Consider the following 57,671-nt stretch of genomic DNA (forward strand, 5'->3'; position numbering starts at 1 on the left):
TGCTCAAAGAATCTTTACTGTTAGTTCGTAATGAATTAACTGATGTTCACTCTTCAAGACTTTTATCTATCGTTTGCGCCGAAGCGCTGTTGGATAGTGTCCTGTGAGTGCCCACACAGATTGTCTGATAAATTGTTAAAGAGCGTGTGTCAGGGAAAAACTTCCCGTGACGCGGGCTGCGTATATTACGCCATCCCGTTTCAGAGTCAAGCGGTAAATCACCGATTTGCGCGTTTAATTCTGAGGGCTAACCGGCTTGTGCCGTGTCAGTGGAGGCGCATTATAGGGGTTCGCTGCGGGCTTTCAAGCGCTAATTGAGAAAAGTTGACTGAATGGTCTATTTTTCACCAAAATGCAACGCCACTTACCGAAATGAATAATAATTGAGCGACCCAATAAGCGGGTATTCAGCATTTTGATTGCAAAGCGTGTGCTAACAGTTGATGGTAATAAGCTGATTATACGAATATGATTGTTCTATACTAACTAAAACACATTTTTACATTTTCATATTTATCAATAAATTATAATAAATATCACTTCTTTTTTAAGGACCACAAAATGCAATTTAGCCTTCAGCAGCAGGCTGCTCACCGAAACTTATCGTACGTAGTTGCAGAAAAGATAGCTCACCGCATTCTGTCTGGAGAATACGCTGCTGAAAGCATTCTTCCCGGAGAGAACGAGCTTTGCGATATTTACAGCGTAAGCCGTACGGCAATTAGAGAAGCGGTAAAAATGCTTACCGCAAAAGGCATGCTGCTAGCGCGACCTCGCATAGGCACCAGGGTCATGCCCCAGCATTACTGGAACTTTCTTGATAAAGAGCTGCTTTCGTGGTGGATAACAAAAGACAATTTTATTGAAGCAACTCAGCATTTCGTTGTGCTTCGCCGCGCGCTTGAGCCTCAGGCGGCCGCTCTGGCAGCCGTTAACGCCAGCAACGAACAGCGCTATCAGCTCTCTTTACTTATGGCCGAAATGAGGGCCTTGCATAAGGAGTTCAATCCGGAAACCTGGGTCCGCGTTGATACGGACTTTCATGAACTCATCTATACTGCTAGCAATAATCCCTTGCTAACGTCGTTCTCTATTTTATTTAGCTCTGTTTATAAAATATATTTCAGATCGGTCACCAATAATGAAGTCATCAAATTAGAGCACCACCAGGCTATTGTTGATGCAATCTTGAAAAAAGACGGGCAGGCCGCTCTTAAGGCAACGCAGGATCTGTTGGAAAAGGATATCAAAGTCTACAACTTCTAATCGATGGGGTAGTGAATGACTCAGGCAACGCGCAGCGTAGCGGGCCTTCCCTGGATAGCCGCGATCGCATTTTTTATGCAGGCGCTGGACGCAACCATTCTTAACACGGCAATTCCCGCAATTGCCAAAAGCCTCAATCACTCTCCGCTCGCTATGCAGTCCGCCATTATCAGCTACACGTTGACCGTTGCGATGCTTATACCTATCAGCGGCTGGCTGGCGGATAAATTCGGCACTCGCAGAATATTCTCTATCTCTGTTTTTTTGTTCGTTTTAGGCTCCCTGCTTTGTGCAATGTCTGGCTCGCTTCTCATGCTGGTCGGCGCCAGAATTATCCAAGGCATCGGCGGCGCAATGATGATGCCCGTAGCCCGTCTGGCGCTGCTAAGAGCCTACCCTCGCAGCGAACTTCTTGCGGTGCTTAACTTTATTACCATCCCTGGATTAATAGGCCCTATCGTCGGCCCGATGCTGGGGGGATGGCTGGTTACCTATGCGACCTGGCATTGGATTTTCTTGATCAATATTCCTATCGGCATCATCGGTATTTTTTGCGCACGCATCTATATGCCTGATTTTACGGCCCCCAGTAAAAAATTCGACACGTCAGGATTTTTTCTGTTTGGGTTTAGCCTGGTCATGATGCTCAGCGCGCTGTCTCTTTTTAGTGAACAAATCGTATCGACGGCCATTTCCGTTGTCGTATTTATCGCAGGCATCCTTTTACTGTTGATGTACATACGCCACGCGCTCAAGTCCCGCTATCCGCTGTTTCACCTGTCGCTGTTTAAAATAAGAACTTTCTCTATCGGTATTTTTGGCGGGATTATTTCCAGGCTGGGAACGGGAAGCGTCCCTTTTCTTATGCCGCTGATGCTGCAAATAGGGTTTGGCTATTCAGCCCTGACGGCAGGCCTTATGATGGCGCCAACCGCCGTTGGGTCTCTATTGGCTAAATCAGCGGTTACCAACATATTAAGACGATTTGGCTATAGAAAGACGCTTATTGGCGTCACTATGATGATTGGCCTAATGATTGCCATGCTCTCTCTACAAACCGCCGATGAGCCTCTCTGGATGCTGATAATTCCCCTTTTCTTTTTGGGAATGGTCATGTCTACCCAGTTCACATCAATGAATACCATTACGCTTGGCGATCTGGATGACAAAACGGCAAGCTCTGGCAACAGCCTGATGGCGGTTAGCCAGCAGCTTGCCGTTAGCTTTGGCGTTGCCGTCAGCGCAACGGTGCTTCACGCTTATGAAAGCATATCGTTCGGCGACACTATCGATCACTTCCACTACACGTTTATTACTATGGGTATCATCACTCTGCTGTCATCAACCGTATTCATGATGTTAAAACCTCACGACGGCAGAGGCCTGATAGATAAAAATCAGTAAGTAACCCTTATCAGGTTGAACCCCGTCACGTATCCCGTGGCGGGGTTCAATCTAGATATCAATTTGAGTACCAAGCTCAATCACCCTGTTTGGCGGAATTTTAAACTGATCCGGCGCTTTCAGAGCGTTACGGTTAAGCGCCAGAAACAGTCGCCCTCTTATCCGCAGATACCATGGACGTTTACCCAACCTTACTGACTCGTGGGAAAGGAAAAACGACGATTCCTCCATGCTGAAAGAAAGCCCCTCCAATCCGCACAGATAGAAGATGTTTTCAACGTTTGGCGTCTCTTTATAACCATAGCTAGTCACGACGCGCCAAAAAGAAGGAGAGAGCTGCTCAATAGTCACCCTTTTAACGTTGTGAACATAAGGTGTATCAACAGTTTTTATCGTTAGTAATACAACGCGCTCGTGCAGAACCTTATTATGAGTCAGGTTGTGCAGCAGCGCGAAGGGAATAACATTCGTCGTTCGAATCATAAAAACGGCCGTCCCCTTCACGCGGGTAGGGGGATTTTTCTCTAAAGACGCAATCAGCGCTTCCAGAGAGTTACCGTGTTCGTTCATAAGACGCAGCAGCCTAAAGCGTTCGCTCTTCCAGGAAGTCATGACGATAAACATGCCCAACCCCAAAAGCAGCGGCAGCCAGCCGCCGGAAAGGACTTTTACTGCGTTGGCGGAAAACAGCGGCACGTCAATGAACAGGAAAACGCAGAGAATCAAAATAACCAGCGGTTTTGACCAGTTCCAGTTTTGCACCGCAACCGTACAGGAAAGAAATGACGTGATCACCATCGTACCCGTTACGGCAATACCATAAGCCGCCGCCAGGTTGCTTGAGTGCTTAAACGTCACTATTACCAGCACAACGGCAAAGTAGAGCATCCAGTTAATAACGGGAATGTAAATCTGTCCGGCTTCCATATCGGAAGTATGCAGTATTCTCATTGGCGGCAGATAGCCCAAGTGGACAGCTTGCCTAGTCAAAGAGAAAACGCCGGAAATAACGGCCTGTGAAGCAATAACCGTCGCCAAAGCAGCCAGTATCAATAACGGGATAAGCGCCCACTCCGGCGCCAGCAGGAAGAACGGGTTTTTAATGGCTTCCGGCGTTCTTAACAGCAAAGCGCCCTGGCCAAAGTAGTTCAGCACCAGACAGGGCAAAACTACGGTAAACCAGGCGTAGCGAATGGGCATCTTGCCGAAATGCCCCATATCCGCATACAGCGCTTCCACGCCTGTAATCGCCAGCACCACTGCTCCAAGCGCAAAAAACGAAAGCGATTTATATTGCAAAAAGAAGTCGAGCGCCCAACTTGGATTAAGCGCATAGAGAATTTGAGGGCTTAGAAAAATGCTGCGAACGCCGAGCGCACCGATAACCACAAACCACAACAGCATCACCGGAGCAAACACTTTGCTTATGCCGCCCGTACCGTGTTTTTGTATGCAAAATAAAATAGTGAGCACCAGGATTGCGCACGGAACAATATAGGCATCTAAAGACGGCGCCAATACCTCAAGCCCTTCCAGAGCAGACATAACGGACACCGCCGGCGTAATAACGACTTCTCCGTAAAAGAAGCTGCCGCCGATAAGGCCTACGATGACGATAAGCGCCGTTTTTTTATCGCTGGCAAACCTGCCGGCCAGCGACATCAGGGTCAAAATCCCCCCTTCACCTGAGTTATCGGCCCTCATAACGAAGCAGAGATACTTAATTGAAACAACAAATATCAACATCCAGAAAATCAGCGAGAGAAATCCGAAAATGACGTTCGGTTCAACGCTAAATCCATAATATCCTGAAAAACATTCCCTTAAGGTATAAAGCGGACTGGTGCCAATATCACCATAAACAACGCCTATCGTAGCGAGCATTGCGGCCGGTAACGAACGTTTATTATCTGTACTCATAAGGGCTTCTTTTACCGACGATCCCGGCGGTTGAATATTATTGAAAGTGCATTAACGCACGTTAATGAACAAGATAGAGTAATTATAGATGGTATAGATTCGTTGCACTTTTCTTAAGAAAATATTTTTATAAATGGTAAGTACATATGTTCATTATTTATAACGATAAGATAATTCTATGAATGCTATAATGATAGCTATCTCTAGCGACAGATACCACCTACCATTATGTCTACCTCTATTCCTCTGTCAGAAAGAATTACTCGCTTAAGCAACCACCTTGAGTCAGGCCTCTATGAAAGGCAGCATGCCGTTAGGCTCTGCCTGCTGGCAGCGCTGTGCGGAGAAAGCGTCTTTTTACTCGGTCCGCCGGGCATAGCTAAAAGCCTTATCGCCCGCAGGCTGAAATATGCCTTTAAACAGGCCAAATCGTTTGAATATTTAATGACGCGTTTTTCTACGCCGGAAGAAGTCTTCGGGCCGCTGTCTATTAAAGCGCTAAAGGAAGAAGGCCGCTACGTTCGGATAACGCGTAACTATCTACCTGAAGCTGAAATCGTTTTTCTGGATGAGATTTGGAAAGCGGGCCCCGCCATTCTCAACACGCTGCTTACCGCAATCAACGAACGCCGTTTTCGTAACGGCGATATGGAATCTGCGATCCCGTTAAAACTTTTAATCGCCGCCTCCAACGAACTTCCAGAAGAAGACAGCGGTCTGGAAGCGCTCTATGACAGGATGCTCATTCGAATTTCGTTAACCAACGTACAGGAAAAACACCACTTCTTAATGCTGATAAATCAGCGCAATGAAGAAAACGTTAACTCCGCCGTTGAGGCTCTGGGAATAGACGGTGAGGAATATGAACAGTGGCAGGATAAAATTAATCAAGTAGCTATTCCTGAAGAAGTTTTTGAGCTCGTTTATCGCTTGCGCCAGGAAATCAGCGAGCTGGATAACGGCCCCTATATTTCCGACAGGCGCTGGAAAAAGGCCGCCAGACTGCTGCAGGCCAGCGCCTTTTTTAACGATCGCGCGGCGATTAGCATCGTTGACATTATTCTGCTCAAAGACTGCCTGTGGTACGACGAACGCTCTCAATCGCTGGTTGACCATCAGTTAGAAGGATTAATGACTGAAATTGCCTATCAGCAGCAGGCTATGCTGATGCAAATTCGGCAAATAGACAAAGACTGGATGAAGTTTCAACAGCAGCAGTCCAAGCAGCAGTCTTTGACCGTTGAAATAAAAAACGCAATGTTTAGCCGCAAGCCTATTTATCTATTAAACCTTCCAGCCGACACATCAGAAGTCACATTGACTCTGGAAACGCCCCTTACGCTGCACGAAATAGACGTAACGCATGTAGTAATAGAAAAGCAGAGGCTCGAACAGTGGCTGGCTAAAGGTGAATATCTGAAAGGCAAGCTAAACGGCATTGGTTTTATGCAGTCGTTGGATATGGCCGTTAACGACGCTCAACAGCTGGTTTTACAGGATGCCGGCCTGTCGACCTCCACGCTCTATTTATCTAATAATTCGGACCATATTAAGCCTTCGGAAGCGTTAACCCAGCGCCTACAGCAGGTTCAAAACCGGCTTGATGAACAAAGAAAGCGGTTTAACGACGCTCAGCCCTGCCTGTTCGTAGACAAAAGCTGGTTAGCAAAAATAGAGGCCAGCCTTCTTGCCGTTCACGAAGAGATAGAAAAACAGAAACAGCGCTTCCATTCGTCCGGTTCAACTCGATGAGCCTACAAACTATAGAGCTCTTGCTTTCCATCAGCGAAACGGAGCTCATTGAAGAGATTATTATAGGGCTGCTAGCGGCACCTCAGCTTGCGCTTTTTTTTGAAAAATATCCCAAAATAAAGCGCTCATTCGACAAAGAAGTTGCCGCCTGGAAAAAAAAACAACGCTATCAGCTCCAGCAATCAGACGTACCTTCGCCTATATCCCGAGAGTTCGCATTTTACAAACAGGCCATCGCCTGGAGCAGCGCCGACTTTGCCTCGGAAGTAAAAACCATCGTTGAACGGCTTGAGTCGCTCAATTCGTCATTCAGTAACTCGGCCAAAGCGCTTTTAAACTCAACGGAGCGCCACGGCGAAGGGTTTCAAAAGCTGTTTATAGAGCGCTGGCGAAAATCTCTGTCGCTACAGGTGACCTCTCTGCACGTTTCCTTACTCGAAACGGAATGGGAAAAGCTAATGGAAGAGCTGCAGGAGCGGCTGGAGGTCAGCAGTAAGCTGGAGCCTCTGCTGGTTGAAAACGACAAAGGCGCAGGCAGCCTGTGGGACATGAGCCGTCAGCAAAAGTACAAAGCCGACTGCGAAAAGCTTATTGAATACGGTAATTTTCTCGTCAAACAGCCAGAACTGCGTCGACTGGCAGAGATGTTGGGTAGAAGCTATAAGCCTGCCGTTATCTCTCGCCATGAATCCCAAAAAGAAGAATATAAAATCATGGTCAGGGAGCCCGCCGTGCTGCCTGACAGCCTCGAAGGCATACACCAGAGTGATGATATTGTCCGCATGCTGCCGACGGAAATGGTCTTGCTTAACGTAGACGAGCTGGAAACCGAATTTTACCGCCGGTTTCTGGAGCAACGGCTGCTGACCTACCGCCTGAAGGGCGATATATGGCGAGAAAGAACGAAAGTTCGATCTGTTTCAAAAACCGTCAGCGAACGCCAACCCGGCGGGCCGTTTATCGTGTGCGTCGACACATCCGGATCGATGGGCGGATTTAACGAGAAGTGCGCCAAAGCCTTTTGCTTGGCGCTACTGCGCATCGCCATGACGGAAGGCAGAAAGTGCCACGTGATGCTGTTTTCAACCGGCGTGATCCACTACGAGCTTACGTCGGGAACGGGAATTTCAGAAACCGTACGTTTCCTTAGCCAGCGTTTTAAGGGGGGAACCGACCTGGCGGGCTGCCTGCTGCAAACGCTCGAAAAAATAGAAGAAAAAGAGTGGCAGGACGCAGATATTGTCGTGATATCAGACTTTATAGCCCAGAGGCTGCCTGAAAATTTGGCCCTAAGGCTGATTGAAAAGCAGAAAAAAAGCGGCCACCGCTTTCACGCAGTGGCCATGTCTAAACACGGTAAGCCCGGCGTTATGAAAACCTTCGACCACATCTGGCGGTTCGAAACCGAGCTTGGTCAGCGGCTAAAGCGCCGCCTGTTTAGCCGTTAAAGCATACATTCTACAGCTTCGCGCTGCTCAGGCGTCCACACGCCGCACTGTACCTGTCCAATATGCTTTTGCTGTAGCAGTAGCATAACCAGGCGGGATTGGCCGATACCGCCGCCGATAGTTTGAGGCATTTCGCCGCGCAGCAGCGCCTGATGCCATTCCAACGCCAAGCGAGACTCGTCCTTCGTCAGCGCCAGCTGACGTTTTAGCGTTTCAGCGTCGACGCGAATACCCATGGAGGATATTTCAAACGCATCCTGAAGCGTCGGGTTCCAGACCAGAATATCGCCGTTCAGACCAAGCCCGTCTTCACCCGGCGTTGTCCAATCGTCGTAGTCAGGCGCGCGAATATCGTGCGACTCGCCGTGAGACAGCTTCCCACCAATACCGATAAGGAAAACGGCGCCCAGCTCTTTGGCGATTGCGCGTTCACGCCCTTTAGCATCCAGAGTCGGATAGCGCTGCAAAAGTTCTTCGCTGTGAACAAAGTGAATTTCTTCCGGCAGGAACGGCTTTAAGCCAAACTCGCGTTCAACGGCCGCTTCCGTTTCCTTAATTGCAGTATAAATAGTGCGTACCGTTTGCTTGAGATAGTCGGAGTTGCGCTCCGAATCCGTCATCACGCGCTCCCAGTCCCACTGATCGACGTAGACTGAGTGGATAGGGCTTAAACGATCTTCATCAGGACGCAGCGCCTTCATGTGGGTGTAGATCCCCTCTCCGGCAAGGAAACCAAAACGCCCCATCGTTTGACGCTTCCACTTGGCAAGCGAATGAACAACCTCGAACGTCGCTTCCGGAATAGCCTTTACCTTAACCTGAACGGCTTTCTCGCAGCCGGAAAGGTTATCCTGAGTACCGTCTCCCACGCGGCTCAGAATAGGCGCTTGAACCTCAACCAACCCGAGCTTTTGCTCAAGCTGACGTGAGAAGAACGATTTAACAAAGCTTATCTGTTGTTGTTTTTTAATAAATGGCTGTTTCATTGTGTTTGTCTCAATACGGTGACTTCGTTGATGAGTATTAAGCAACAAAACGGAGAGTAAATTCAATAATCATCAATAAATATAGCCACATTGGTTTTTATTAATCAATTTATAGGCTAGATTAATGATGAAACGATAAAAAAGAGGAAAAAAAATGGCCGATAATTACCAAATCGATAATTTGGATAGAGATATCCTCAACGAGCTCATGCAAAATGCTCGTGTTCCTTACGCCGAGCTGGCTAAAAATTTTAACGTCAGCCCCGGCACGATCCACGTCAGAGTAGAAAAGATGAAGCAGGCGGGGATCATTCTGGGCACTCAGGTTGAAATCAGCCCAAAAAGGTTGGGTTACGACGTTTGCTGCTTTATTGGCATCATCCTTAAAAGCGCTAAAGACTACCCGGCGGCGCTGGCCAAGCTGTCCAATCTTGAAGAGGTGGTTGAAGCCTACTACACCACGGGTCATTACAGCATATTTATTAAGGTGATGACCCGTTCAATTGACGGCCTGCAGCACGTACTTATCAACAAGATCCAAACGATTGATGAGATCCAGTCAACTGAAACGCTGATCTCGTTGCAAAACCCTATAATGAGGACGATCAGGCCATAGGCTATTTTTTAGTACCCACATTATCCACAGGTAGATCCCAGAGATTTCACCGCGTACAATGCACAAAACGCAGAGCTTTAAGAGATAACTCATGCCAGATATTACCCTCATTAGCGGCAGCACGCTGGGCGGCGCCGAATATGTAGCCGAACATCTAGAAGAAAAGCTGACTCAAGCTGGCTTTAGCACCGAAGTGCTGCACGGCGCAGAACTTGATGAACTTAGCAACGAAGGCATCTGGCTTATAGTTACCTCGACGCACGGCGCAGGAGAACTGCCGGACAACATTCAGCCGCTCTTTGAACAAATAGAAGAACAGCAGCCGGATCTAAGTCGAGTTGCGTATGGCGCAGTCGGGCTTGGCAGCAAAGAATACGACACTTTTTGTGGCGGAATAAAAACGGTCGATCGCATTCTTCAGGATAAAGGGGCTAAAAGGATCGGTTCACGGCTTGAGATCGACGTAACGGAACACGAAATTCCCGAAGATCCGGCCGAGGTGTGGCTGGATCTGTGGCTTAACGATCTAAAAGAAGCTGGTTTTTTAGCCAAATAAATGTGTATAACTCTATTGAAAACGCGAGATTATCCTGTAGTTATCCAAAGAACAACCGAGTTCCTTGGTTTCACATGTGGATAAATACATGTTTTGTACCCACGTTATGAAGAGCATGATCTCCTTTCTTCCACAAGAAAAGGATCCTTTCAATAATATGATCCTTAACGTGAAAAGATCCTTATCCACAGAGAGTGCGGATCCTAATAAAAGATCCAGTAAAGAGATCTTTAAATAAAAAGATCTTTCTTTATTTAAGACCGATCCATCGCGGTTGGACTAATCTTTAAAGTCGAGTAGAATCTGCGCCCCTGGACAGAATAATCCAGGCCGAAGATCGTTCGAACATCCCGAGGTGTCATACCATGTTTTATCCAGATTCCTTTGACGTCATCGTAATAGGTGGCGGTCATGCAGGGACTGAAGCCGCCATGGCAGCAGCCCGCATGGGTAAGCAAACTTTATTGCTCACCCACAATATCGATACGCTAGGGCAGATGTCCTGCAACCCGGCCATTGGCGGGATCGGTAAAGGACACCTGGTAAAAGAGATCGACGCGCTTGGCGGGTTAATGGCGCACGCCATTGACAAAGGCGGCATACAGTTTAGAACGCTCAACGCCAGCAAAGGCCCCGCCGTGAGAGCTACTCGCGCTCAGGCGGATCGCGCTTTGTATAAATTAGCCGTGCGTACGGCGTTGGAAAACCAGCCTAATCTGACTATTTTCCAACAGCCTGTTGAAGATCTTATCGTTGAAAACGACAGGGTTACCGGAGCGGTAACCAGAATGGGCCTGAAATTTAGAGCTAAGGCGGTTGTTTTAACGGTCGGAACTTTCCTTGACGGTAAGATCCACATCGGTTTAGAAAATTACAGCGGTGGTCGCGCCGGCGATCCGCCGTCAATTGGTCTTTCTCAGAGACTGCGAGAACTGCCTTTGAGAGTTGGACGGCTGAAAACCGGTACGCCCCCTCGCATAGACGCCCGCACTATCAATTTTGATATCCTTCAGCAGCAGCATGGAGACACGCCGGTACCCGTATTTTCATTCATGGGAAGTGCGGATGAACATCCAAGGCAGATCCCCTGCTACATCACGTACACGAATGAAAAAACCCACGAAACGATCCGCAATAATCTGGATCGTAGCCCAATGTATGCTGGGATCATCGAAGGGATCGGCCCTCGATACTGCCCTTCGATCGAAGACAAAGTCATGCGCTTTGCCGATCGCAATTCGCATCAGATCTTCCTGGAGCCGGAAGGATTAACCAGCAATGAGGTTTATCCTAACGGGATCTCAACCAGCCTGCCGTTTGACGTACAGATGCAAATCGTTCGTTCAATGACTGGCATGGAGAACGCAAGGATCGTACGTCCTGGATATGCTATTGAGTATGACTTCTTCGATCCGAGAGATCTCAAGCCGACGCTTGAAAGTAAGTATATTCAGGGCCTGTTTTTTGCCGGCCAGATTAACGGCACTACCGGTTATGAAGAGGCTGCTGCTCAAGGGCTTCTGGCTGGGTTAAACGCCGGACGGTTGGCGTCTGAGGAAGAGGGCTGGGCACCGCGTCGCGATCAGGCCTACCTCGGGGTACTGGTTGACGATCTTTGTACGCTGGGGACCAAAGAGCCCTATCGCATGTTTACCTCCAGAGCCGAATATCGGCTTCTGCTGCGTGAAGATAACGCAGACCTGCGTCTGACCGAAACGGGGCGGGAAATGGGCCTGGTGGACGATGCCCGCTGGGAACACTTCCTGCGCAAGCAGGAGAATATCGAGCGCGAACGCCAGCGTCTGCGAGACGTCTACGTTCATCCAACGATGCCGCAGGCTGAAGAAATTAATACGCTGTTGAAGTCTCCGCTTTCCAGAGAGGCTACCGGTGAAGAACTGCTTAAAAGGCCTGAAGTCAGTTATGCCTCCCTGACGACGCTGTCGCCGTTTGGCCCTGCGCTTGACGACGCCCAGGCGGCCGAACAGGTAGAAATCCAGGTTAAGTACGAAGGCTATATCGCTCGTCAGAAAGATGAGATTGAAAAGCATCTGCGTAACGAAAACGCCATTCTTCCCACTGATCTTGACTACCGTCAGGTGACCGGGCTGTCTAACGAAGTGTGCGCAAAGCTTAATGACCACAAGCCGACCTCTATCGGGCAGGCATCGCGCATCTCCGGCGTTACGCCTGCGGCGATCTCTATACTTCTAATCTGGTTGAAAAAGCAGGGAATACTGCGGAAAAGCGCTTGAGGATATGGCTTTGGAAAATCGTTTTAACCGCCTGTTGGCTTCTGCCGGAATGGCCCTTACGGATGAACAAAAACAGCGGCTTTTAGCCTACGTTGATCTACTCAACAAGTGGAATAAGGCTTACAACCTGACTTCGGTCAGGGATCCGCAAGAGATGCTGGTTCGCCACATTATGGACAGCATCGTGGTTAACGCCCACCTTACCGGGGAGTGCTTTATTGACGTAGGCACAGGTCCGGGCCTTCCCGGCATCCCGCTGGCGATCGTCAGGCCTGAAGCCAGCTTTACCCTGCTTGACAGTCTGGGTAAGCGCATCCGATTTATCCGCCAGGTTGTTCATGAGCTTGGGCTGACCAACGTAACGCCCGTTCAAACACGGGTTGAAGAGTACTCAATCCCTGAAGGTTTTGACGGTGTGATTAGCCGCGCGTTCGCGTCTCTGGGGGATATGCTGAGCTGGTGTCGCCATCTTCCTGGAGATAATGGGCTGTTTTATGCCCTTAAGGGCGTGGTTTCAGAGGAAGAGCTAGCTGAAATTCCTGAGGGTTTTAGCGTTAAAGAGGTTATCAGGCTGGAGGTCCCGCAGCTGGACGGTGAGCGCCACCTGGTGGTGGTTAAAGCTCAAAAATGATGCGGCGCGAGTGTGACTCGCATCAGAATTTAATTAATTGTGCTTTAGCTACTTCTTTTCAATTTTAAAAAAACACGTTGTTTTTTATTTATTATTGCTACGTTTTTTAATTTACGTGTTAACAATTTTAAAACATAAATTAAACATATTCTTTAGGGCGAGAGCCTGTTGCTCATATTATCAACAGCTTCTCTTTCTTAAACTTCCCCTTAGCTTTCGGCATTGTTGAATCAATTCAGTCTATTGATTTTATATAAATTTATTAATAATTAACAAGATAAGTAACTATTTATGTTCCTTTTCGCTGAATTTATTTATGTGATTCCGTTCACAAAAAGATAATTATTCAATACAGAATTTTGTTTATTAGTAATAATAAGCGTCGTTTTGTTCAAGGCGGGTAAAAAGTGAATATTTGCATTTTTAATTATTTGTTCACTTTTTTGTTACCTAAGTGTGGAATAAACCGGATTTCCCCGTATAATTTAGCTGTCTTTTGCCGCTTGACTCCGGTCAACAAAGGCAGTTTTATACGGTACTTGTGTTTATAAAAAACGGACTTTTGATTTTTATAAAAAGCTAACGCTTGATAGAGATGATACGCCATGTCTGTAGCGCTTTATGATACCGTGATGGCCCGCAGACTGTTGTTGGTTCAGCTTGTCGTTGTTATCCTGTTTAGCGCCGTTTTTTGTATTAACAGTCAGAAATGGGCGATTTCCGCACTTTTTGGCGGGATGTCAGTATATTTGCCCAACGCGCTGTTTTTCCTCCTGACAAAATGGTGTCGGGGCGGGCCTCAGCAAGGGTATCTGGCGTGGCCGTTTTTTATCGGCGAGATAGCAAAGATAGCGATGACTATCGTACTATTGGTCGCTGCGTTGGCGGTATTCAAGGCTGAACCACTGCCCGTTTGTATAGCCTATCTGGCTGTGTTAGTTGCGCAAATAGTGGCGCCTATAGTGATAAATATTTTTCATAACTAGTTGATAATCAAGAGTGAGAGGCATCATGTCTGCATCAGGGGAAATCTCTACTCCACAGGATTACATTGGCCATCATTTAAACAACCTTCAGGTGGATTTACGCACTCTGGAGCTCGTTAAGCCAGGGGTGGATTCGCCAGGGTTCTGGGCGCTAAACATCGACTCGATGTTTTTTTCAATCGTTCTTGGTTTACTGTTTATCTGCATTTTCCGCAGCGTTGCCAAAAAGGCGACCAGCGGCGTTCCCGGTAAGCTTCAGTGCGCGGTAGAGCTTATTATTGGCTTTGTAAACGGCATGGTAAAAGAGATGTACCACGCCAAGAGCCGACTGATTGCTCCTCTGGCGCTGACCATCTTCGTCTGGGTTTTCCTGATGAACCTGATGGACCTGCTGCCTATCGATCTTCTGCCTTACATCGCTGAGCACGTGCTGGGGCTGCCCGCTTTACGGGTTGTACCTACTGCGGACGTCAGCGTCACGCTTTCCATGGCGATTGGCGTATTCTTCCTGATCATTATCTACACAGTGAAGATGAAGGGCTTAAAGGGGCTGTTTCACGATCTTGCCCTGCAGCCTTTTAACCACTGGGCGTTTATTCCCATCAACATCATTCTGGAAGGCGTAAGCCTGCTGTCCAAGCCGGTTTCTCTCGGCCTGCGACTGTTCGGAAATATGTATGCGGGTGAGCTAATCTTCATTCTGATTGCCGGGCTTTTGCCCTGGTGGTCACAGTGGTTGCTCAACGTTCCGTGGGCGATATTCCACATCCTAATTATTACGCTTCAAGCGTTTATATTTATGGTTCTGACGATTGTCTATCTGTCGATGGCTTCTTCTGAAGAACACTAATTTTCACAACCAACTGCTTAGTTTTAACTGAAATAAACTGGAGACTGTCATGGAAAACCTAAACACGGATCTACTCTATCTGGTTGCTGCAATCATGATTAGCTTTGCATCAATCAGTGCCGCGATAGGTATTAGTATTTTGGGTGGTAAATTCCTGGAAGGCGCCGCTCGTCAGCCGGATCTTGTTCCTCTGTTACGTACGCAGTTCTTCATCGTAATGGGCCTGGTCGACGCCATCCCGATGATCGCTGTAGGTTTGGGGCTCTATGTCATGTTCGCCGTCGCCGGATAACGTTCGGTGTCAACGGTACTGAAAACAAACCCATTTATTCACTTTAAAAGAGGCATTGTGCTGTGAATCTTAATGCAACAATCCTCGGCCAGGCTATAGCGTTTGTCCTGTTTGTCTGGTTCTGCATGAAGTACGTATGGCCCCCCATTATGGCGGCCATCGAAAAGCGTCAGAAAGAGATTGCTGACGGCTTGGCTTCTGCAGAGCAGGCTAAGAAAGACCTGAGCCTAGCGCAAGCCAACGTGACCGACCAGATGGCCCAGGCGAAAGCCGAAGCGCTGGTGATTATTGAACAGGCTAACAGGCGCAAGACGCAGATCGTTGAAGAGGCCAAGGCCGAAGCCGAACATGAGCGTGAAAAAATTCTTGCTCAAGCGAAGGCCGAAATCGACGCGGAGCGCAAACGCGCCCGTGAAGAGCTGCGCAAACAGGTGGCTATGCTGGCGATTGCCGGCGCCGAGAAAATTATCGAACGTTCCGTGGATGAAGCTGCCAATAGCGACATCGTTGATAAACTGGTCGCTGAACTGTAAGGAGGGAGGGGCAGATGTCTGAATTTATTACTGTAGCTCGCCCCTACGCCAAAGCAGCTTTTGACTTTGCCGTTGAGCAAAACGCGCTGGATGACTGGCAGCAAATGTTAGTATTTGCCGCTGAAGTCAGCCGCAATGAACAGGTCCACGGTTTGTTGTCCGGCGCTATCGCGCCGGAACACATGGCGGAAACTTTTATTGCGGTTTGCGGCGAACAGCTCAACGAGAATGGCCAAAATCTGATAAAGGTCATGGCTGAAAATGGACGTTTAATCGTGCTTCCTGACGTGCTAGAACAGTTTATTCAGCTGCGCTCGGAACAGGAGTCCACCGTTGATGTGGAAGTGACCTCTGCCGCCGCTCTGAGTGACGACCAGCTGGCAAAGATTGCCGCTGCGATGGAAAAACGTTTGTCGCGCAAAGTTAAGCTAAATTGCAAAATTGATAAGTCTGTTATCGCCGGCTTCATTATTCGCGCAGGCGATATGGTGATCGACGACAGCGTACGTGGTCGTCTGGATCGTTTAGCAGACGTCTTGCAGTCTTAAGGGGACTGGAGCATGCAACTGAATTCCACAGAAATCAGCGAACTGATCAAGCAACGCATTGCTCAGTTCAACATGGTGAGCGAAGCTCACAATGAAGGTACTATCGTTTCCGTCAGCGACGGAATCATCCGCATTCACGGTCTGGCCGACGTTATGCAGGGCGAAATGATCGCGCTGCCAGGCAACCGTTATGCTATCGCACTCAACCTTGAACGTGACTCCGTCGGCGCCGTCGTTATGGGTCCATATACCGACCTTGCTGAAGGCATGAAGGTTAAGTGCACCGGCCGTATTCTTGAAGTTCCGGTCGGCCGCGGCCTGCTGGGACGCGTAGTGAACACGCTGGGTGAGCCGATTGACGGCAAAGGCCCCGTAGAGCACGACGGATTTTCTCCCGTTGAAATGATTGCGCCAGGCGTTATCGAGCGTCAGTCGGTCGATCAGCCGGTTCAAACCGGTTATAAGGCCGTTGACTCCATGATCCCAATCGGTCGCGGTCAGCGTGAGCTTATCATCGGCGACCGTCAGACCGGTAAAACCGCGCTGGCTATCGACGCTATCATCAACCAGCGTGATTCCGGCATCAAGTGTATCTACGTGGCTATCGGCCAGAAGGCGTCAACTATCGCTAACGTGGTGCGCAAGCTGGAAGAGCACAACGCGCTGGCTAACACCATCGTCGTCGTTGCTTCCGCTTCCGAATCCGCCGCGCTGCAATATCTGGCTCCGTACGCCGGCTGCGCTATGGGCGAATACTTCCGCGACCGCGGTGAAGACGCGCTGATTATTTATGATGACCTGTCTAAGCAGGCCGTAGCCTATCGCCAGATCTCCCTGCTGCTGCGCCGTCCGCCAGGACGTGAAGCGTTCCCGGGCGACGTTTTCTATCTCCACTCCCGTCTGCTGGAACGCGCTGCGCGCGTTAACGCCGAGTACGTTGAAGCGTTTACCAAAGGCGAAGTGAAGGGGCAAACGGGCTCGCTGACCGCGCTGCCGATCATCGAAACTCAAGCGGGTGACGTATCTGCGTTCGTACCGACCAACGTTATCTCCATTACCGACGGTCAGATCTTCCTTGAGTCTAACCTGTTTAACGCGGGCATCCGCCCGGCGGTTAACCCGGGTATCTCCGTATCGCGCGTAGGCGGTGCGGCTCAGACCAAGATCATGAAGAAGCTGTCAGGCGGCATTCGTACTGCGCTTGCACAGTATCGCGAGCTGGCGGCATTCTCTCAGTTCGCTTCAGACCTGGACGATGCAACCCGCAAGCAGCTGAGCCACGGCCAGAAAGTGACTGAACTTCTCAAGCAGAAGCAGTATGCGCCGATGTCGGTCGCCGCTCAGTCTCTGGTGCTTTATGCGGCAGAGCGCGGCTATCTGGAAGACGTTGAGCTGGAAAAAATCGGTCGTTTTGAAGAGGCGCTGTTAGCCTATGCTTTACGCGACCACGCTGAGCTTATCGAGAAGATCAACCAAACCGGTGGTTACAACGACGAAATCGAGGCCGGCCTGAAGGCTATCCTTGATACGTTCAAAGCCACTCAGTCTTGGTAATAATCCTGCGGCCTGAAAGGGCCGCCAGGTTATGAGGAGAATCTAATGGCCGGCGCAAAAGAAATACGTAGCAAGATCGGAAGCGTTCAAAACACGCAGAAGATCACCAAAGCGATGGAGATGGTTGCCGCGTCCAAAATGCGTAAATCGCAGGATCGGATGTCGGCAAGCCGTCCTTACGCCGAGACGATGCGCAAAGTGATCGGTCACCTTGCGCTGGGGAATCTTGAGTATAAGCATCCCTATCTGGAAGAGCGCGAAGTTAAACGCGTAGGCTATCTGGTCGTTTCTACCGACCGCGGCCTGTGCGGCGGTTTGAACATCAACCTGTTCAAAAAGCTGCTGTCTGAAATGAAAGAGTGGAGCGATAAGGGCGTAAGCGTCGATTTGGCGCTTATCGGTTCTAAAGGCGCCTCTTTCTTTTCATCGGTAGGCGCGAACATCGTCGCTCAGGTCACGGGCATGGGGGACAGCCCCTCGGTCTCTGAACTGATTGGCCCGGTGAAGGTGATGCTTCAGGCTTACGACGAAGGGCGTTTGGACAAGCTGTTTGTGGCGAACAACCACTTTGTAAACACCATGTCTCAGTCTCCTGAAATCCGGCAGCTGCTTCCGCTGCCTCCTTCTGAAGACGAAGAGATCAAAAGCAAGACCTGGGACTATCTCTACGAACCCGATCCGAAGCCGCTGCTCGATATGCTGCTTCGCCGTTACGTAGAATCTCAGGTTTACCAAAGTGTTGTAGAAAACCTTGCCAGCGAACAGGCAGCACGAATGGTGGCGATGAAGGCCGCAACCGACAACGGCGGCGAGCTGATTAAAGAGCTTCAGTTAGTTTATAACAAAGCGCGTCAGGCCAGCATCACTCAGGAACTCACCGAGATTGTCTCTGGGGCTTCGGCGGTTTAAGGCTTGGTTTAGGAATTACGTAGAGGATTCAAGATGGCTACTGGAAAGATTATCCAGGTTATCGGCGCCGTAGTGGACGTCGAATTCCCGCAAGACGCCGTACCGAAAGTGTACGATGCGCTTGAAGTTCAAATTGATGCCAAGCTGGTTCTGGAAGTTCAACAGCAGCTCGGCGGCGGTGTTGTTCGTTGCATCGCGATGGGTACTTCAGACGGCTTAAGCCGCGGTCTGGACGTGCTCGATCTGGAACACCCGATTGAAGTACCGGTGGGCAAAGCGACGCTGGGCCGCATCATGAACGTGCTTGGTCACCCTATCGACATGAAGGGCGACATCGGCGAAGAAGAGCGTTGGGCTATTCACCGCGCAGCGCCGAGCTACGAAGACCTGTCGGGCGCAACCGAGCTGCTGGAGACCGGCATCAAGGTTATCGACCTGATTTGTCCGTTCGCCAAGGGCGGTAAAGTCGGCCTGTTCGGCGGCGCCGGCGTAGGTAAAACCGTAAACATGATGGAGCTCATTCGCAACATTGCGACCGAGCACTCCGGTTACTCCGTGTTTGCAGGCGTAGGTGAACGTACCCGTGAAGGTAACGACTTCTACCACGAAATGACTGAATCCAACGTATTGGACAAGGTGTCGCTGGTATATGGTCAGATGAACGAGCCGCCTGGAAACCGTCTGCGCGTAGCGTTAACGGGCTTGACCATGGCGGAGAAGTTCCGTGATGAAGGCCGTGACGTTCTGCTGTTTATCGACAACATTTACCGCTATACCCTGGCCGGTACGGAAGTATCCGCACTGCTGGGCCGTATGCCTTCAGCCGTAGGCTACCAGCCGACTCTGGCTGAGGAAATGGGCGTGCTTCAAGAGCGTATTACCTCTACCAAGACGGGGTCTATCACCTCCGTTCAGGCCGTATACGTTCCTGCGGATGACTTGACCGACCCGTCTCCGGCGACCACCTTCGCCCACTTGGACGCAACGGTCGTACTGAGCCGCCAAATCGCCTCTCTGGGTATTTACCCTGCGGTTGACCCGCTAGATTCCACCAGCCGTCAGCTGGATCCGCTGGTTGTGGGTCAAGAGCACTATGAGTGCGCACGCGGCGTTCAGTCAATTCTTCAGCGCTATCAGGAACTGAAGGACATCATCGCCATTCTGGGTATGGATGAACTGTCTGAAAGTGATAAGCTGGTGGTATCCCGCGCGCGTAAAATTCAGCGCTTCCTGTCTCAGCCGTTCTTCGTAGCGGAAGTGTTCACCGGTTCTCCGGGCAAGTACGTCTCGCTGAAGGATACTATCCGCGGCTTTAACGGCATCATGAGCGGTGAATACGACCACCTGCCTGAGCAGGCGTTCTACATGGTCGGCTCTATCGATGAAGCCGTAGAAAAGGCCAAGAAACTGTAAGCGTTGACAGGAGGGCTACATGGCCGTATCAACATTCCATCTGGACGTCGTCAGCGCCGAAAGCAGCCTGTTTTCCGGCGAGGTGCAGAAGATCCAGGTGACGGGGAGTGAAGGCGAACTGGGGATTTATCCCCGCCATATTCCCCTGCTCACAGCCATCAAGCCGGGTCTGATTCGTATCGTTAAGCTGGACGGTGAAGAAGAGTTTATCTATCTGTCGGGCGGCATTCTCGAAGTTCAGCCGACCGCCGTCACCGTTCTGTCCGATACGGCTATTCGCGGGCAGGATCTTGATGAAGCTCGGGCATTGGAATCCAAGCGTAAAGCGGAAGAGCACATCCGCAATTCGCACGGTGATATCGACTACGCGCAGGCATCCGCCGAGCTGAGCAAGGCGATTGCGAAACTTCGCGTTATCGAATTGACCAAGAAGCTGATGTAAAGCGCTGCGTTTGTTTTCAGTAATAAAAGCCGGTCTTAACGTCAGACCGGCTTTTTTATCGGCATAATAAGGAAATTATCCGATGAAAAGATGGCAATTGTTACTCATCCTTCTGCTGTGCGCAGTGGCTGCCATTTTCATCTATCGTTATGTAACAAGCGATGAAGGGGCGGGATTAATGCCGGATGAACACACTGAACCGTTTCCCGACGGGGCTCAAATAAAAAGAGAAATCCGACCGGGCGATCGCCTGTTTATCCGAATTCTCAAAGCCGAAGACAAGCTGGAACTGTGGTACAGCGACGGTGTCCATCCGTTCGATAAGTATAAAACTTACACTATCTGCACCTATTCCGGCGGCCTTGGTCCGAAAAAAGCCGAAGGCGACGGCAAGAGCCCGGAAGGATTTTACGCTACAAATAGGGGGCTGCTTAACCCAAACAGCCGCTACCATCTTTCGTTTAATATCGGCTACCCCAACGCTTACGATAGGGCCAACGGTTTTACCGGCAGCTTTATTATGGTCCACGGCGGCTGCGCGTCAGTGGGCTGCTATGCGATGACCGATCCTATTATTGAAGAGATTTACGGGCTGGTGGAGCAGGCGCTGGACGGCGGGCAACGAAGCATTCCCGTTCATATTTTTCCGTTCGCCATGACGGATAAAAACTTAGAGCGCTATCGGAATGCTCCTGAGTATCCTTTCTGGATGATGCTTAAGCCTGGTTATGACTACTTTAATAAAAATCGCCAAATTCCCGTCATTGGCGTTGAAAATAAGCGCTACAGGCTAATTGAACGACCCGTTGGCTAAAGGGATAGGATCACAGCATCCCCTTAGTCCGTTCACTTAAAAAATCCAAAAAGCAGGTAATGCGCGCCGAGAGCTGGGTATTGCGGTAGTAAACGGCATTAATCGGCTGCATGGCGTCAACCCGCTTTTCCGGCAGTACTTCTACCAAATCTCCCTGCTTTCTGTCCTGATGGGTCATGAAGTCTGAAAGGCAAACCAGCCCTTCGCCCTTGATGGCCAACTGCCTGATAGTTTCTCCGCTGGAGGCGCTAAGCGTAGGAACTATTTTCAGCAAATGCCCGTTTTCGTCGTTAAAGGGCCATTCGTTAAGCCGGTCGACGTGGGCAAATCCTAAAAGCCGATGCCCGGCGAGGTCGGCAACGTCATTAATCGGGGGCGACTTCGTCAGGTAATCGGGGCTGGCCAGCACCCTACGGCGGCTAACGCCCAGATGTCTGGCGTGTAGCGTTGAGTCCTGAAGCTCGCCGATGCGAATGGCAATGTCGGTTTTTTGCTCCAGCAGGTCGATAAAGCGATCGTTAGTGTTCAATTCCAGCGTAATCTGCGGATAGAGGCGGCAAAAGTCGCCGACGATAGGCACGATGGAGTGCGACATAAAGGGAGCTGCCGCATTGATGCGCAACAGGCCCGAGGGCTGCTGGCGTCGAACGGCCATGTGGTCTTCCGCTTCATCGACAGCTTCAAGAATTTTTCTTGCGTGGATAAGAAACGCTTCTCCCTCTTCCGTCAGGGCCAGCCTGCGCGTGGTTCTGTTAAGCAAAGACGTTCCCAATTTATCCTCCAGCCGACCCAGCGCGCGGCTAATGCCGGATACCGTTTGGTTAAGCCTGGCTGCCGCTTTGGTAATGGAAAGGCAGTCGACGACGGTCACAAAAGCCTGAAGTTCTTCCAGCGTGGTTTTCATAAGAAGGCCTGATAAGTGGAGATATCTCTATCTTATTTAAGCGACTTCTTTAAATAAACAGAAAAAACATTACCTTTACACACTCTTTTATTACAGGAACTTATGGATAATCAGATACTCCAATCTATTAGTTGGATCGCCGTTTATTAAGGAATGTACGATGTCTGATATCAGGGTAAGCGCTTCTTCTTTGACGCAGGCCGATGATTTGGCTAATTTTGATACGCCCTATTTATCCATAGATTCGCGGCTTAACGGACTTTTTCTCTCTGCTATGCAGGAGGCGGACGATTGGCACCGCCACCATAATGAAGCCTATGCGATGCTCTATGACGCGCATTTTCAACCAACGATTCCCGTTGCGCTGTTTAAGTCAACCGATCTGGCGACGCCGGTCGCAGACGAAGGGCAGTGGCTGACCAGCTCAGGTACGGGAAGCGGGCGAAAGACAAAGGTATTTTTTGACGTCCACAGCCTGTCTAGAATTCAGCGGGCAATGACCCATCTTTTTATTGCTAACGGCCTGGTCTCCCAGACTCCCTCCCGTTTTCTTTTGCTGTCTCCCGATCCGGCAAAAGGGGATAAGGCCGGGTACGCAACGGCGTTTTTAAAGTTTACCGCCTGCGCGCCGATCTCTGAATGCGTATTTGCCGTCAGCGACGAGGGGCATTTAGACACCGAATTAGCCTGGAATACCTTAAAACGCTGGGCAAGCGATCCTGCACCAATTTATATTTTTGGCCTGACGGTGTTTTTTGAGCACCTGTGTCTGAGCAGGCCGCAGGCCTTTACGCTAAGCGCATCGGTTCGCGGCCTGACCGGCGGCGGTTGGAAGGGGATGACGCAAAGCCTCAGCCGAAAAGAGATTGTGTCCGGGCTTGCGGAAACGCTGGACTCTCCCCTTATCGATATTCGCGATATTTACGGCATGACGGAACATCCCCTGCACTACATCAGCTGTCGAGAAGGCCATTTCCACCAGCCGGTGTACGCAAGATTCACCGTGATTAATGCTAGCGGATACGGCGCGCAGGCGGGGGAAGCGGGCCTTATTCGGTTGGAGAATCCTTTCTTCGCCTCTCTGCCGTCCCACAGGCTTTTGACTGAGGACGTTGGCGAATGGAACGAAGGCTGCGCCTGCGGCCTTCCTGGTCGCTTTTTACGCTATATCGGCAGAAGCACCTCTTCGGAAGGCACCTGCGCGGCTCAGGCTCTATGAACGACGAGCTTCAGGCGCGGCTTGTAAAGGTCAAACGTTGGCTCAAAAGCGTTGAATTCAGTGACTGGCTATTTTCCAATGATCCGGACACGCAGGCCTTTTGCCGCTCGCGCATAGCAAAACTGGCATCGTCTGACTGGCTTGAACGGAAGCTTTGCGGCGAGCTGGGCGATCGCACCTGGCGTGCGCCCTATCGGCTGCTGTTGGTTATCTCTGAAACCGATCCATTGGGTACGCTGGAAGGCTTTCTTGCCGCCTACCTTATCGGCAGTCGAATAAGAATTAAGGCCAGAGGCTCTTTGCCGCTGCTTGAGGCGCTGCGCCAGGCGCTGGATCTAAGTGAAAGCGAGTGTGAAATAGCTGACTGGCAAAGCCAAAGTCAGGATGACGCCCGCCTGCTTGATGGCGTAGATGTGGTTCTGCTGGCCGGCGGCGATTCGCTGATTCGCCACTATCGCGCCGTTGCCCCCGCGCACGTCAGGCTTGTCGAACTGGGGCCTAAGCTCAGCGCAATGGCTATTCTGGGAGATGCGCTTCCCCCTGTTTCTCACATACTGACGGACGTCTGCCTGTTTTTGCAGGGCGTTTGCAGCTCCCCGCGCTTTATCGTGGTGGAAAAGCAGCGTATGGCTGAGAGGCTGTTTGACGAGCTGGCTTCGCGCCTTGACGCCCTTCCCCGCCTGCCCGACGACGTGCGCCTTGGGCAGCTTGCCAAGGCAAAAGTGCTTTATTTCCAATCTCTGCTGAGCGGCGGTATGTTTAAAGTAAGCTACAGCGAAGCGTCGGGATGGGGAGTAACGCTCAGCGGCGAACTGTCGCCCGATATTTGGCTGCCTACGGGCATATCTATCGTTTATGGAGACGTAGGCCGCCATCTGGAACAGGCGCACGACCGTTGGTTTGGCCAGCTGCAAACGTTGGGCTACTGGGGAACGGAAAGCGCGCTGCGCTATGGGGGATTTACCCGCTACTGCCCCGTTGGAAAAATGCATATGCGCTCAGCCACTGCGCCGCGCGACGGCGTGTTCACGCTAGCGGCGCTGGTGACCTTTATTGATGAGGAAAATGAATGACGGCGACAGGGAACGGGTCAAACGTGTTTGTTACCGGCGGAGCCGGATTTATCGGATCGTATTTACTGAATGAATTACACCGACGGGGATATCGGATAACGCTTCTGGTGCGTTCTGCACAAAGACCAAAAATAGACGGTCGTCCCGATTTACCTTCGAGCGTTGAGTTAGCGGTAGGAGATCTCCTCCGGCCGGAAAGCTATCGCCATCGCCTTGCGGGCCATCAGGCGCTGGTGCATCTGGCCGCCGACTATCGCGTTGGGCTGCCGGCCACTCGCCGGGCAAGGCGCGCCATGTACTACACCAACGTGGTGGGAACGCAGACGCTGTTTGACGAAGCGGAAAGGGCGGAAATTCCCCACATGGTTTACGTTAGTTCAACCGCTGCGCTGGGTGAAACGCACGGCCAGCTGCCGAATGAAAGCTGGCGGCATAACGGCATTTTTCGCAGCTATTATGAAGAAACCAAACACATCGCCCACGAGCTGGTGGCCGAGCGCCAGCGGCTCGGCATGCCGGTCAATATCGCCATTCCCGGCGGCGTATTCGGCCCTGGAGACGGCAGCATTCTGAGCCAGACCGTCGACGCCTTCTATAACGGAAAAATACCCTTTCAGGTGGAAACCGCCAGCCGCTTTCAGCTCTGTCGCGTCGACCGGCTTTGTGACGGATTGACTAAGCTGCTTTCGCCGGAAATTCAGCGACAAACGTTTCTGTTTACCGGTGAGGATTTTTCTATGTCGGAGATTTTTACTCTGTTGGCTAACGCCTCGGGGAAGAAAATACCGGCCGCGAAAGGCATCTCTTCACTTAAGTGGCTTGCGCAGGCCATGGACGCTCTTTCTGCTTTCGGTTTCTCGATGCCTCTGTCTAAAGAGGCGCTGAGAGTTATGGACGGCAGCACCTATACGTACAGTTCCGAAAGGGCTAAACGAGAGCTGGGCTGGTCGGCGGGCGATCCCCGTCAGGAGCTGATGGACTACCTTCGGCATCGGGCCGAGAAAGTGAAAGGTTAAATAAACGGGAATGAAAGCAACGTTAAAAAGCCCTTGGGGAAACGTGAGCGTCGAACTGGAAAACGCCCAGCTGATGTGCATACGCGGCGACACCGACAGGGCGGTCTTTTTTGGTCAAGGCTACGGTACAGCCCGGCTGCGCCTGTGGCAGCTTGACCTCTCACGGCGGGTCGCCAGCGGACGATTGGCGGAAATTCTGGGCGACGCGGCGCTGAGAACCGACGTTTTTCAGCGCCGACTGGGATTAACCGAGCTGGCGAAACGGGCGCAAGCCACCGACGCCTCGGCCGCTCCCGATTCCTGGCAGGGGCAGCAGTATCAGCACGTACAGTCTTATATCGACGGCATAAACTACGCGCTTGAGAGCGCTAAAGCCAGGCCCGCCGAAAGCTGGCTGCTCGGCTATCGCATTGCGCCGTTTAGCGTAACGGACGCCTACCTTCTGGCGCAGCTAAAATATTTTATCAACTCGGCCTGGCAGTATGAGCTGTTTCATACCCGACTGGCGGGCAAGCTGACGCAGGAGCAGCATCGACAGTTGTTCACCACCTTTAGCGAAGAGGGAAGCCGAATATCTCCCCTGCCGCTGGACGCCGAAGGCCAGTGGCTGCCGATGGTGGAAAAGGCGCTGAAAGACGGGCTGTCGGGCCTGAGTTATTTGGGCATGTCGTCGCCGGATACCGGCTCCAACGTTATTGCCGTCAGCGGGCGGCATACCGCTTCCGGCAAGCCTATATTAGCGGCCGATCCGCACATGGGGTACGTTAACCCCGGGTTTAACCTGCTGTGCAAGCTGGTAAGCGACGAAGGGCTGGACGCCATCGGCTCGCACTTTCCCGGCGCGCCGGGGATTATCGTTGGCCGCAACCGGCACGCGTCTTGGGGGATGGTAGGCATCATGGCGGACAATCAGGATCTGTTTTTCGGCCAAATAGATCTGGAGGCCGGTAAAGTGAAAACCGCCGACGGCTGGGTGGCGTTAACCGAAGAGAAACAGCTGATTGCCCGTAAGTCCGGCAGCGTTCACGAATTTATCGCCAGAGGCTTTTCTGAAGGCCGCCTGCTGATGGAAAAGGGCAACTACGGCCTGTTTCTGCGCTGGCCTGCGCTTGAGAAACCGGACGGCGACATCACCTTTCACGCGCTTTCCAAGTGCCACGACTGGCAAAGCTTTCGCGACGCCCTTTCCCGCGTCAACAACTCGCCGATGATGGTGGGCTATGCGGACGTTCACGGCGATATCGGCCTTCAGGCGATGGGCATGATCCCAAGACGGCTTTGCGATATGGGAAGCCTGGTGATGGACTTAACCAATCCCGACCATCAGTGGCGGGGCTACGTGCCGTTTGACCAACTCCCCTCAAGCCACAATCCGCCGGAGGGCTACGCGGTATACGCCAACCAGTACAGCGACGCGCTGTTTAACGGGCGTCAACCGCTGTCAAACCGCTGGCATTCTCCCAGCAGGGCAAAGCGCGTAGCCGAACTGATCCGCGCCACGTCAAAGCATACGGCACAGACCCTGGCAGCCGTTCAGGACGACAAAGTGGACTATTTCGCCCGTCAGGCGCTGCCGGTACTTTTACCCTATCTGACCGTCGAATCACCGCTGTCTCAATGGGACGGCGATACCCGGCGGTTGGAATGCGCGCGGCTGTTTGATCAGTGGATCCAGCACCTGATGGATAACGTGCTGGCAAAGGCCCTGAAGCGGGGCGCCAGAGCGCTGTACGCTGATTTTTGGCCGGGCTGCCGCTGGAATCTTATAATGATATTGAAAGAGCACCTGTCCGCGTGGGGATTTGAGCAGGAAAGCGTCGCCGCTCTGGTACAGGAGTCGTACGACAAAGCGCTTATCAGTAGCGCAAAAATGACGGCGCCCTGGGTGGAATATCAGCACACGATTAAGCGTCCCGGATGGTTAAAAAAACTGCTGACCGGGCGCTATCCCTATCAGGGCGGCAACCGCGAAACGGTGCACGCCACCAGGCAAAACGCCGACTTTCTTACCCAGTCGCAGTCCAGCCCCGATGGCCAGCTGGTCAGTAAGCCCTATACCTTCGGTCCGGGATTCAAGCTGATAAGCGATATGGAAAGCGCGGGGGACATTCACTATATGACGAACATGCCCGCCGGCGGTTCGCCGTTTTTCTGGCGTTTAGGGCCGACGCTTTCTCGTTGGCAAAAAGGACTGCGCTTTATTGCGCGTGTCGACAATAAATAGAATATTTACTGGAGCAAAAGGGAACTTAATAATGGCCAGAAAACAGTGGCAGCAAACCGGATACCCCGCCAGGCTATGGCGCCCATTAGCGGACAACGCCATTCGCTGCGAGCTTTGCCCGCGTTCGTGCAAAATTATCCCGGGCCGCACCGGAACCTGCCGCATGCGCCGCAATGAAAACGGTTCGCTCGTTAGCCTGAACTACGGCAAGTCGGTCCCCATGACGCAGGAAAGTATCGAGACCGAGGCCGTTTACCACTATGCGCCGGGGGAGAAAATCCTCTCTTTGGGCAACATCGGCTGCATGCTGCACTGCGACTTCTGCCAAAACTGGACTACCAGCCAGGCGCGCTACGTTCAGGACGACAACGTGATGTACTACAGCCCGGAAGACGTGGTGAACTATGCCCTCAAGCACAATATCCGCGTACTGTCGTGGACCTATAACGATCCGGTCGTTTGGCACGAATTCGTGATGGAAACGGCGAAGCTTGGGCGCGAGCGCGGGCTTAAAAACCTCTATAAAAGCGCCTTTTATATCAGCGAAAAGGGCATTGATGAACTGCTGGGCGTAATGGATATTTTCAGCATTTCGCTCAAATCAATGCAGGACAGCTTCTACCGCAAGCATACCGGCGGCAGGCTTGCGCCCATTTTAGACGGCATCAAGCAGGTCTATGACGCAAGAAAGGGCGGCAGCGGCCCGCATTTGGAAATATCCAACCTGTGCGTCACCGGGCGCAACGACAGCCTGACGGAAAGCCGCCGGGTGTCCGACTGGATGTTGAACCATCTGGATGAAGAGATTCCACTGCACTACGTTCGCTTTCACCCCGACTATCGCTATACCGACGTTGAACGCACCTCGATCCCCTTCCTTGAGCAGGCGAGAGTTAACGCGCTGGCCGACGGTATGCGCTATGTCTATTTGGGGAACGTATACGGCACGGACAGCGCCAACAGCTACTGTCCGGACTGCCAGACCCAATGGGTGAAGCGCAACGGGCTGGTGGCTCATTCGTTTCTTAAAGACGGCTGCTGCCCGAACTGCGGCAAGCGTTCACCCATCGTTCTTCCCTGGGGGGATAAAAATCCCCTCTCTGAAGGTATTCGCATCCCGGCCGACCTCTCCTGCTCAACCCATATGTTTCGCGGCGCCATACAGGCGTGCCATATTGAGCAAGATGAAGGAGCCACGCTCTATTACCAGTTCATCTCTTCAGACGGCCAGCCGGTGGGGGAGGTGGGAATGAACGGCTGCGCCCGCTTTATGCTGTCTAAAAGCGACGACAAGGCCGCGGGGATCCGGCTTTATCACCCTGAAAAGAGCGACATTCGGCTATTTGAAGTCTACGACCGCGCCCACTTCCCGGTAATGAGCGCTGAGCAGACGCAGGGCACCAGCGAAGACGTGCCGATTACCTTCCATCCGCTGCAAGGGCGCTAATTATGCCGATAAACTGGGGCTATGCGCTGGCGCGAGGGCAAATCATTGCCCAGCGGCTTAAGCGCGCCGACCTGAATAAAAAGGGCGAAAATCTGCCCGTTTTGTATCTGCCGGGCATTCTTGGCACTAAGCTGTACGACCGGCAGCAGCGAGTGCAAACCTGGGGCGACTATCGCGGCGTGTTTTTCAATCGGCCCGAGCACGCGGGCTATGAGTATGAAGACAGCGACACTCACCGCGCGCGGGTGCTGGCCAATGAGCAGCTGCACGCGTTTACCATTGTTCCGGGGCTGGTGCACACGCTGGTTACCGCAGAGCTTAAGCTGGTGCTCGAAGCGGCGCTGGGCTATCGGGAAGGGAGAGACCTGTTTTTTGTCGGCCACGACTGGCGGGCCGATCACCGCCATCTGGCGCTTAGGCTGGATGAGGAGCTTTCGCGCATTGCCGCGCTGTTTGGCCCCGAGCAGGAGGTTATCCTCATTGGGCAGTCGGCGTCAAACCTCGCCGTGCGCTATTGGCTTGCCACCACCACGGAGGAAAACCGCCGTCGGATAGCCAAGTGGTACGCGTTTGGCCCGCCGTGGCGAGGAACCTATCATGCGCTGTCGATGATGATGACCGGGTATTACCCGGCAAGCCGATATTTCCACGGCTTCACGCCGGACGATATCGCCAGCTATCCCAGCGCCTATCAGCTGCTGCCGTCGGACTTTTCGGCGGTAGACGGCAAAGGCAATCCGCTGCCGTCGTTTGATATTTACGATCCCGAATGTTGGAAGGCTTACCGCATGGGGCCCTATCGTGAAACGGGCAACGGCGTTTCTCCCGTCGCCGCTCGCACCAGGGCTGCGCTGGCGGGTAATTTGCAGAGGGCCAAAGAGTTTGCTTCTCGGGTACAGGGAGCGGACGCTTATCAATCTTCGGTGCCTCAGGTTTGGTTCTTGAGCGATAACAATCTGGCGGTAAAAACCGCCGTTTATGACGACAACGTCTGGCATCTTGAAGCGAAAGAGATAAAACGCCGCTATCCCGACAGGGCTTCGTCGCTTCTCGAACCAGGCGACGACCACTTGCCTTTGAGCAGGCTGCTTGACGAACGCTGTGGCCCCGTCGTTCGCGATGTTCACCACCAGCCGTGGGGGGAAAGCTTTGTGTACGTCAGTCAGGCAAGAACCCACAGGGCATTGATTAACCATACGCCGAACTTACAGTGTCTGGCTTTCGATCTGGCGGTAGAGCGCCTGAAGCGGCAATAGTCACTATTTTAATAGCGACTTTTTATTTGATAAGAAATAAGGGTTAACCCCGTGGAATAACGCGCGCCGTTTGGCCTATTCAGGGGCAAAAATCTGTCTCCGAACGCAGACAGTTTTTTTGCGGATTTCGCTGAATTGTCGTTTTTTTATCAGCCCTTATGGAACAAGGGCTGAGCGCGTTTCATGATTAAAAATAAGTAGCATTTTTATCGCCAAAAAGGTTTACTTTCGCCAGTTCAATTTATTTACAGGTTGTCTATGTCCAATTCTCAGCTCAGCGTAGTCATTCTCGCCGCCGGTAAAGGCACTCGCATGTATTCCGATCTTCCTAAAGTTCTACACTTATTGGCCGGTAAGCCGATGGTGCAGCACGTTATCGATACGGCATCCAAACTGGGGGCAAAGCAGGTTCATCTGGTTTACGGCCACGGCGGCGACGTGATGAAAGAAACGCTGGCCGGGCAGCCGGTTAATTGGGTTTTACAGGCCGAGCAGCTGGGAACGGGCCACGCCATGCAGCAGGCCGCGCCCTACTTTGCCGACGATGAAAATATTCTGATGCTGTACGGCGACGGGCCGCTGATTTCTGAACAGACGCTGCGTCGGCTGGTGGACGCCAAGCCCGAAGGCGGCATAGGCCTTTTAACGGTGAAGCTTGACGATCCGACCGGCTATGGCCGCATCGTGCGTGAAGGCGATAAAGTGGTTAGCATCGTTGAACACAAGGACGCCAGCGGCGAGCAGCGCAAAATTAACGAAATCAACACCGGCATTCTGGTCGCCAACGGGGCGGACATGAAGCGCTGGCTGAGCCAGCTGGACAACAACAACGCTCAAGGTGAATTCTACATTACCGACATTATCGGCTTGGCCCATCGCGAAGGCCGCCGCATTGAGGCGGTGCATCCGGCCCGCGTCAGCGAAACCGAAGGGGTTAACAACCGTCTCCAGCTTGCCCGCCTTGAGCGCATTTATCAGGCCGAGCAGGCCGAGCGCCTACTGCTGGAAGGCGTGATGCTTATCGATCCGGCTCGCTTCGACCTGCGCGGCGAGCTGGTCCATGGTCGCGACGTCGTGATTGATACCAACGTAATTATTGAGGGTCGAGTCGTGCTCGGAGACCGCGTGCGGATTGAAAGCGGCTGCGTGCTGAAAAACTGCGTGATTGGCGACGACAGCGTTATCAGCCCCTATAGCGTGATTGAAGACGCCGTTCTCGGCCTCAGCTGTACCGTTGGGCCGTTCGCCCGCCTGCGCCCTGGCGCAGAGCTTGAGGATGAGGCGCACGTCGGCAACTTCGTTGAAATGAAAAAGGCGCGTCTGGGTAAAGGCTCCAAAGCCGGTCACCTTTCCTACTTAGGCGATGCGGATATCGGCGATCGGGTCAACATCGGCGCCGGCACTATCACCTGCAATTACGACGGCGCCAACAAGTTTAAAACCGTTATCGGCGACGACGTGTTTGTCGGCTCCGACACCCAGCTGGTGGCGCCGGTCAGCGTCGCCAAGGGGGCGACCATCGGCGCGGGTACGACGGTAACGAAAGACGTGGGCGAAAACGAACTGGTGATAAGCCGGGTCGCACAGCGTCACATCACCGGCTGGCAGCGGCCGGTGAAGAAGAAGTAAAAGCAGATTTAAACTTATAAAAGCCCGCATAGCGACGGGCAATAATCCCCACTCTCTACAAGGCTCGGGGACGCCGGAAAATCCGGCACGTTTACTTTAACGTACGTAGGTCAAAGGCATCGCAGGGATCGGTAGACCGATCTCTTAAATCAGGAATAGAAACGATGTGTGGAATTGTTGGCGCAGTAGCGCAGCGAGACGTAGCGGAAATTCTGCTGGAAGGCTTACGCCGTCTGGAATACCGCGGGTACGACTCCGCCGGCCTGGCGGTGATTGACGGTGAAAACCACCTGCAGCGGGTTCGCCGTCTGGGTAAGGTTAAGTGCCTGAGCGACGCAGTGAGCGAGTATCCTCTGTCGGGCGGAACGGGCATCGCCCACACCCGCTGGGCGACCCACGGCGAGCCGTCGGAAACGAACGCTCACCCGCACGAGTCCGGCTTTATCGCCGTTGTGCACAACGGCATTATCGAAAACTACGAAACCCTGCGCGACGAGCTGATGAAAAAGGGCTACGTGTTCACCTCTGAAACCGATACCGAAGTAATCGCCCACTTAGTGCACGAAGAGCTGAAGAACCACGCAGAGATAAGCCTGCTGGAAGCGGTGCAGCGCGTGCTGAAGGTGCTGCGCGGCGCCTATGGTACGGCGATCGTCGACAGGCGCAATCCGGACGTTCTGGTCGCCGCCCGCTCGGGCAGCCCGATGGTGATAGGCCTGGGCCTTGGCGAAAACTTTATCGCCTCCGATCAGCTGGCGCTGCTGCCGGTAACCCGCCGCTTTATCTACATGGAAGAGGGCGACGTGGCTGAAGTGACCCGCCGCTCCGTGACGATTTTTGACAAGCAGGGCACGCTGGTTGACCGCCCGGCGGTAGAGTCCACCAGCCAGTACGATGCGGGCGATAAGGGTATCTATCGCCACTACATGCAAAAAGAGATTTACGAGCAGCCGCTGGCGATTAAAAACACCCTTGAAGGGCGCATCAGCCACGGGCTGGTTTCGCTGGAAGAGTTTGGCCCGTCGGCGACCGAGCTGCTGGAAAAGGTTCAGCATATTCAAATCGTCGCCTGCGGCACCTCTTACCACGCGGGCATGGTGGCCCGTTACTGGTTTGAAGCGGTCGCCGGCGTGCCGTGCGACATTGAAATAGCCTCCGAATTCCGCTACCGCAAGCCCGCGGTGCGCAAAGGCAGCCTGCTGTTAACGCTTTCCCAGTCAGGGGAAACGGCCGACACGCTGGCGGCGCTGCGCCTGTCTAAAGAGCTTGGCTATCTGGGCTCGTTGGCCATTTGCAACGTACACGGTTCCTCGCTGGTGCGCGAATCGGACATCGCGCTGATGACCCGCGCTGGCGCCGAAATCGGCGTAGCGTCGACCAAAGCGTTCACCACTCAACTTACCGTCCTGCTGCTGCTGGTGGCCCGCTTTGGCCGCCTGCACGGCATGAGCGAGCAGAAGGAAAAAGAGATCGTGCACGCGCTGCAGGCGCTGCCGAACCGCATCGACCAGCTGCTTTCTTTGGAAAAGTCCATCGAGCTTTTGGCGGAAGACTTCTCCGAGAAGCACCACGCGCTGTTCCTCGGTCGCGGCGATCAGTACCCTATCGCGATGGAAGGGGCGCTGAAGCTTAAAGAGATCTCCTATATTCACGCGGAAGCCTATGCGGCGGGTGAGCTGAAGCACGGCCCGCTGGCGCTGATTGACGCCGACATGCCGGTTATCGTAGTGGCGCCGAACAACGAGCTGCTGGAAAAGCTGAAGTCCAACATCGAAGAGGTGCGCGCGCGCGGCGGCCAGCTGTACGTGTTTGCCGAAGAGAACGCGGGCTTTGTCAGCGGTGAAGGCATGACGATTATCCCGCTGCCGCACGTGGAAGAAATCGCCGCGCCGATTTTCTACACCATCCCGCTGCAGCTGCTCTCCTACCACGTTGCCCTGATTAAGGGAACGGACGTAGACCAGCCTCGCAACCTGGCGAAGTCGGTGACGGTGGAGTAACAGGTATTTAAAAAAGAAAGAAAGTAAGACAGTGGCAAAGTAGTAAAGAAGTAAATCCGGCTATGTTTTTTAGAAGCATAGCCGGATTTTTTATTGAGCGCTTTTCACCCCAAGCTCCAAACAAACGTATGCTCCCCACACCCCGGCGCGGGCCGGTAGAGCGTAGCGATTCTTCCCAATCCTCCTTCCGGCAGCCCCTGTCCCGCTTCTTCCAGCAGATCGGCGGAGAGGATGCGGCGGCGGAACGACTTTTTCTCAATCGGCTTTTCCAGCAGCTCTTCAAACGCCTGCTGTAGCTGGGTCAGGGTAAAGGGTGCGCTGATAGCGTGGATGGGCAGCACCGTATAGGCGGTTTTGTTTTTAAGGCGTGTGCGAGCTTTATCCAGCAGCAGCGCATGGTCGAAGGCGAGCGTTTGCGCTTTGGCTTCATCAAAGGGCCACCAGCGGGCATCGGTGACGGTATCGGTGAACCCTTTCGCCTGCGCGTAGGGGATCAGCGCCATATACAGCGTAGTGACCGACCAGCCGCGCGGATCTCGCTCTGCGTTGCCGACGGTTTCTACCTGCTCTAAGTGCGGCGCTGCCGTTGATATAGTCACGCCGGTTTTTTCATTAAGCTTTCTCAGCGCGCAGGCGTGCAGGTCTTCGTCCAGCTGCTTATTGATAAACCCCCCCGGCAGCGCCCACATCCCCTTACAGGGAAAGGAACCCCGTTCTACCATCAGAATGTGGAGCCTGCCTGCAATCAGCGTAAAAATGGCGATATCAATGGAAAGCAGAGGAATGTCGTAATTGTGGATGCGATAGTTTGCCAGATACTCGCGTTCCGTCTGATACATAAGGGTTCCTCTACGTTGATGAATTGTGCTTGCTATATAGTGGCTATAAGCCAATAATAAGAGCATCGGGCGCCAATATCAAGGCGCGCTTTAATAAGCGAAGCGAAAGACGCCTCGCGATACCCCGTTTGCAAGGAGCTTGCAAGATGACGAAACCCTATGATTTCACCGTTTTTATCGGTCGCTTCCAGCCTTTTCACCACGGCCATCTGAAGGTGGTTCGCGAAGGGCTTAATCAGGCGGAGAAGATGATCGTGCTGATCGGCTCCGCCTGGGAACCGAGAAGCCCTCGCAACCCGTGGACCCACCAGGAGCGCGAAGAGATGATCCGCCGCTGCCTGACGCACGAGGAAAACGCCCGTCTGTTCTGCCTGCCTTTGATGGACGTCATGTATAACGACGAGCTGTGGGTGCGCAACGTTCAGTCGACGGTTAACGGATTAGTGACCGCTCACCATCTTTTCCCTCACCGCCCGGCTAAGGTGGCGCTGATTGGCCACAGGAAAGACAGCACCGGCTTTTATCTGAGCCTGTTCCCGCAGTGGTACAGCGTTAGCATTGACAGCGTGCGCGACATCAGCGCGACGCCCCTGAGGGAGGCCTTTTTTACCGATGAGCCCCGGCGGGTGGTTGATGAATTGGTTAGCGGCGAGATTTTACCGCCCCCGGTGGCCGACTATCTGGTGAGCTTTGCACAGAACGGTTCCGGCTATGGCCAGATTCACGATGAAATCACCTTCATCAAAAAGTATCGCGAAGCCTGGAAGGCGGCGCCCTATCCGCCAGTATTCGTTACCGTGGACGCAGTGGTTATCCAGTCCGGCCATATTCTGCTTATCGAACGTCGGGCCAGCCCCGGCAAGGGCCTGTGGGCGCTGCCGGGCGGCTTTGTCGATCAGGGTGAGCGCTTGCTGGAGGCCTGCTTAAGAGAGCTGCGTGAAGAGACCAAGCTCAAGGTGCCCGCGCCGGTGCTCAAAGGGTCTATAAGACAGCAGGGCGTGTACGATGCGCCCTACCGCTCGGCGAGAGGCAGAACCATTACCCATGCGTTCTACATTGAGCTTGCGCCCGATACCGCACTGCCGAAGGTGAAAGGAGGCGATGACGCCAAAGCCGCCCGCTGGGTGCCGCTCAGCGAGCTTGACCCGCAGGTGATGTTTGAAGATCACTACTTTATTATTCAGCACATGCTGGGGACGGGATAAAGAAATTCCGGGAAGCTTTCGCTTCCCGGAATCTTCTGAAATTACGCGTAGCCACCCATCTGAGCGCCGATCACCGCAATGCTGGAGAAGATAAACAGCCACAGCATGAAGCGCCAGCTGAAGCGGATCCAGTTGCCCCAGTCAACGCGGCATACGCCGAGTGTGCCCATTAGCGAAGCCGAGGTTGGGATAACCACGTTGGTAAATCCGTCGCCCAGCTGGAACGCCAGTACCGACACCTGACGGGTTACGCCAATCAGATCGCTCAGCGGCGCCATTAGCGGCATGGTGAGCGCCGCCTGACCGGAGCCTGACGGGACGAAGAAGTTAAATACGGACTGGAACGCGTACATGCACCAGGCTGCGAAGGAGTCGTGCATTCCGCTGATAGCGCCCGCCGTGCCGTTGAGTACGGTATTCAGCACGCTCGGATCGGTCGCGCCCGAACCGCTGATAAGCAGCATAATGCCCTTGGCGAAGCCGACCAGCAGCGCAGGGGCGATCATCACCGTTGCACCATCTTTAAACGCGTCGGCCGCATCGTTGGCCGTCATGTTGTTGAGCTTGAACAGCACGCCGATGACGGCGGCAATCACCCCCATGGCGAAAAACTGCCCGGCAATCTCCGGGATGTACCAGCCGTGAACCACTACGCCCCAAACGACCCACACCATAATGCCGACAATCGTCAGCAGCACCAGCCAGTAGCCCAAACCAAAGTCCGTCTTTTTAACCTGAGTTGAGCGCTCGCGAAAGTAGCTGTCGCTGTGGTAGCTGTAGGACTTTTCCGGCGCGCGCTTGATTTTGCGCGCGTAGGCCATGGTAAAGATGATGCCAAACAGCGTAAATCCGAGCCACAGGCCGATGCGTAGCGTCGAGCCGGACAGCACCGGCACGTCGGCGATCCCCTGCGCTATCACGACGCTAAAGGGGTTCATCCACGAGGTGGCGAAGCCGACCTGGGTGGCGACGTAGGTCACCATCACTGTCGTAATGCTGTCGTAGCCAAGCCTGACCATCAACGGAGCAATAATAATGGCGAAGGCAATCGCCTCTTCGCCCATACCGAACACTGCGCCCCCCAAAGAGAACAGGAAAAACATGGCCGGGATAAAAATAATTTCGTTGCCGCGGGTTTTATCGATAAGCCGCAAGATGCCGTTATCGATAGTGCCGGTTCGCATCACGACGCCGAACGCGCCGCCGATAACCAGCATAAACATGATGATACCGATCGCCGAACCGTACTTATCGCCGGAGGCCAGCCCTTCAAACGGGAAGTTAAGCAGGCCGACGCCATCGCCGCTGGCGAACAGCGCTATCTTCTTGAACACCGTCTGACCGGCGTCGTCGACGGAATAGGCAAAGGAGGTGGGGTCGATGACCTTACGGGTTTTTTCCACACCTTCGACCAGATAGTGAACCTCTTTAATCTGGAACGTGCCGACGGGGATGAAATAGGTCAGCGCCGAAACAAAAATGCCGATAAAGAAAATAATAATAAGCGTATCGGGCATTCTGCTGCGCTTATTGGCGCGGATGATGTCCGGGGAGTTGCCTTCTGGCGTTCCCTGATGTTGTGCGTTATCCATAGTCGTATTTTTTAGTTTAATTAGCGAAGGCGAGAATACTAATTAACCTGGGTTTTCACATCAAGGAAAAGGGAAGACAAATCTTCATTAATAAGAAAATTTAGAGAGAGATATGAAAACGGGAGCCAAAAGCCCCCGTTTATCAATAAAACGACCTAAGGCTAGAACTGCGCTTTTACTCCCAGCATAGCGCCGTAGGTGCTGTAGCTGTCTTTACCCATAATGCCGTTAACGTGTCCCCAAACCTGCCAGCCTTTGGCGATACTTTTTTGAACGCCGCCTTTTAGCTCATAGCTGTTATTCGGCACGCCGTCGCTCAGCTTCTCGCCATCGAAACGCTGGCTTCCCTGTGCGCTGTCGTTCCACCAGTTGACTTCCATAAAGGGTTGGATAGCTTCTTTTCCCGGCTTGCTGCGGCTGTAAAAGCGAGCGCCAAGCCGAGTCGTGAAGCCGTCGGCCTTGCCGTCGCTGATGCGAGTGCCGTTGGCGTCGTTAAAGTCGTCGGCGCGGTAGCGGCTGTAAATAACCTGCGCTTGAGGTTCCAGCATCCAGCTTAAGGTTTCGTTTTCATCGGCGTTGAAGGCGTAGCCTGTCTCAACGGAGGCGCTCAGGCCGCGGCTGTCATAGCTTTCTTTTGCCCTGCCGTTGCCCTGTACGCTGTTGTCGAACCAGCCGTATTGAACCCAGCTGTCGACGTAGGGGCCGCTGAGGGTAGACTGGTTGCCAAGCCAAGTGGCGTAGGCGCCGACGTGATAGCCCTCAACGGAGCCGCTGGCGGTGTTTTTAATGCTGCTGTTGGTGTAAGGCTTAAGGGAATTTTTGGCGTGAATAGTGCTGCGGCCGTATCCGCCCATCAGGCCCATAAACAGGCGTTCATCGCCGTTGGTCCATTGGGCAACGTCGCCGCCGAGTTGAACAACGGTAGTGTCGGTGTCGATATTAAGCTGACTGCCGCCGCCCTTGCTGTCGGTGTGGGTACCGACGGTGCGTATCCACATGCCGGGCTGAAGGTCGCCTTCGGTGCTGCCGTAGGTATTGTGCACGGCGCCCATACGGTCATACATAGTGTGGCGGAACATGCCGGCTGCGACGGTCATGTTGTGGGCGTAAACGCCACTCTCCGGCGCGATGAGCCTGTCGGTCGTACTGTTTGAAGGTGTTGGAGTCGTGTTGGAGCTTGGGTTTGGAGCCGGACTCGGACTCGGCGTCGGCTCTACCCAGTCAGGATCGACAGAGCTGGACAGGTACCAACTGCCGTTCCCTGTATTTTTAAATAGATCATACTGATACATGCCTGCCACGACGCGGTTGCTGAGTGAGAAAACGCCGTCTGACTGGCCATCGACCTGAATTAGCAGAATACCGTTATTGGTCAGTCCGCCTGAACCGCCGGCATTGTTGACGTATACCTGTGTTGTATCGGAGGTGCTACCGTGTACGATCATGCGGTCAGTCAGTGAATTGTCGTCGCCAAGACGCGTGTTGAAGTGCATGCTGCCGTTTCCAGAGTAGTTACCGTTAACAAGCAGGGTTTTGTAGTCGGAAGCCAGAGCTTCATTCGTTGGAGACACAAAAACGATGTTTCCGTCGACGTTGTTATACATATCAGTGACGGAAGAATTCGCCGTGACGTTCCAGGCTGAGTTCGTTAACGAAATGCTGCTGACGTTGGCGGATTTCCCGGTAAGGGATGAGCCGTTGTTTAATACTGCAGTGAGCGTACTGTCTTCAACGTCATCATTTTCCAACAGGTCGCCGCGAAGGGTAGATGCGTTAGCGCGTAGAACAATTTGTCCACCGCCTTCCGCTAGGGCTACTTTACCACGCGTATTTACCTGTGAATTGTATATATCGGCGTTGATTATAGAAGATAAACTGCTAACTTTGAACGCATCTGTGGCCTCGATTCGGCTATTGTCCTTAAGCTGAACGTCTATTTTTGCCGAATGAAAAAGTGAACCTTGCTTATCGATGCTAAAGGCCGCGTCATCCACTTGAATAAGAGAATGGCTTAACGTGGCGTCAATTTTTCCATATATCTCAACTCGGAAACCGTTTTTTCCTGTAAAAATATCGTTTGTGGACGACAGGATATCGCTTCTGTTTGTTTGGAAGCCGGTTAACAAAATGGCGGAGCCATTACGGCCTTCGATAAAACTATTACTGGAAGTTATAGTTGCTTGACCGTTGTATGAAAATATCCCCGCGTTACCGCCTGAAATTGTTGAATTTTTTATTATCAGGTTTGCCGCTATCAGCTGCATAGCGTTATCTTCATCATCGGAGCTGACGTAAACGTCATCTAAAGTAACATTGCTTGAGCCAGCGATATGTATTATTGAACCACGCTTGCCGATGTTGTCACCTGTACCATTTATAAGGTTGTAGTTATTGCTTCCGTAGTACTTCCCTCCGATAATGGACACGTTTGATGGAACATTGTTCATTGAGGTTATCGAGACAGCGCCGCCGCCGTTATTTGCTTCAATCTCCGTATTAAGCAGAGTCAGGTTGACGCCGGTAGCATGGATAAAGCGAGCTCTTTCTGCGCCATTTCCCTGAAACTTTACCGTTGCATTTTCCATTCGGTGTTCTCCAGAAAGTGTCGTGCGCGTAATGTTGCTAAGTTCTAAAGCCGCGGTGTCTCCCGTCATACCGCTCATATCAACGTTGATTTCGTAGTTTTTAATATGAAATATGCCGCCGATGGTGTCTAGCGTGCTATAAACGGGACTATTAAGATAGCCCATTCTGGTGTTTTGCAGATTGATTGTTCCCCCGCCGGTAAGGGTAACGCTGCCGCCATCTATTGCTTCAAATAGCCGCACACCGGAACTCAAATTGAACGTTCCCGTACCGGTTACGTTAATTTCCGAACCTTTATTTTTGCTTTGCATAACCATGCCGGTACTGACCCCGTTCCAGCTTAACGTATCAAAGTTTTTAACCTGGCCGGAGGTAGCTGTAACCTGAGGTGCTGCATTGATGCTGAAAGGGGCGCTAAGTACAGAGATCTGTATAGCAAGAGATAGCGCTTTTTTCTTCCATTGAAAGACGTTTAGTTCCATTAATGAACTCCTTGAAATAATTCAAAATAAGGAATTACTCTTATAATATTTATTTTAAATAATAAATTTTCTTAGTTATTGTAAGTTTGTTTTGGTTTTATAAAAAGTCCACTTTTGGTCTTTTATATTTAAAGCAACTTTTTTGTTTTTTTAATGTTTATTTTATTTGTATGTTGATTGTTTGTTTTTTTGTGAATGGTATGTTTTATTTTTAAAAATAAAAATATTTTTCAAAATGGATTTTTGTATAAAAAACAACCAACACTAATATATCTAATATAATTAAATAAAAAGGCCAGAAGATTTTTCTTAAGGCCTTTTATTATTAGAATGGTAGTACTATCAGACAACAATACAATCCTGCACCGCCCTCTGGCGAATGGCGTCCAACGTATCGTCAACGATAAGCTGGCCGTCGCGGTAAACCGGTACCAGCAGGTTTTCCGATGGGGAAACGGCGTCCCGCGCGACGGTTTTAAACTCGCCGTTTTCTTTAATCAGCGCCAGTCGGCCCTTTTTGGAGCGCTTGACGCTGTCGGTTATCGGATCTTTATAAACGTCTCTCCACTGTCCGTTAATACAGACGGCGGAGGCCTTCATGGCGAACTTCTGCGTATCGCGGTGGACCTTTTGCAACAGCTCGCCGCCCATGCCGAACGCCACGTTTTCCGCGCTCAGCCGCCGGTTTTTCATTTCTCGCAGAATGGCGGCGATAGAGGACGCTGAAATGCCGTCGCCCTGAATGATGCGAATAAAGTCCGGCAGCACCTTGTAGCCTTTGTCGTTGACGCGAAAGCCGAACTTGGCCATCAGGCGCTCAATCGCTTCGTTAACTATAGCGACCGGTTCGCCGGAATCGGGGCGAATAACCAGCGTACCGCCGCTGTTTTCCACCTGAGACTTCAGGCTGCCGCCCCAGATGTTGTCGATAGCGTTCCAAAGGTCGTAGGAGTCGCTGACCACCGCGACGGTTTTCCCCTTTCCGCCGAAGCGCCTGAGCATGTTGGCGTAGGCGTCGGTTTCCCCCTCACGGCCCCAGCTGGTGATGGTGCTGTGCTCGGCGGCGGGGATGGAGAATCCGGCCATGGGGCTGTGGTAGAAGCGCTTGGCGCTGACCAGCGCCGCCAGGCTGTCGGTGCCCATAAAGTTGACCAAGTGGGCCAGGCTGCCGATGCTGACGCTTTCTTCGGAGCTTGCGCCTCTGGCGCCGAAGTCGTGCAGCTTGAACGGCAGGCCGTCAAGCGAGTCGGCGGTGTCTTGTAAATAGCGGGCTATCAGGCTGTGGCAGGCTTTGGAGATGGTCGCCACCGTCGTCGGATACCAAACGGCGCGCAGCAGCGACGTTTCTATATAGCTGGTTAACCAGGCGCATTTGGGGTCGGTATTGATAACCTGAACCAGCACGTTGCCAGTCGGCACCAGCGTTCCTTCCGGTACGGCTTCGATTTCAAGCGGCAGGTAGCCGTTGTGCGCCTGCAGGATGTACATCCAACCGTCGTAGTTAAACGGCAAGCCGTGCAGGGCCATCATTTCTTCGGCTTCGTTGATGTCCGTCAGGGTGATGGGCGTCATCAGGTATTGCTTGATGAACATTTGCAGGCCGAAAAACAGCGTTTTTGGGTAAACGCCGCCGCGAGACTCAATATAGCTGGAGATGTATTCGGTACCCGCCGGGTACTGAAGGTAGTGAGAGGTTTTGTAAGAATCGCTGTTGAGTATCAGGTTGTGCATGATGGAAATCCTCCAATCAATTGACGTCACGCGCCGGTCTGTCCAGCACGTTGGCAGTTTCCCTGCCCTTTAAGGGTAGCTCCTACCCGGTGTTTTATATACCCGTCATACTTCAAGCTGCATGTGCGTTGGCTGCGCTCGTTCACCCGAATCACTTACTTATGTAAGCTCATCGGGATTAATGAGAGGCTCCTGCCTCTCACCGGAGGCCAGCCTTCGGCTGGTCAAATTCGTTCCCGACGAATTTGTCACTCCCTTGCCGCCTTCCTGCAACTTGAATTATTTAGGTTATATAGTGGCATAAAGACACTATATTGGTCAATGGAATTTAATGGCAATTTGCCACTATTGTGAAAAAAGGTATTTTTATCGCAAAACGCCGGCTGTCATAAAACTGTAATAGAGCCGACATTATACTGTCATCAAACGGTCTTATTGTTTCCAGCGTACTCGTTAATTATCTGAAGTTTGCTTGCAACAGAGTCCCAGCGTTCCTTTAGGAGGAATCATGAAACTGATACGTACGACGCTCGCTTTCGGTATTGCCGCTACCGTTTCAATGACTGCGCTTACCGCCATGGCCGCTGAAAACATCACCGGCGCGGGCGCGACCTTCCCGGCTCCCGTTTACGCCAAGTGGGCGGACAGCTACCAAAAAGAGAATGGAAACAACATCAACTATCAGGGAATCGGTTCATCCGGCGGCGTTAAGCAAATCAACGCGAATACCGTCGACTTCGGCGCATCGGACGCCCCCTTGGCTGACGACCGTTTAGAAAAAGAAGATCTGTTCCAGTTTCCGACCGTTATCGGCGGCGTCGTCATGGCGGTTAATCTTGAAGGCATCAAGTCAGGCGATCTGACGCTGGACGGCAAAACGCTGGGCGATATCTATCTCGGCACGGTGAAGAAGTGGAACGATCCGGCCATCGCCAAGCTGAACCCGGGTGTGAAGCTGCCGGACCTGGCGATTAACGTCGTGCGCCGTGCAGACGGCTCCGGCACCTCGTTCGTGTTCACCAGCTATCTGGCGAAAGTCAGCCCTGAGTGGAAAGAGCAGGTGGGCGTCGGCTCTACCGTGAAGTGGCCGGTTGGTCTGGGCGGCAAGGGCAACGACGGCATCGCCGCCTTCGTACAGCGCCTGCCGGGCTCTATCGGCTATGTGGAATACGCCTACGCTAAGCAAAACAACCTGGCCTACACCAAGCTGGTTTCTGCCGACGGTGAAGTCGTCAGCCCAACTCAGGAATCCTTCAGCGCTGCCGCCAAGGGCATCGACTGGTCCAAGTCGTTCGCGCAGGACTTAACGTTCCAAAAGGGCAAAGACGCCTGGCCGATTACCTCCACCACCTTCATTCTGGTGCATAAAACCCAGAAAGACGCCAAGCGCGGCGCCGAAGTGCTGAAGTTCTTTGACTGGGGCTACGCCAAGGGCGGCAAGCAGGCCAAAGAGCTGGACTACGCCGTACTGCCTGACGCTGTGGTTGAGCAAGTTCGCAGCGCCTGGAAAACCCAGATTAAAGACGCCAGCGGTAAGCCGATTTACTAATTATCTTGTAGCCGCCCTCTCGCTTTGAGAGGGCGTTAACCCACTCACAGGGAGACCCAATGGCGGAATATAAGCCGATGATAAAAGCGCCAGGGAAACAGGGCGACATTATTTTCAGCGCGCTGGTTAAACTGGCTGCGCTGATTACGCTTTTACTGCTGGGCGGCATTATCGTTTCTCTGATTATCGCCTCCTGGCCCAGCATTCAGAAATTCGGCATCGGCTTTCTGTGGAGCAAGGAATGGGACGCTCCCGCCGATGAGTTCGGCGCGCTGGTGCCGATTTACGGCACGGTAGTCACCTCCGTTATCGCGCTGCTGATAGCCGTGCCCGTGAGCTTCGGCATCGCGCTGTTTTTGACCGAGCTTGCGCCCGGCTGGCTTAAGCGCCCGCTGGGGATTGCGATAGAGCTGCTGGCGGCGATCCCTAGCATCGTTTACGGCATGTGGGGGCTGTTTATTTTCGCGCCGCTGTTTGCCAAATATTTCCAGCAGCCGGTTAACGACGTGGTGGCGAATATCCCCATTATCGGCACGCTGTTCTCCGGCCCGGCCTTCGGCATCGGCATTCTGGCCGCCGGGGTGATCCTGGCCATCATGATTATTCCCTACATCGCTGCGGTGATGCGCGACGTGTTCGAGCAGACGCCGACGCTGTTGAAAGAGTCCGCGTACGGCATCGGCTGCACCACTTGGGAGGTTATCCGCCGCATCGTGCTGCCCTATACCAAAAACGGCGTGATTGGCGGCGTGATGCTGGGCCTCGGCCGGGCGCTGGGGGAAACCATGGCGGTGACCTTTATCATCGGCAACACCTACCAGCTCGACAGCTTCTCGCTGTTTATGCCGGGCAACAGCATTACCTCGGCGCTGGCCAACGAGTTCGCCGAAGCGGAGTCTGGGCTGCACACCGCCGCGCTGATGGAGCTGGGGCTGATTTTGTTTGTTATCACCTTTATCGTACTGTCGCTGTCCAAACTGATGATTTTACGTTTAAACAAGAATGAGGGGCGCTAGGATGAGCATCGTAAGATCTGAAGCCGCCACCCGCGAAGCGACCCGCCGCAACATGCAGGCGTGGCGCCGCCAGAAAAACCGCATGGCGCTGCTGGTGTCCATGCTGGCGATGGCCTTTGGCCTGTTCTGGCTCGTCTGGATCCTGTTTTCCACCTTCACCAAGGGCATCGACGGCATGTCGCTGGCGCTGTTTACCGAAATGACGCCGCCGCCCAATACCCAAGGCGGCGGGCTTGCCAACGCCCTAGCCGGCAGCGGCCTGCTTATCCTGTGGGCGACGGTTATCGGCACGCCGCTGGGCATTATGGCCGGTATCTATCTGGCGGAATACGGGCGTAAGTCCTGGTTTGCGTCGACGGTGCGCTTTATCAACGACATTCTGCTGTCCGCGCCTTCGATCGTGGTCGGGCTGTTTGTCTATATGCTGATTGTCACCCAGATGGAGCGCTTCTCCGGCTGGGCGGGCGTCATCGCGCTAGCGCTGCTGCAGGTGCCGATTGTGGTTCGCACCACCGAAAACATGCTGCGTCTGGTGCCGGACACCCTGCGCGAAGCCGCCTACGCGCTCGGCACGCCCAAGTGGAAGATTATCCTGTCGCTGACGCTGAAGGCGTCGACCTCAGGCATCATTACCGGCGTGCTGCTGGCGATTGCCCGCATCGCCGGCGAAACCGCGCCGCTGCTGTTTACCGCCCTGTCGAATCAGTTTTGGAGCCTTGACCTGTCGCACCCAATAGCCAACCTGCCGGTGACGATATTCAAGTTTGCCATGAGCCCCTTTGCCGAATGGCAACAGCTGGCCTGGGCCGGGGTACTGCTGATTACGCTGTGCGTACTGTTACTGAACATTCTGGCGCGCGTTGTTTTCGCCAAGAAGAAATAATTAAGAGAGGAAGTCATGACGCCAATGGGAAATGCTGCTGGTGAAAGCAAAATTCAGGTGCGCGATCTCAATTTTTACTACGGGAAGTTTCACGCTCTGAAGGATATCTCCCTCGACATCGCCAAAAATCAGGTGACGGCCTTTATCGGCCCGTCCGGCTGCGGCAAGTCCACGTTGCTGCGCACCTTTAACAAGATGTATCAGCTGTATCCGGAGCAAAACGCCACCGGGCAAATCCTGCTGGACGGCGAAGACATCCTGAACAACGGTCAGGACGTCGCGCTGCTGCGCGCCAAGGTGGGGATGGTGTTCCAAAAGCCGACGCCGTTCCCGATGTCGATTTACGACAACATTGCCTTCGGCGTACGCCTGTTTGAAAAGCTCTCCCGCGCCGAGATGGACGAACGCGTGCAGTGGGCGTTGACCAAGGCCGCCCTGTGGGATGAAACCAAAGACAAGCTGAACCAGAGCGGCTACAGCCTGTCCGGCGGTCAGCAGCAGCGCCTGTGTATCGCCCGCGGTATCGCTATTAAGCCGGAAGTGCTGCTGCTCGACGAACCCTGCTCGGCGCTGGATCCGATCTCCACCGGGCGCATCGAAGAGCTTATCAGCGAGCTGAAGTCGGACTACACGGTGGTGATCGTCACCCACAACATGCAGCAGGCCGCCCGCTGCTCGGACTATACGGCGTTTATGTACCTGGGCGAGCTTATCGAGTATTCCAATACCGACATGATGTTTACTACGCCGAGCAAGAAGCAGACTGAAGACTACATTACTGGCCGCTATGGTTGATTTTACACGCTATGTTTTGCGCCGCAGGCGCGAAGTATTCGGTGTAAATAAATGAGGAATAAACATGGAAAACCTGAACTTAGGCAAGCATATTTCCGGCCAGTTTAACGCCGAGCTGGAGCACATCCGCACGCAGGTGATGGTAATGGGCGGGCTGGTGGAGCAGCAGCTGACGGACGCCATCAACGCGATGCATCAGGCCGACGAGGCGCTGGCGCAGCGGGTGATCGACGACGACCACAAGGTCAACAAGATGGAGATCGAGATCGACGAGGCGTGCGTGCGCATCATCGCCAAGCGCCAGCCCACCGCCAGCGATCTTCGTCTGGTGATGGCGATCACTAAGACCGTCTCTGAGCTTGAGAGAATAGGCGACGTGGCGGATAAAATCTGCCGCATGGCGCTGGAGAAGTTCTCCCAACAGCACAAGACGCTGCTGGTGAACCTGGAGTCGCTCGGCCGCCACACCGTGCAGATGCTGCACGACGTGCTGGACGCCTTCGCCCGCATGGACATCGATGAAGCCGTTCGCATCTACCGGGAAGACAAAAAGGTCGATCTGGAGTACGAAGGCATCATCCGCCAGCTGATGACCTACATGATGGAAGACCCGCGCACCATTCCCAGCGTGCTGACCGCGCTGGCCTGCGCCCGCTCCATCGAGCGCATCGGCGACCGCTGCCAGAACATCTGCGAGTTTATTTTCTACTTCGTGAAGGGGCAGAACTTCCGCCACCTGAGCGGGGATGAAGTGGAGAGCATGCTGGCGAGGAAGTAGCGGGCATAGCAGAAGTGAAAGAGCCGCCGTAAATAATAAGCATCGGCGGCTTTTTTATGGGGTTCGCTAGTTGGCCGGCTGTTCGTCGAACTTTATCGATAGTAGCGACGCTTTGACCGAACTCTTATAGGTGCTCCACAGGTCAGCCGTGCAGTTAAACGCTACCAACACCATCTTGTCCTTATAGGACGTTACCAGCATCGCGTTGTGAATGTCGGTATCGATGGCTTTGGAAGTGAAGTGGATGAGCCAGGCCTTTCTATTGCCGTCGATAGTAACGCTCTCCGCCGCCGGATGATAGTTGCGCATGGCCTGAAGCATGTAGTCTTTATAGGTGTTTAGCTGCTCGGCCTTCAGCGGCGCTTTGCCCGCGCTTAGCGCAACGTTGACCTTCCCGCGCTCATCGGTAAAAACGACGGCGGGGCGGTTTTCAGACGGGTATTTCACCTTTTTCATCGCTTCGTCCATTGGGGTAAAGCCCTTGGGGACGTTGATAGAGATGCCCTGCGAGGGGATCCTTTGGTTTTCCATTTCAACCTGAGCAGCGGCCTGGAAGGAAAAAAACAGGCTAAGCGCGATACTAAACAGCCATTTCCACGTTTTGTTCATAGAGGGCTTCCTGTTTAATCGAGTGGCGGATGTAGATATTTTATTCTTTCCGGGGGTTTTATTCACCTTGCCTTATTTGTTGTTTTGTCGCGTTTGACCTCTCTTTTTTATCGTGAGCTGACGGCTGTTTGTATTGATGTATGATGTACAGTTATTGGATCGATGTGCTGTTATCATACAAAGTAGTAGTGAGAGTGACGTATTGCTGGCTCCAGACTGGAAAAATTAAATTTAGACGTGGGAAGTAAACATATATGGTTGAAAAGGTAAATAATTTCCCCGTGGGGGATTTTTCTTTCCAGAATAGCGTTTTGGACGATTTCCGATATTCGTCAGGTTCTCTTGAGTTATTTATAAGTAACGATGATGGTGACGTTAATTCTAAGCTGAGGGTGCTATTTGATTGGGTTCATTCTTTTCGGCTAACGGATGAAGGGGACTTATTAAAAATGCTGTCAGAACACAACGGCCATCTGACGACCGGTATTCATTTGATTGAAAACTCTCGCTATTTGGCATGGTTTAATGAAGAGAGTGCCAATGTTATCTGATTGCGACTTCAAATGACGTTATTGACGTGCTTTCTTCCGAAAGACCGTTGGTATCGTCGGTTTTTGATTGAAAAACATCGTTACGGCCTAATTATCCAATTCAAAAAACCACTCAATAAAAACATTAAAATCCTTCCATTGAGGCTTCAGTTCATCATTTAAAAAGTCAGTTAGCTTTTTGCCAAGGCTGATAAATACCACTTCTCCGGTTGTTCTATTGTAAAAATAGCCGCCTTCGCCTTCAAAGCTGTCTAATGGGATATATTCTTTCGGCATCTTTAACACATTGTGCGTCATTTCTAAATTTAATTGATAGTTGGAATTAATGATAAACCAGCAGATTTGATAGATTTCCTGTTTTCTACTGTAAAAAGTAGCGCCATCTTCAATATGTAAATAGAATTTAGCAAAGTCGGAAGTAAGATCAACGTTTATAGAGAGTAGGGCATCGCAGTATTCTTGGCTAACGTTATCGTACCACCAGCCGCGAGATTGGCTCATTGATTTTATTTTTTCGGATAGCATGATTTATTATCCATTTTTTATTGTTTTATATTATTTCTCTAATATTTTTCATGTAAATGATTTTTTTTGCTCGGTTACTTACTTGAATTATTCCCTCTTTGGTAACCTTTAAATCACCAAAGTGATGGGAGTAAGTGATAGGATTAGGTATGTCATTAATAATGCGTTCTCTTTTAATTTCATTTTCATTTTCCAATGCCACTAAATCAATATTGAAAGCATCTAAAGTGATTTGGCATTCGAGGTGACATGATAAACTACCACCTGTTATACGTTTTTTAGCATAAAACCACTTATTAATATAATTATTTTCTCTGAATAATCCTATTCCTTCTAAAATTTTGGCCTTAGGAAGCTGAAAGTCATCATTAATTGTTTTAAGACCCTCTTCAATAAAATGGATATAAAAGTCATTTATTTTTTTACGATCCCCAGTTTCTAAAATGGCCTTGTAGCTTTCTAAATTAAATTTTAGGCGAGTTACTAAAGATTGACAACTGTTTATATAAGGAGCGTATTCGACTTCTTTGAATCCTTTAATGCCAAATTGATTATACCCTTCAGTTTTTATCTTAAATGAATATATGAATCGTTCTAAAAATGAACATAAAGAGCGTGATTTTAGATAGAATGCGTATCCTTCTTCATTAGAAAACTGATCTGTTCTTCTTTCTAAATCTAAGACAATAAATTTAAAGATCATTTTTTAATTTCTCTCTGTGTATATCAGAAAATAGGCATCGGGATTTATATCCATAATCCTAAAGGAGAATGCTAGATGATTGGAGTATGATATTTCCTTATAATTCATCTTATTTCATTCATCCATAATGATTCTTTTTGTGTTCTGAAAAAATTAGGAGAAGTAAAATCAACACCATTCTTTATTGAATATGAAAGTAATAATTCATAAGTAACTCTATCCGAAATTTTTCTGTGGCTATAATGCTCTTTTTGTTCAAACCATAAAGGCGCGCCTATCTCGTAAAATTCCCATTTGCTTTCCTTCATCACTCTAATCAGACGCACTGTATTTCCAGCTTCTACAAAGCTCATCTCCATTAAGGGGGGTTCACCTTGGTGTATCCTGAAAAGAAGGTAGTTTGATTTATTCTGCCTACTAATGCAGTAAAGCAAAGAATTCCATCCATCAGATAAATTTGATGTGAAAATTAATTTGTTATCATTATCGCATAGATAATAAAACACCCCCGTTGATAGTTCTTTCCCACCTTTTTGGATTGGTAACTTTACGTTTTTAATGAAGTCTAAATGATGAGAGGGTTCACTTGGCCAGTTAAATCCATGTTGAATGGTATTTATTATCTGCAACATGTCGCTATTTATAATGGCAAATACTAATGTATTATCATTTGATAGTGAAGTATTCATCAGGCATATTCCTTATAAACCCAAAGAAGCATTCTAAATCAGAAGGCCCTTCGTTTCCAAAATCTTCTGGTATCACTTTATCGCCACTCTGAGCCTACAAAATCAGATAACGGGATCGGCTGGCGACATCGTTAATCAACTGTCGCTCAAAAGAGATCTTTTCATAGCTACAATCTCAACTTAAATTTATTCGCTACTTTCTATCACCGTTTGCTCCAGTGCGGATTTCACCACACTGACGTTTCACTCTCCAGCAAGTGCCATTTTTCTCCAATAAAAATGACAGGGGATATTGTTGAAGCATTTTTAGAAACTTTCCTTTTTTTGATGAATACCCAGCAGCAACCCAGTGTTGGGATAATTCACTTACGGACAACCAGTCGCTAGCGGCATTCGGCCATATGTTTAGAATGCAATTTTCCTCAACGGTTAAGGCGATAATTTCTTTAATTTTCGGTCTTTCTTTCATGAAAAACTGACTACAGGCAAACCTGAAGGCAGGAGAAGAACGACTGTCGCCAATACCAATAACGTCAGAACCGGATTCTTTTAGTCGAATGATTAAGCGCACAAAATCACTGTCGCTGGTCACTAAGACAAACGTTTTGAACTGGCCGGAATACATCAAATCCATGGCGTCTATTGTTAGCGTAATATCAGAGGAGTTTTTACCTGATACAAAAGACGGTTGGTGTACCGGATTGATGCCATAATTGACCACGGCTTCTTGCCATTTATTCAGGTTGCATTTGGTCCAGTCCGCATAGGCTCTGATAATGTGGCTGCATTGAAGTTTTTCCATAAGCGCCATAACGTCCGGCATAACGCTACTACTGATATTTTCAGCATCAATAAGCACGGCGACGTTGTTCCTGCTTTTCATTCATGTTTCCCAGGGAATATATCGAGTTGAATATGATAGGGATATGGAGGAAGTATGCTGGCTAAAAGTCTCAATAATCCTTATTTTCCTTTTTGAGAGTGAAAATAAATGACGTTACTTTATCTACTATTTTGCGAGACGTCTCCAGACTCTAAATTCCCTTTATTGCTGCGGGCCATAGGCCGCTGTATCGTCGTACTGAGCCTGCAAAATCAGGTTACGGGATTGGCATCCTGAAAACTTCATCGGCGATATTAAGCGCATCAGCGTTTTTTTGTATCGCGCGTCCGGTTCTGGAAACGATATACTGTCGTTTCTCTATGGTGGGCTGGACGGAGGCGCCGTTAGGTGCGCCGGTACCCGATGAGGCCGGTAATGCCAACTCTGTCCAGTTCCGCCACCTATGAAATTGGCATTTCCGGTGGTGGTTATATTAACGACTCATCGGAGGCTGCCTTATGGCTACAACCCTAACCCAAGTTCACCCGTTACTCACACTCTCTATTGACCCCAACGCGGACTTCACCGTTCTGGCCGACTATTGTGAACGGTTCGCCGAGGCTCAGGCTGAATTCAACTTTCCGGGGCTGCGCTCCGCGTTTTGCGAGCGGCTTACCGCCTGCCTCGCGTGTCTTAGGGCCACGCAGAACGACCCGATCCCGCCTCATTTGGAATCCCTGTTTATTACTAACGCTCATCCCCTCGTTTCTCCACGCTTCGAGCCCGATACGGAACAGCTGTGCGGCTACTGTATGGCGCTGTCTCAAACCCTCATCGAGCAGGAGCTTCCTGCCGACGTAGAACAAACCCTGTCAGACCTGCTGTTTGGGCTGGTCAGCTACCTCACGGCGGAACTCAAAGCCCCGCGCTGGGTGCGTACGCTCAGCGGGATCGTTCCCGTCAAGGGGGATTCGCTATGAACCAACAGGACTGGCATTCCGCCGACGTAATCGCGGCGCTGAAAAAGCGCGGCACCTCGCTTGCCGCCGTCTCACGCGAAGCGGGGCTGGCATCCTCTACGCTGGCTAACGCCCTGATGCGCCGCTGGCCGAAGGGGGAAAGGTTGATTGCCACAGCGCTGGGCGTTGCGCCGGAGGAGATTTGGCCTTCTCGGTATTGCGGTAGGTAGGGTGTTTTTTAAGAGAGGCTTCCCGCGCCGTTATCCATAATGGCGCGGGTATCTCGACAAGTAATTTACTGCTTCTCACCCGATTTGCGGCATGGTCAAAACTGAATTGATATACGCGGTGCTGAATAGACAACAGAACAGCAAAGCACTTAATGTAATTCTCGTTTCAGTAAATATGATTAATACTATTACGGCTTTATAGCCAAGGTATTCGCCAAGAGGGAAAGCGCATGAGTAAAAAGAGATGGATTTCTATTGTTATTATTTTCTTTTGGGGAAGTATCGCCAACGCCGAAAATAGTAAAGAAAATAAGAAATATGCTTATCCATTTATCAGTGCCTGTGTTTCTAGCAACGCAGAGGTATTTGATAAATGTGGTTTAATCAGTCGAGATGGAAAAACTGTCACACCGGCAAAGTATAACGTTATAGATAAATATCCGGATATTTGGTTAGCATTAAAAGAAAATGGTGATACCGATGTGCTGGATCCCGACGGGAATGTTGTTGGCACCATTTCTGGTACGCCCCAAGTCCCTCCTCGTGGATCGATAATTAAAATTGCTGATAATCTTCTCTTTTCTGCAAAAGCCCATGCACTTTATGACTACCGTGGTACGTTAATTCATGCACTGAAGTCCTCTGAAAATTATTCGGATTATGGTGTGTCTGATGGAATGATAAGTGCGTTGAGGATCACCGATAGTGGTGTAAAAAGGGGATATATGGATATCCATACCGGGACATGGATTCTGGAACCGATTTATTCATCTATAAGCGAATTTAAACAAGGGTATGCAAGCGTTTCTGTAAAAAAAGAAGGGGAGTTTTATTCGACTATCATCGATAAGAAAGGTAAAGAACTTTTTCCCTTCTCTTTGGACACAAGCTTCCACTGGATTTCAAATAACAGATGGATAAAGAGCTATGACTCTTCAGGAATGAGAGGGCTTGTCGATATTCTCAATGAGAAGGGTGAAGTTTTGCTCTCACAGGTGACGGTTGAACCTTATTCGTTTTCTGAACATGCAGTTATCGTACAAAAGCAACAAAATGCAGGCTGTTATGTAGTCAAACTCCCGTCAATGGAAGAACAGCGTATTTCTGAACGCTGTCGTCTCAGTAAATTTAGCGATGGCGTTATCTGGATTAAGCGCTTTACAGGAGAAGAAAAAAATTCAGAGTGGGCGTTATTTGATGAGTATGGTAAAGAGCTATTCAGGATGAATTATCGCAATGTTTCTGCATTCCATAATGGTTTCGCCGTTGTTGTTGATAATAATGAAAAGTGGGGCGTTATTGATAAAAAAGGCGAAACGGTTATTCCGTTTGAATATAGCAAAATTGGTACTCCGTGGCGTTCGTTTAGACAGCCAATATATGAAGGCGTTTGGCGTGTAAGAAAAAATGGTGTTAAGGGAGATATGTATATAGATAATAACAATCATGTTATTGCAACGCTCACAAGGGATAATATTTCTCAGGAAGGCCCGTGTAGTCAATATAATCCCATGACTCTGTTAAAAAACGAGCAGGGAAAAATCCTCTGGCAGGAGGATCTTGAAGAAACCTGTAAGGCTGTTAATAGCTATAAACAAAGCCGTTCGGATGCATCGATACGGTAAAAAAATAAAAATCCCGCGCCTGAGCATATGGCCAATGGCGCGGGTATTACGATGATTTAGCTACGTGTTAATTCAATAAAAAACAAAATACTACTCCCCCTCCATCGCCCTCTGCAACTCCCCCATCACCGCCGGCGTCTTCAAACTAAACCCCAGCAGCGCCAGGTCGTCGACCACCAGCAGGCGATGCTTTTGCCCGGCGGGCGTGTGCTTAATACCGGGAAGCTGCCAGATTTTCTCTTCGCCGCCCAGGCTTTGGAAGCTGGTGGTAGTGATAAGCAGCAGGTCGGGCGCGGCGGCCACCACGCCTTCCTGAGACAGCGGCCGGTAGCGGTTAAACCCCTGCATGGCGTTCTGGCCGCCCGCCTGCGTAATAATGGCCTCGGCGGCGGTGTTCTGCCCCGCCGCCATCGGCTCTCCGCCGCCGTAGTTCATCACAAACAGCACCTTGGTCGGCAGCGACTTTTTCGGCAAAGCCGCTAGCTGGCGGTTGAAGTCGGCGATAAGCTTCTCGCCCTCCTGCTTTTTATCCAACGCGTCGGCGACGACGGCGATCTTCTTCGTTACCGTCTCCAGCGACGGCGTGCCGGGCACGCTGACGATGTTAACGCCGGCGTTTTTCACCTGTTCCAGCGCCAGCGCAGGCTGAGAAAGCTCGCTGGCAAGTATTAGCGTCGGGCGCAGGGAGAGCAGCCCTTCAGCGTTAAGCTGGCGCATGTAGCCGACGTCCGGCAGGCTCTGGGCGGCTTTGGGCGTCAGGCTGGTCGAGTCGCGCCCGACCAGTGCGCCCTGCGCGTTCAGGGCGTAGACGATTTCCGTCACGTCGCCGCCAACGCTGATGACCCGCTGTTCGGCGGCAAAGGCCGCCGCGCTGAACAGGGCGCCGAAAGCCAGCGCCGTTTTTACTAAAGCTTTCTTCATGAAGACTCTCTTATTTATGTAGGCCCCTTTATGCAAGCATCGCGCTTTACGCAAACACCATGGGCTGTTGAAGCAGCGTATCGAGCTGCGTTCTCCACTGGGACTGTTCTGGCTTCCCTTCCGTACGCTGGCCGTAAAGCTGGGCGATTTGCGTACCGTCGGCGGCGAACAGCTCAAGGCTGGTGACGACGCCGTCTTTGGTCGGCTTGCGGGTTATCCAGCTTTCGACGATGTCGTCTTCAATCAGGTGCAGCACGAACTCGCGGTTGAAAATGTTCAGCCACCTGCCGTGGGGAACGACCCGTTCGATTTTGCCGGTAAAGATTTGCACGCAGCCGCGGTTGCCGACGAACACCATGATGTCGTTGGCGTCGCGCTTGGCCATGTCCAGCAGCTGGCGCAGGGACTGATTGTCGACGCGCCGGGCCAAGTCGTTGTCTACTGCCGCAAAGGCCTGCTGGCGCGTGACGTTATGCTTGCGCAGCAGGGTGAAAAACTGGTGGACGTCGGTCATCTCGCGCCATTCGCGGTCAATGGCCAGCTCGTCGATTTTCTGCGCTTTTTCCGATTTGGCCGGTTCCGCCGTCAGCAGCGTCAGGGCAGGGTTGTCGTCCTGTAAGAACGTATCGATGACTTTTTGCCACGCCGACGCGTCGGTGTTTTCCGTCATGTAGACCTTGTGCAGCGCGTCGCCGTACTCGTCGAAAAACTGAATGCTGCGGCGTTCGCCCCGCGCCGTTTGTTCCGTCAGGGTGAAGGCGAAGCGCCAGTGGTTGAGAAACAGGCGCAGATCCAGCGCATACGGGTTCAGGATAAGCCCGGCGTGGCCGCTGAGGTGCTGATTGGCGTAGGTTCCCACCTGCTCGTGCACCGCATATTCGTTGCGGGTGATGGCCTTGGTTTCACCGACGCTTTCAAGCGCCGCCAGCAGCGCTCTAACGTCGTCGCCGTTCAGGCGTCGGGCATCGTGGCCCACGCGCGCGTGGGTCAGTTCCGCTTCGCTGACCGAAAGTCGCTTTGCCAGATCTCTGGCGAACTCCTCCGGATGCTGCTGCTTGGCCTGTAGATAGCGATCGTATAAAGAGATTGTCATCTTTGGTTTCCCGTATGCGGTTGGTTAAACGCGGGCCACGCTTTTTATTATTAGCGCGGCCCGATACTGCTTAGAACTGATAGCTGGCGAACAGCTTCACGTTGCGGCCGTCCTGCAACACGCCGCCAGGCGTGTAGTACTCTTTATCAAAGGCGTTGGAGATCACCACGCTGGTCGTTAGCTTGTCTTTAAATACGTCCGGCTTATAGCTGACGTAGAAGTCGTGGGTGGCGTAGCCGCTTTGCGGCGTCGGCGCGTCCTTGATGCGATCGGCGAAGACGCCTATCCAGCCCACGGCGGCGTTGGTGTTGCCCAGCGGGACGTTAAGCTTGGTCGATACGGTGTCCGGGCTTACGGTTGAAAGCCACTCGCCGGTGTCTTCGTTTTTCCCGCTGGTGCGGTTGTAGGCGACGCTCATGTCGAAGTAGTGGGTCTGGTAGTCCATCATTACGTCCCAGCCCCAGATCTTGGCGCGGGGGATGTTGACCGAGGTGGTTTCGCACGGCGAGCAGATAACGCCGACGCCCGGCCTGTAGCCCACGGACATATTGACCTTGGTATCGATGTAGTCTTCCGCCTTGGTGTTGAAGTAGCTGGCCTTAAACTTCAGGTCGTCGTCAGCCATCAGCAGGTTGTCAAACCGCAGGCCAAAGCCCGCTTCGGTAGTGGCGTTGGTTTCCGGCTTCAGGTTGGGGTTCGGCTTCCAGTAGTTGTTCATGTTCGGCCCCATGCTGAAGTGCAGGGAGTCGTTATACATCTCGCCCATGGTCGGCGCGCGGAACGCCTCGGAGTAGGAGGCGAACAGGCTCAGCCAGTGGGTCGGGAAGACGCTCATCGCCACCTTCGGCGACCACTGGTCGGCGTCGATATCGCTATAGCCGCTGCTTTCGGCCTTGTAGTTGTCATAGCGCACGCCGGCGATAAACGACACGGGCAGGTCGCGCAGCGTTAGCTCGTCCTGCAGCCAGCCGGAGGCGAACTTGATTTCTGCATCGGGGTAGCTGGTGGTTGCGCCGCTGGGATTTTGCTTCTGCTTGTAGGTTTCCGCGCCGTAGGTCAGCTGGCTGGGTATGGCGCTTTGCTGGAACAGGCGGGAGCGGTTTTCCACCTTGATCCCTTCGGTTGTTTGCTTGCGATCTTCCCGGCGGCTGCCGTCCGGCGACGAGTCGATATTGGTCTCTGAGTAATAAACGCGGGTGGTGGCGTTCAGCCAGTCCATATCGGACGGGTTGATGCGATAAACCAGCTGGGCGTCTTTACTTTCCGTGGTGCGGTCGGTCATCACGTCGGTGGTGGTGGTGCCCGGCTTGGCGTTTTGCGGGTTCTTCGGCTCTCTGGCGTCGTTGTTGTAGTAGCGCAGGTTGCCCGTCAGCGACTGGGCGTCGGTAATGTACCAGGTGCCTTTGGCCAGGAAGGAGCCGATATTTTCATCGTTAGGGGCAGTTTCGCCGTTGCTTAGCCTGAGGTTTCCCTTGTCGCGGAAGTTGGCGGAGAAGAGGCCGTCCAGGCTGTCGGTTCGCCCAAAGGCGGTGACGCCCATCGCC

The 57,671-nt window shown here is 51.9% G+C and carries 52 protein-coding genes (1 of these 52 cut by a window edge); 37 read left to right on the top strand and 15 right to left on the bottom strand.

The features are described from left to right. The first annotated feature begins 561 nt into the window (after window positions 1-561). Both V8L73_RS19150 and mdtD read left to right on the top strand, forming a co-directional pair. Window positions 562-1,266 (top strand): FadR/GntR family transcriptional regulator, encoded by a 705-nt coding sequence (locus V8L73_RS19150; RefSeq protein WP_027273903.1) that lies wholly within the window; start codon window positions 562-564, stop codon window positions 1,264-1,266. Window positions 1,267-1,281: 15 nt separating this feature from the next. Next, the gene (mdtD, locus tag V8L73_RS19155) at window positions 1,282-2,670 is read left to right on the top strand and encodes a multidrug transporter subunit MdtD (protein WP_347253751.1); all 1,389 of its coding nucleotides are present in this window, start codon (window positions 1,282-1,284) and stop codon (window positions 2,668-2,670) included. A gap of 51 nt (window positions 2,671-2,721) precedes the next feature. Here mdtD and kup read toward each other — a convergent pair whose 3' ends face one another. Continuing rightward, window positions 2,722-4,590: a low affinity potassium transporter Kup gene (kup, locus tag V8L73_RS19160; protein ID WP_027273901.1), complete on the bottom strand. Its 1,869-nt coding sequence runs from the start codon at window positions 4,588-4,590 to the stop codon at window positions 2,722-2,724. 228 nt (window positions 4,591-4,818) lie between these two features. Between kup and ravA the strand changes: the two genes are divergently transcribed. Together ravA and viaA are read left to right on the top strand one after the other, a co-directional pair. Next, window positions 4,819-6,342 carry an ATPase RavA gene (gene ravA, locus V8L73_RS19165; protein WP_347253752.1) on the top strand — a complete coding sequence of 508 codons (1,524 nt, stop codon included), beginning with the start codon at window positions 4,819-4,821 and terminating at the stop codon, window positions 6,340-6,342. Beyond that, a complete protein-coding gene (viaA, locus tag V8L73_RS19170; protein ID WP_347253753.1) occupies window positions 6,339-7,790 on the top strand; it encodes an ATPase RavA stimulator ViaA in 1,452 nt (483 codons plus the stop codon). The genes ravA and viaA overlap by 4 nt, the downstream gene beginning before the upstream one ends. On the opposite strand, the gene asnA is transcribed toward viaA, so the two are convergent. Further along, window positions 7,787-8,776 (bottom strand): aspartate--ammonia ligase, encoded by a 990-nt coding sequence (asnA, locus tag V8L73_RS19175; protein WP_027273898.1) that lies wholly within the window; start codon window positions 8,774-8,776, stop codon window positions 7,787-7,789. The genes viaA and asnA overlap by 4 nt on opposite strands. A 154-nt stretch (window positions 8,777-8,930) precedes the next feature. Here asnA and asnC point away from each other — a divergent pair, with 154 nt between their 5' ends. The 14 genes from asnC (at window position 8,931) to V8L73_RS19245 (ending at window position 21,175) form a co-directional block, all read left to right on the top strand. Beyond that, the gene (gene asnC, locus V8L73_RS19180; protein WP_027273897.1) at window positions 8,931-9,392 is read left to right on the top strand and encodes a transcriptional regulator AsnC; all 462 of its coding nucleotides are present in this window, start codon (window positions 8,931-8,933) and stop codon (window positions 9,390-9,392) included. A gap of 91 nt (window positions 9,393-9,483) precedes the next feature. Then, window positions 9,484-9,948 carry an FMN-binding protein MioC gene (gene mioC / locus V8L73_RS19185; protein WP_347253754.1) on the top strand — a complete coding sequence of 155 codons (465 nt, stop codon included), beginning with the start codon at window positions 9,484-9,486 and terminating at the stop codon, window positions 9,946-9,948. Between the two features lie 365 nt (window positions 9,949-10,313). Next, a complete protein-coding gene (gene mnmG / locus V8L73_RS19190; RefSeq protein WP_347253755.1) occupies window positions 10,314-12,203 on the top strand; it encodes a tRNA uridine-5-carboxymethylaminomethyl(34) synthesis enzyme MnmG in 1,890 nt (629 codons plus the stop codon). A gap of 10 nt (window positions 12,204-12,213) precedes the next feature. Next, window positions 12,214-12,834, top strand: coding sequence for a 16S rRNA (guanine(527)-N(7))-methyltransferase RsmG (gene rsmG, locus V8L73_RS19195; protein ID WP_347253756.1), 621 nt, complete (start codon window positions 12,214-12,216; stop codon window positions 12,832-12,834). A gap of 605 nt (window positions 12,835-13,439) precedes the next feature. Next, the gene (locus V8L73_RS19200; protein ID WP_027273892.1) at window positions 13,440-13,820 is read left to right on the top strand and encodes an ATP synthase subunit I; all 381 of its coding nucleotides are present in this window, start codon (window positions 13,440-13,442) and stop codon (window positions 13,818-13,820) included. Window positions 13,821-13,845: 25 nt separating this feature from the next. Continuing rightward, window positions 13,846-14,670 (top strand): F0F1 ATP synthase subunit A, encoded by an 825-nt coding sequence (atpB, locus tag V8L73_RS19205; protein WP_027273891.1) that lies wholly within the window; start codon window positions 13,846-13,848, stop codon window positions 14,668-14,670. Between the two features lie 49 nt (window positions 14,671-14,719). Further along, window positions 14,720-14,962, top strand: a complete 243-nt coding sequence (gene atpE / locus V8L73_RS19210) for a F0F1 ATP synthase subunit C (RefSeq protein ID WP_027273890.1) — start codon at window positions 14,720-14,722, stop codon at window positions 14,960-14,962. Window positions 14,963-15,024: 62 nt separating this feature from the next. Beyond that, window positions 15,025-15,495 (top strand): F0F1 ATP synthase subunit B, encoded by a 471-nt coding sequence (atpF, locus tag V8L73_RS19215; RefSeq protein ID WP_027273889.1) that lies wholly within the window; start codon window positions 15,025-15,027, stop codon window positions 15,493-15,495. A gap of 14 nt (window positions 15,496-15,509) precedes the next feature. Then, complete coding sequence (gene atpH / locus V8L73_RS19220; RefSeq protein WP_347253757.1) at window positions 15,510-16,043, top strand: F0F1 ATP synthase subunit delta; 534 nt, start codon at window positions 15,510-15,512, stop codon at window positions 16,041-16,043. Window positions 16,044-16,055: 12 nt separating this feature from the next. Then, window positions 16,056-17,597, top strand: coding sequence for a F0F1 ATP synthase subunit alpha (atpA, locus tag V8L73_RS19225; RefSeq protein WP_027273887.1), 1,542 nt, complete (start codon window positions 16,056-16,058; stop codon window positions 17,595-17,597). Window positions 17,598-17,642: 45 nt separating this feature from the next. Next, window positions 17,643-18,506, top strand: a complete 864-nt coding sequence (gene atpG, locus V8L73_RS19230) for a F0F1 ATP synthase subunit gamma (RefSeq protein WP_027273886.1) — start codon at window positions 17,643-17,645, stop codon at window positions 18,504-18,506. A 33-nt stretch (window positions 18,507-18,539) separates the two neighbouring features. Continuing rightward, window positions 18,540-19,919: a F0F1 ATP synthase subunit beta gene (gene atpD / locus V8L73_RS19235; protein WP_027273885.1), complete on the top strand. Its 1,380-nt coding sequence runs from the start codon at window positions 18,540-18,542 to the stop codon at window positions 19,917-19,919. Between the two features lie 19 nt (window positions 19,920-19,938). Continuing rightward, complete coding sequence (locus V8L73_RS19240; protein WP_027273884.1) at window positions 19,939-20,361, top strand: F0F1 ATP synthase subunit epsilon; 423 nt, start codon at window positions 19,939-19,941, stop codon at window positions 20,359-20,361. An 82-nt stretch (window positions 20,362-20,443) separates the two neighbouring features. Further along, window positions 20,444-21,175, top strand: a complete 732-nt coding sequence (locus tag V8L73_RS19245) for a L,D-transpeptidase family protein (protein WP_261832753.1) — start codon at window positions 20,444-20,446, stop codon at window positions 21,173-21,175. 10 nt (window positions 21,176-21,185) lie between these two features. On the opposite strand, the gene V8L73_RS19250 is transcribed toward V8L73_RS19245, so the two are convergent. Continuing rightward, on the bottom strand, window positions 21,186-22,079 hold the full coding sequence (locus V8L73_RS19250; RefSeq protein ID WP_027273882.1) for a LysR family transcriptional regulator: 894 nt from the start codon (window positions 22,077-22,079) through the stop codon (window positions 21,186-21,188). Window positions 22,080-22,239: 160 nt separating this feature from the next. Here V8L73_RS19250 and V8L73_RS19255 point away from each other — a divergent pair, with 160 nt between their 5' ends. From V8L73_RS19255 to glmS, 8 genes are all read left to right on the top strand, one after another. Further along, the gene (locus V8L73_RS19255; protein ID WP_347253758.1) at window positions 22,240-23,298 is read left to right on the top strand and encodes a hypothetical protein; all 1,059 of its coding nucleotides are present in this window, start codon (window positions 22,240-22,242) and stop codon (window positions 23,296-23,298) included. Beyond that, window positions 23,199-24,371: an acyl-CoA reductase gene (locus tag V8L73_RS19260; protein ID WP_347253759.1), complete on the top strand. Its 1,173-nt coding sequence runs from the start codon at window positions 23,199-23,201 to the stop codon at window positions 24,369-24,371. Before V8L73_RS19255 ends, V8L73_RS19260 begins: the two co-directional genes overlap by 100 nt. Next, window positions 24,368-25,387 carry an NAD-dependent epimerase/dehydratase family protein gene (locus V8L73_RS19265; protein WP_347253760.1) on the top strand — a complete coding sequence of 340 codons (1,020 nt, stop codon included), beginning with the start codon at window positions 24,368-24,370 and terminating at the stop codon, window positions 25,385-25,387. The genes V8L73_RS19260 and V8L73_RS19265 overlap by 4 nt, the downstream gene beginning before the upstream one ends. A gap of 10 nt (window positions 25,388-25,397) precedes the next feature. Beyond that, window positions 25,398-27,611, top strand: coding sequence for a penicillin acylase family protein (locus tag V8L73_RS19270; protein WP_347253761.1), 2,214 nt, complete (start codon window positions 25,398-25,400; stop codon window positions 27,609-27,611). 31 nt (window positions 27,612-27,642) lie between these two features. Continuing rightward, complete coding sequence (amrS, locus tag V8L73_RS19275) at window positions 27,643-29,058, top strand: AmmeMemoRadiSam system radical SAM enzyme (protein WP_347253762.1); 1,416 nt, start codon at window positions 27,643-27,645, stop codon at window positions 29,056-29,058. Window positions 29,059-29,060: 2 nt separating this feature from the next. After that, a complete protein-coding gene (locus V8L73_RS19280; protein ID WP_347253763.1) occupies window positions 29,061-30,314 on the top strand; it encodes a lipase/acyltransferase domain-containing protein in 1,254 nt (417 codons plus the stop codon). 258 nt (window positions 30,315-30,572) lie between these two features. After that, on the top strand, window positions 30,573-31,943 hold the full coding sequence (gene glmU, locus V8L73_RS19285; protein ID WP_347253764.1) for a bifunctional UDP-N-acetylglucosamine diphosphorylase/glucosamine-1-phosphate N-acetyltransferase GlmU: 1,371 nt from the start codon (window positions 30,573-30,575) through the stop codon (window positions 31,941-31,943). A gap of 164 nt (window positions 31,944-32,107) precedes the next feature. Next, window positions 32,108-33,943, top strand: coding sequence for a glutamine--fructose-6-phosphate transaminase (isomerizing) (gene glmS / locus V8L73_RS19290; protein ID WP_347253765.1), 1,836 nt, complete (start codon window positions 32,108-32,110; stop codon window positions 33,941-33,943). Between the two features lie 104 nt (window positions 33,944-34,047). Here glmS and V8L73_RS19295 read toward each other — a convergent pair whose 3' ends face one another. Further along, window positions 34,048-34,782, bottom strand: coding sequence for an NUDIX hydrolase (locus V8L73_RS19295; RefSeq protein ID WP_347253766.1), 735 nt, complete (start codon window positions 34,780-34,782; stop codon window positions 34,048-34,050). Between the two features lie 146 nt (window positions 34,783-34,928). Here V8L73_RS19295 and V8L73_RS19300 point away from each other — a divergent pair, with 146 nt between their 5' ends. Beyond that, the gene (locus tag V8L73_RS19300; RefSeq protein ID WP_347253767.1) at window positions 34,929-35,987 is read left to right on the top strand and encodes a bifunctional nicotinamide-nucleotide adenylyltransferase/Nudix hydroxylase; all 1,059 of its coding nucleotides are present in this window, start codon (window positions 34,929-34,931) and stop codon (window positions 35,985-35,987) included. 41 nt (window positions 35,988-36,028) lie between these two features. Here the strand turns inward: V8L73_RS19300 and yfcC are convergent, their stop codons facing one another. The 3 genes from yfcC to V8L73_RS19315 form a co-directional block, all read right to left on the bottom strand. Beyond that, window positions 36,029-37,504: a putative basic amino acid antiporter YfcC gene (yfcC, locus tag V8L73_RS19305; protein WP_027273872.1), complete on the bottom strand. Its 1,476-nt coding sequence runs from the start codon at window positions 37,502-37,504 to the stop codon at window positions 36,029-36,031. Window positions 37,505-37,740: 236 nt separating this feature from the next. Continuing rightward, a complete protein-coding gene (locus V8L73_RS19310; protein ID WP_347253768.1) occupies window positions 37,741-40,647 on the bottom strand; it encodes an autotransporter outer membrane beta-barrel domain-containing protein in 2,907 nt (968 codons plus the stop codon). Window positions 40,648-40,989: 342 nt separating this feature from the next. Continuing rightward, window positions 40,990-42,378, bottom strand: a complete 1,389-nt coding sequence (locus V8L73_RS19315) for a nicotinate phosphoribosyltransferase (protein WP_036023431.1) — start codon at window positions 42,376-42,378, stop codon at window positions 40,990-40,992. A gap of 508 nt (window positions 42,379-42,886) precedes the next feature. Between V8L73_RS19315 and pstS the strand changes: the two genes are divergently transcribed. From pstS to phoU, 5 genes are all read left to right on the top strand, one after another. Further along, a complete protein-coding gene (gene pstS, locus V8L73_RS19320) occupies window positions 42,887-43,927 on the top strand; it encodes a phosphate ABC transporter substrate-binding protein PstS (protein WP_027273869.1) in 1,041 nt (346 codons plus the stop codon). Between the two features lie 59 nt (window positions 43,928-43,986). Further along, window positions 43,987-44,943 (top strand): phosphate ABC transporter permease PstC, encoded by a 957-nt coding sequence (pstC, locus tag V8L73_RS19325; RefSeq protein WP_027273868.1) that lies wholly within the window; start codon window positions 43,987-43,989, stop codon window positions 44,941-44,943. 1 nt (window position 44,944) lies between these two features. Further along, on the top strand, window positions 44,945-45,826 hold the full coding sequence (gene pstA, locus V8L73_RS19330; protein ID WP_347253769.1) for a phosphate ABC transporter permease PstA: 882 nt from the start codon (window positions 44,945-44,947) through the stop codon (window positions 45,824-45,826). Window positions 45,827-45,850: 24 nt separating this feature from the next. Then, complete coding sequence (gene pstB / locus V8L73_RS19335) at window positions 45,851-46,621, top strand: phosphate ABC transporter ATP-binding protein PstB (RefSeq protein ID WP_347254837.1); 771 nt, start codon at window positions 45,851-45,853, stop codon at window positions 46,619-46,621. Window positions 46,622-46,685: 64 nt separating this feature from the next. Then, window positions 46,686-47,399 carry a phosphate signaling complex protein PhoU gene (gene phoU / locus V8L73_RS19340; RefSeq protein WP_027273865.1) on the top strand — a complete coding sequence of 238 codons (714 nt, stop codon included), beginning with the start codon at window positions 46,686-46,688 and terminating at the stop codon, window positions 47,397-47,399. 66 nt (window positions 47,400-47,465) lie between these two features. On the opposite strand, the gene V8L73_RS19345 is transcribed toward phoU, so the two are convergent. Continuing rightward, the gene (locus V8L73_RS19345) at window positions 47,466-47,930 is read right to left on the bottom strand and encodes a hypothetical protein (RefSeq protein ID WP_347254838.1); all 465 of its coding nucleotides are present in this window, start codon (window positions 47,928-47,930) and stop codon (window positions 47,466-47,468) included. A gap of 332 nt (window positions 47,931-48,262) precedes the next feature. Here V8L73_RS19345 and V8L73_RS19350 point away from each other — a divergent pair, with 332 nt between their 5' ends. Beyond that, a complete protein-coding gene (locus tag V8L73_RS19350) occupies window positions 48,263-48,559 on the top strand; it encodes a hypothetical protein (RefSeq protein ID WP_347253770.1) in 297 nt (98 codons plus the stop codon). Window positions 48,560-48,646: 87 nt separating this feature from the next. Here the strand turns inward: V8L73_RS19350 and V8L73_RS19355 are convergent, their stop codons facing one another. The 4 genes from V8L73_RS19355 to V8L73_RS19370 form a co-directional block, all read right to left on the bottom strand. Beyond that, a complete protein-coding gene (locus V8L73_RS19355) occupies window positions 48,647-49,084 on the bottom strand; it encodes a hypothetical protein (protein WP_347253771.1) in 438 nt (145 codons plus the stop codon). Window positions 49,085-49,109: 25 nt separating this feature from the next. Then, window positions 49,110-49,787 carry a hypothetical protein gene (locus tag V8L73_RS19360; RefSeq protein ID WP_347253772.1) on the bottom strand — a complete coding sequence of 226 codons (678 nt, stop codon included), beginning with the start codon at window positions 49,785-49,787 and terminating at the stop codon, window positions 49,110-49,112. Window positions 49,788-49,891: 104 nt separating this feature from the next. After that, on the bottom strand, window positions 49,892-50,476 hold the full coding sequence (locus tag V8L73_RS19365) for a hypothetical protein (RefSeq protein ID WP_347253773.1): 585 nt from the start codon (window positions 50,474-50,476) through the stop codon (window positions 49,892-49,894). A gap of 193 nt (window positions 50,477-50,669) precedes the next feature. After that, on the bottom strand, window positions 50,670-51,359 hold the full coding sequence (locus tag V8L73_RS19370) for an NYN domain-containing protein (RefSeq protein ID WP_347253774.1): 690 nt from the start codon (window positions 51,357-51,359) through the stop codon (window positions 50,670-50,672). A gap of 233 nt (window positions 51,360-51,592) precedes the next feature. Here V8L73_RS19370 and V8L73_RS19945 point away from each other — a divergent pair, with 233 nt between their 5' ends. The 4 genes from V8L73_RS19945 (at window position 51,593) to V8L73_RS19385 (ending at window position 54,113) form a co-directional block, all read left to right on the top strand. Further along, complete coding sequence (locus V8L73_RS19945) at window positions 51,593-51,766, top strand: hypothetical protein (protein ID WP_422655631.1); 174 nt, start codon at window positions 51,593-51,595, stop codon at window positions 51,764-51,766. 51 nt (window positions 51,767-51,817) lie between these two features. Then, complete coding sequence (locus tag V8L73_RS19375; protein WP_347253775.1) at window positions 51,818-52,279, top strand: hypothetical protein; 462 nt, start codon at window positions 51,818-51,820, stop codon at window positions 52,277-52,279. Continuing rightward, window positions 52,276-52,488: a cell morphology transcriptional regulator XreR2 gene (gene xreR2, locus V8L73_RS19380; protein ID WP_347253776.1), complete on the top strand. Its 213-nt coding sequence runs from the start codon at window positions 52,276-52,278 to the stop codon at window positions 52,486-52,488. Before V8L73_RS19375 ends, xreR2 begins: the two co-directional genes overlap by 4 nt. Before the next feature lie 230 nt (window positions 52,489-52,718). Continuing rightward, the gene (locus V8L73_RS19385; protein WP_347253777.1) at window positions 52,719-54,113 is read left to right on the top strand and encodes a WG repeat-containing protein; all 1,395 of its coding nucleotides are present in this window, start codon (window positions 52,719-52,721) and stop codon (window positions 54,111-54,113) included. A 90-nt stretch (window positions 54,114-54,203) separates the two neighbouring features. On the opposite strand, the gene V8L73_RS19390 is transcribed toward V8L73_RS19385, so the two are convergent. The 3 genes from V8L73_RS19390 to V8L73_RS19400 all read right to left on the bottom strand — a co-directional run. Beyond that, complete coding sequence (locus V8L73_RS19390; protein WP_347253778.1) at window positions 54,204-55,034, bottom strand: hemin ABC transporter substrate-binding protein; 831 nt, start codon at window positions 55,032-55,034, stop codon at window positions 54,204-54,206. Between the two features lie 46 nt (window positions 55,035-55,080). Beyond that, window positions 55,081-56,127 (bottom strand): hemin-degrading factor, encoded by a 1,047-nt coding sequence (locus V8L73_RS19395; protein WP_347253779.1) that lies wholly within the window; start codon window positions 56,125-56,127, stop codon window positions 55,081-55,083. Between the two features lie 70 nt (window positions 56,128-56,197). Continuing rightward, on the bottom strand, window positions 56,198-57,671 hold the 3' portion of the coding sequence (locus V8L73_RS19400; protein WP_027273857.1) for a TonB-dependent hemoglobin/transferrin/lactoferrin family receptor. It continues 542 nt past the right edge of the window; the window shows 1,474 of its 2,016 coding nt (coding positions 543-2,016); its start codon lies beyond the right edge, outside the window; its stop codon occupies window positions 56,198-56,200.

It is taken from the genome of Leminorella grimontii (assembly GCF_039789245.1).
GTDB classification, from domain to species: Bacteria; Pseudomonadota; Gammaproteobacteria; order Enterobacterales; family Enterobacteriaceae; genus Leminorella; species Leminorella grimontii.

Excerpts from the sequence above, each read along its gene's own strand:
- V8L73_RS19270 (WP_347253761.1), top strand. The coding sequence starts at position 25,398 with ATGAAAGCAACGTTAAAAAGCCCTTGGGGAAACGTGAGCGTCGAACTG.
- pstS (WP_027273869.1), top strand. The coding sequence starts at position 42,887 with ATGAAACTGATACGTACGACGCTCGCTTTCGGTATTGCCGCTACCGTT.
- phoU (WP_027273865.1), top strand. The coding sequence starts at position 46,686 with ATGGAAAACCTGAACTTAGGCAAGCATATTTCCGGCCAGTTTAACGCC.
- asnA (WP_027273898.1), bottom strand. The coding sequence starts at position 8,776 with ATGAAACAGCCATTTATTAAAAAACAACAACAGATAAGCTTTGTTAAA.
- V8L73_RS19365 (WP_347253773.1), bottom strand. The coding sequence starts at position 50,476 with ATGAATACTTCACTATCAAATGATAATACATTAGTATTTGCCATTATA.
- V8L73_RS19260 (WP_347253759.1), top strand. The coding sequence starts at position 23,199 with ATGGAACGAAGGCTGCGCCTGCGGCCTTCCTGGTCGCTTTTTACGCTA.
- pstB (WP_347254837.1), top strand. The coding sequence starts at position 45,851 with ATGGGAAATGCTGCTGGTGAAAGCAAAATTCAGGTGCGCGATCTCAAT.
- V8L73_RS19265 (WP_347253760.1), top strand. The coding sequence starts at position 24,368 with ATGACGGCGACAGGGAACGGGTCAAACGTGTTTGTTACCGGCGGAGCC.
- glmU (WP_347253764.1), top strand. The coding sequence starts at position 30,573 with ATGTCCAATTCTCAGCTCAGCGTAGTCATTCTCGCCGCCGGTAAAGGC.
- atpG (WP_027273886.1), top strand. The coding sequence starts at position 17,643 with ATGGCCGGCGCAAAAGAAATACGTAGCAAGATCGGAAGCGTTCAAAAC.
- V8L73_RS19395 (WP_347253779.1), bottom strand. The coding sequence starts at position 56,127 with ATGACAATCTCTTTATACGATCGCTATCTACAGGCCAAGCAGCAGCAT.
- V8L73_RS19200 (WP_027273892.1), top strand. The coding sequence starts at position 13,440 with ATGTCTGTAGCGCTTTATGATACCGTGATGGCCCGCAGACTGTTGTTG.
- asnC (WP_027273897.1), top strand. The coding sequence starts at position 8,931 with ATGGCCGATAATTACCAAATCGATAATTTGGATAGAGATATCCTCAAC.
- atpE (WP_027273890.1), top strand. The coding sequence starts at position 14,720 with ATGGAAAACCTAAACACGGATCTACTCTATCTGGTTGCTGCAATCATG.
- atpA (WP_027273887.1), top strand. The coding sequence starts at position 16,056 with ATGCAACTGAATTCCACAGAAATCAGCGAACTGATCAAGCAACGCATT.
- V8L73_RS19360 (WP_347253772.1), bottom strand. The coding sequence starts at position 49,787 with ATGATCTTTAAATTTATTGTCTTAGATTTAGAAAGAAGAACAGATCAG.
- yfcC (WP_027273872.1), bottom strand. The coding sequence starts at position 37,504 with ATGCCCGATACGCTTATTATTATTTTCTTTATCGGCATTTTTGTTTCG.
- V8L73_RS19245 (WP_261832753.1), top strand. The coding sequence starts at position 20,444 with ATGAAAAGATGGCAATTGTTACTCATCCTTCTGCTGTGCGCAGTGGCT.
- pstA (WP_347253769.1), top strand. The coding sequence starts at position 44,945 with ATGAGCATCGTAAGATCTGAAGCCGCCACCCGCGAAGCGACCCGCCGC.
- atpB (WP_027273891.1), top strand. The coding sequence starts at position 13,846 with ATGTCTGCATCAGGGGAAATCTCTACTCCACAGGATTACATTGGCCAT.
- mioC (WP_347253754.1), top strand. The coding sequence starts at position 9,484 with ATGCCAGATATTACCCTCATTAGCGGCAGCACGCTGGGCGGCGCCGAA.
- V8L73_RS19390 (WP_347253778.1), bottom strand. The coding sequence starts at position 55,034 with ATGAAGAAAGCTTTAGTAAAAACGGCGCTGGCTTTCGGCGCCCTGTTC.
- V8L73_RS19375 (WP_347253775.1), top strand. The coding sequence starts at position 51,818 with ATGGCTACAACCCTAACCCAAGTTCACCCGTTACTCACACTCTCTATT.
- mdtD (WP_347253751.1), top strand. The coding sequence starts at position 1,282 with ATGACTCAGGCAACGCGCAGCGTAGCGGGCCTTCCCTGGATAGCCGCG.
- V8L73_RS19240 (WP_027273884.1), top strand. The coding sequence starts at position 19,939 with ATGGCCGTATCAACATTCCATCTGGACGTCGTCAGCGCCGAAAGCAGC.
- kup (WP_027273901.1), bottom strand. The coding sequence starts at position 4,590 with ATGAGTACAGATAATAAACGTTCGTTACCGGCCGCAATGCTCGCTACG.
- atpD (WP_027273885.1), top strand. The coding sequence starts at position 18,540 with ATGGCTACTGGAAAGATTATCCAGGTTATCGGCGCCGTAGTGGACGTC.
- V8L73_RS19255 (WP_347253758.1), top strand. The coding sequence starts at position 22,240 with ATGTCTGATATCAGGGTAAGCGCTTCTTCTTTGACGCAGGCCGATGAT.
- V8L73_RS19355 (WP_347253771.1), bottom strand. The coding sequence starts at position 49,084 with ATGCTATCCGAAAAAATAAAATCAATGAGCCAATCTCGCGGCTGGTGG.
- V8L73_RS19280 (WP_347253763.1), top strand. The coding sequence starts at position 29,061 with ATGCCGATAAACTGGGGCTATGCGCTGGCGCGAGGGCAAATCATTGCC.
- amrS (WP_347253762.1), top strand. The coding sequence starts at position 27,643 with ATGGCCAGAAAACAGTGGCAGCAAACCGGATACCCCGCCAGGCTATGG.
- V8L73_RS19350 (WP_347253770.1), top strand. The coding sequence starts at position 48,263 with ATGGTTGAAAAGGTAAATAATTTCCCCGTGGGGGATTTTTCTTTCCAG.
- viaA (WP_347253753.1), top strand. The coding sequence starts at position 6,339 with ATGAGCCTACAAACTATAGAGCTCTTGCTTTCCATCAGCGAAACGGAG.
- V8L73_RS19295 (WP_347253766.1), bottom strand. The coding sequence starts at position 34,782 with ATGTATCAGACGGAACGCGAGTATCTGGCAAACTATCGCATCCACAAT.
- V8L73_RS19385 (WP_347253777.1), top strand. The coding sequence starts at position 52,719 with ATGAGTAAAAAGAGATGGATTTCTATTGTTATTATTTTCTTTTGGGGA.
- V8L73_RS19315 (WP_036023431.1), bottom strand. The coding sequence starts at position 42,378 with ATGCACAACCTGATACTCAACAGCGATTCTTACAAAACCTCTCACTAC.
- mnmG (WP_347253755.1), top strand. The coding sequence starts at position 10,314 with ATGTTTTATCCAGATTCCTTTGACGTCATCGTAATAGGTGGCGGTCAT.
- atpH (WP_347253757.1), top strand. The coding sequence starts at position 15,510 with ATGTCTGAATTTATTACTGTAGCTCGCCCCTACGCCAAAGCAGCTTTT.
- xreR2 (WP_347253776.1), top strand. The coding sequence starts at position 52,276 with ATGAACCAACAGGACTGGCATTCCGCCGACGTAATCGCGGCGCTGAAA.
- V8L73_RS19345 (WP_347254838.1), bottom strand. The coding sequence starts at position 47,930 with ATGGAAAACCAAAGGATCCCCTCGCAGGGCATCTCTATCAACGTCCCC.
- V8L73_RS19250 (WP_027273882.1), bottom strand. The coding sequence starts at position 22,079 with ATGAAAACCACGCTGGAAGAACTTCAGGCTTTTGTGACCGTCGTCGAC.
- V8L73_RS19300 (WP_347253767.1), top strand. The coding sequence starts at position 34,929 with ATGACGAAACCCTATGATTTCACCGTTTTTATCGGTCGCTTCCAGCCT.
- ravA (WP_347253752.1), top strand. The coding sequence starts at position 4,819 with ATGTCTACCTCTATTCCTCTGTCAGAAAGAATTACTCGCTTAAGCAAC.
- glmS (WP_347253765.1), top strand. The coding sequence starts at position 32,108 with ATGTGTGGAATTGTTGGCGCAGTAGCGCAGCGAGACGTAGCGGAAATT.
- V8L73_RS19310 (WP_347253768.1), bottom strand. The coding sequence starts at position 40,647 with ATGGAACTAAACGTCTTTCAATGGAAGAAAAAAGCGCTATCTCTTGCT.
- V8L73_RS19150 (WP_027273903.1), top strand. The coding sequence starts at position 562 with ATGCAATTTAGCCTTCAGCAGCAGGCTGCTCACCGAAACTTATCGTAC.
- pstC (WP_027273868.1), top strand. The coding sequence starts at position 43,987 with ATGGCGGAATATAAGCCGATGATAAAAGCGCCAGGGAAACAGGGCGAC.
- V8L73_RS19370 (WP_347253774.1), bottom strand. The coding sequence starts at position 51,359 with ATGAAAAGCAGGAACAACGTCGCCGTGCTTATTGATGCTGAAAATATC.